49 protein-coding genes, 1 pseudogene and 1 other annotated feature (1 of these 51 running past the window's edge) are annotated in these 57,671 nt (G+C 43.9%); of the genes and pseudogenes, 20 read left to right on the top strand and 30 right to left on the bottom strand.

Annotation, left to right across the window (positions count from 1 at the left end; translation table 11 throughout):
- The 6 genes from CWO08_RS21280 to yjjX form a co-directional block, all read left to right on the top strand.
- Nucleotides 1–430: the 3' portion of an outer membrane protein assembly factor BamD gene (locus CWO08_RS21280; protein WP_102432231.1), read on the top strand. Its footprint begins 299 nt before the window's first position; only the last 430 of its 729 coding nucleotides appear in the window; the start codon falls outside the window, past its left edge; it ends in the stop codon at nt 428–430.
- Nucleotides 431–568: 138 nt separating this feature from the next.
- Nucleotides 569–1,993: a transporter substrate-binding domain-containing protein gene (locus CWO08_RS21275; protein ID WP_375071327.1), complete on the top strand. Its 1,425-nt coding sequence runs from the start codon at nt 569–571 to the stop codon at nt 1,991–1,993.
- Between the two features lie 427 nt (nt 1,994–2,420).
- Complete coding sequence (gene hpf, locus CWO08_RS21270; protein ID WP_004735034.1) at nt 2,421–2,756, top strand: ribosome hibernation-promoting factor, HPF/YfiA family; 336 nt, start codon at nt 2,421–2,423, stop codon at nt 2,754–2,756.
- A 110-nt stretch (nt 2,757–2,866) separates the two neighbouring features.
- Nucleotides 2,867–2,988: a sequence feature (Phe leader region), on the top strand.
- A 12-nt stretch (nt 2,989–3,000) separates the two neighbouring features.
- The gene (gene pheA / locus CWO08_RS21265; RefSeq protein ID WP_019820950.1) at nt 3,001–4,176 is read left to right on the top strand and encodes a prephenate dehydratase; all 1,176 of its coding nucleotides are present in this window, start codon (nt 3,001–3,003) and stop codon (nt 4,174–4,176) included.
- Nucleotides 4,177–4,509: 333 nt separating this feature from the next.
- The gene (locus CWO08_RS21260) at nt 4,510–6,888 is read left to right on the top strand and encodes a bifunctional diguanylate cyclase/phosphodiesterase (protein WP_108021042.1); all 2,379 of its coding nucleotides are present in this window, start codon (nt 4,510–4,512) and stop codon (nt 6,886–6,888) included.
- Nucleotides 6,851–7,372: an inosine/xanthosine triphosphatase gene (gene yjjX / locus CWO08_RS21255; RefSeq protein WP_108021041.1), complete on the top strand. Its 522-nt coding sequence runs from the start codon at nt 6,851–6,853 to the stop codon at nt 7,370–7,372. The genes CWO08_RS21260 and yjjX overlap by 38 nt, the downstream gene beginning before the upstream one ends.
- Before the next feature lie 105 nt (nt 7,373–7,477).
- Here yjjX and trpR read toward each other — a convergent pair whose 3' ends face one another.
- Together trpR and sltY are read right to left on the bottom strand one after the other, a co-directional pair.
- Nucleotides 7,478–7,771, bottom strand: coding sequence for a trp operon repressor (gene trpR, locus CWO08_RS21250; RefSeq protein WP_048658080.1), 294 nt, complete (start codon nt 7,769–7,771; stop codon nt 7,478–7,480).
- 172 nt (nt 7,772–7,943) lie between these two features.
- Nucleotides 7,944–9,893: a murein transglycosylase gene (gene sltY / locus CWO08_RS21245; protein ID WP_108021040.1), complete on the bottom strand. Its 1,950-nt coding sequence runs from the start codon at nt 9,891–9,893 to the stop codon at nt 7,944–7,946.
- Between the two features lie 263 nt (nt 9,894–10,156).
- Here sltY and ettA point away from each other — a divergent pair, with 263 nt between their 5' ends.
- From ettA to CWO08_RS21230, 3 genes are all read left to right on the top strand, one after another.
- Nucleotides 10,157–11,824, top strand: coding sequence for an energy-dependent translational throttle protein EttA (gene ettA / locus CWO08_RS21240; protein ID WP_108021039.1), 1,668 nt, complete (start codon nt 10,157–10,159; stop codon nt 11,822–11,824).
- 90 nt (nt 11,825–11,914) lie between these two features.
- Entirely contained in the window at nt 11,915–12,283 is a 369-nt protein-coding gene (locus CWO08_RS21235) for a PilZ domain-containing protein (protein WP_048658078.1), read from the top strand.
- A gap of 49 nt (nt 12,284–12,332) precedes the next feature.
- Nucleotides 12,333–13,343, top strand: coding sequence for a M23 family metallopeptidase (locus tag CWO08_RS21230; protein WP_102479053.1), 1,011 nt, complete (start codon nt 12,333–12,335; stop codon nt 13,341–13,343).
- A gap of 142 nt (nt 13,344–13,485) precedes the next feature.
- On the opposite strand, the gene tyrA is transcribed toward CWO08_RS21230, so the two are convergent.
- The 3 genes from tyrA to nagZ all read right to left on the bottom strand — a co-directional run bounded on the left by tyrA (nt 13,486) and on the right by nagZ (nt 17,024).
- Nucleotides 13,486–14,613 carry a bifunctional chorismate mutase/prephenate dehydrogenase gene (tyrA, locus tag CWO08_RS21225; protein WP_017071391.1) on the bottom strand — a complete coding sequence of 376 codons (1,128 nt, stop codon included), beginning with the start codon at nt 14,611–14,613 and terminating at the stop codon, nt 13,486–13,488.
- Nucleotides 14,614–14,714: 101 nt separating this feature from the next.
- Nucleotides 14,715–15,788, bottom strand: a complete 1,074-nt coding sequence (locus CWO08_RS21220; RefSeq protein WP_017629783.1) for a 3-deoxy-7-phosphoheptulonate synthase — start codon at nt 15,786–15,788, stop codon at nt 14,715–14,717.
- Between the two features lie 246 nt (nt 15,789–16,034).
- Nucleotides 16,035–17,024, bottom strand: coding sequence for a beta-N-acetylhexosaminidase (nagZ, locus tag CWO08_RS21215; protein WP_108021038.1), 990 nt, complete (start codon nt 17,022–17,024; stop codon nt 16,035–16,037).
- 121 nt (nt 17,025–17,145) lie between these two features.
- On the opposite strand from nagZ, the gene CWO08_RS21210 reads away from it, so the two are divergent.
- Both CWO08_RS21210 and murQ read left to right on the top strand, forming a co-directional pair.
- The gene (locus CWO08_RS21210; protein ID WP_108021037.1) at nt 17,146–18,261 is read left to right on the top strand and encodes an anhydro-N-acetylmuramic acid kinase; all 1,116 of its coding nucleotides are present in this window, start codon (nt 17,146–17,148) and stop codon (nt 18,259–18,261) included.
- Between the two features lie 45 nt (nt 18,262–18,306).
- A complete protein-coding gene (gene murQ, locus CWO08_RS21205; protein WP_108021036.1) occupies nt 18,307–19,227 on the top strand; it encodes an N-acetylmuramic acid 6-phosphate etherase in 921 nt (306 codons plus the stop codon).
- 91 nt (nt 19,228–19,318) lie between these two features.
- Here murQ and CWO08_RS21200 read toward each other — a convergent pair whose 3' ends face one another.
- A complete protein-coding gene (locus CWO08_RS21200; protein ID WP_108021035.1) occupies nt 19,319–19,669 on the bottom strand; it encodes a DUF2799 domain-containing protein in 351 nt (116 codons plus the stop codon).
- Nucleotides 19,670–20,001: 332 nt separating this feature from the next.
- Here CWO08_RS21200 and CWO08_RS21195 point away from each other — a divergent pair, with 332 nt between their 5' ends.
- From CWO08_RS21195 to btsR, 3 genes are all read left to right on the top strand, one after another.
- A complete protein-coding gene (locus tag CWO08_RS21195) occupies nt 20,002–21,492 on the top strand; it encodes a carbon starvation protein A (RefSeq protein WP_048669573.1) in 1,491 nt (496 codons plus the stop codon).
- A gap of 255 nt (nt 21,493–21,747) precedes the next feature.
- Nucleotides 21,748–23,418: a sensor histidine kinase gene (locus CWO08_RS21190; RefSeq protein WP_102432237.1), complete on the top strand. Its 1,671-nt coding sequence runs from the start codon at nt 21,748–21,750 to the stop codon at nt 23,416–23,418.
- Between the two features lie 103 nt (nt 23,419–23,521).
- Complete coding sequence (btsR, locus tag CWO08_RS21185; RefSeq protein ID WP_055319044.1) at nt 23,522–24,253, top strand: two-component system response regulator BtsR; 732 nt, start codon at nt 23,522–23,524, stop codon at nt 24,251–24,253.
- A gap of 132 nt (nt 24,254–24,385) precedes the next feature.
- Here the strand turns inward: btsR and ispH are convergent, their stop codons facing one another.
- From ispH to murJ, 6 genes are all read right to left on the bottom strand, one after another.
- Nucleotides 24,386–25,342 (bottom strand): 4-hydroxy-3-methylbut-2-enyl diphosphate reductase, encoded by a 957-nt coding sequence (gene ispH, locus CWO08_RS21180; RefSeq protein ID WP_102394042.1) that lies wholly within the window; start codon nt 25,340–25,342, stop codon nt 24,386–24,388.
- Nucleotides 25,343–25,478: 136 nt separating this feature from the next.
- Nucleotides 25,479–25,910, bottom strand: coding sequence for an FKBP-type peptidyl-prolyl cis-trans isomerase (fkpB, locus tag CWO08_RS21175; protein WP_017062866.1), 432 nt, complete (start codon nt 25,908–25,910; stop codon nt 25,479–25,481).
- 149 nt (nt 25,911–26,059) lie between these two features.
- A complete protein-coding gene (gene lspA, locus CWO08_RS21170) occupies nt 26,060–26,560 on the bottom strand; it encodes a signal peptidase II (protein ID WP_102394038.1) in 501 nt (166 codons plus the stop codon).
- A 157-nt stretch (nt 26,561–26,717) separates the two neighbouring features.
- Nucleotides 26,718–29,576 carry an isoleucine--tRNA ligase gene (gene ileS, locus CWO08_RS21165; protein WP_102394039.1) on the bottom strand — a complete coding sequence of 953 codons (2,859 nt, stop codon included), beginning with the start codon at nt 29,574–29,576 and terminating at the stop codon, nt 26,718–26,720.
- Nucleotides 29,577–29,639: 63 nt separating this feature from the next.
- Entirely contained in the window at nt 29,640–30,575 is a 936-nt protein-coding gene (gene ribF, locus CWO08_RS21160) for a bifunctional riboflavin kinase/FAD synthetase (protein WP_108021034.1), read from the bottom strand.
- 70 nt (nt 30,576–30,645) lie between these two features.
- Nucleotides 30,646–32,208, bottom strand: coding sequence for a murein biosynthesis integral membrane protein MurJ (murJ, locus tag CWO08_RS21155; RefSeq protein ID WP_032501129.1), 1,563 nt, complete (start codon nt 32,206–32,208; stop codon nt 30,646–30,648).
- A 251-nt stretch (nt 32,209–32,459) separates the two neighbouring features.
- On the opposite strand from murJ, the gene rpsT reads away from it, so the two are divergent.
- Nucleotides 32,460–32,720 carry a 30S ribosomal protein S20 gene (rpsT, locus tag CWO08_RS21150; RefSeq protein WP_012603273.1) on the top strand — a complete coding sequence of 87 codons (261 nt, stop codon included), beginning with the start codon at nt 32,460–32,462 and terminating at the stop codon, nt 32,718–32,720.
- Nucleotides 32,721–33,004: 284 nt separating this feature from the next.
- On the opposite strand, the gene CWO08_RS21145 is transcribed toward rpsT, so the two are convergent.
- Together CWO08_RS21145 and nhaR are read right to left on the bottom strand one after the other, a co-directional pair.
- Entirely contained in the window at nt 33,005–33,298 is a 294-nt protein-coding gene (locus CWO08_RS21145) for a metalloregulator ArsR/SmtB family transcription factor (protein WP_004735028.1), read from the bottom strand.
- A 100-nt stretch (nt 33,299–33,398) separates the two neighbouring features.
- Complete coding sequence (nhaR, locus tag CWO08_RS21140) at nt 33,399–34,289, bottom strand: transcriptional activator NhaR (RefSeq protein WP_048658065.1); 891 nt, start codon at nt 34,287–34,289, stop codon at nt 33,399–33,401.
- Nucleotides 34,290–34,679: 390 nt separating this feature from the next.
- On the opposite strand from nhaR, the gene CWO08_RS21135 reads away from it, so the two are divergent.
- On the top strand, nt 34,680–35,825 hold the full coding sequence (locus CWO08_RS21135; protein ID WP_004735026.1) for a Na/Pi symporter: 1,146 nt from the start codon (nt 34,680–34,682) through the stop codon (nt 35,823–35,825).
- Nucleotides 35,826–36,128: 303 nt separating this feature from the next.
- On the opposite strand, the gene CWO08_RS21130 is transcribed toward CWO08_RS21135, so the two are convergent.
- From CWO08_RS21130 to rppH, 7 genes are all read right to left on the bottom strand, one after another.
- Nucleotides 36,129–36,605 carry a hypothetical protein gene (locus CWO08_RS21130; protein ID WP_108021033.1) on the bottom strand — a complete coding sequence of 159 codons (477 nt, stop codon included), beginning with the start codon at nt 36,603–36,605 and terminating at the stop codon, nt 36,129–36,131.
- Nucleotides 36,606–36,822: 217 nt separating this feature from the next.
- Nucleotides 36,823–38,223 (bottom strand): winged helix-turn-helix domain-containing protein, encoded by a 1,401-nt coding sequence (locus CWO08_RS21125; RefSeq protein ID WP_108021032.1) that lies wholly within the window; start codon nt 38,221–38,223, stop codon nt 36,823–36,825.
- Nucleotides 38,224–38,379: 156 nt separating this feature from the next.
- Complete coding sequence (locus CWO08_RS21120; protein ID WP_009848438.1) at nt 38,380–39,231, bottom strand: thymidylate synthase; 852 nt, start codon at nt 39,229–39,231, stop codon at nt 38,380–38,382.
- A 9-nt stretch (nt 39,232–39,240) separates the two neighbouring features.
- Nucleotides 39,241–40,062, bottom strand: coding sequence for a prolipoprotein diacylglyceryl transferase (lgt, locus tag CWO08_RS21115; protein ID WP_004735021.1), 822 nt, complete (start codon nt 40,060–40,062; stop codon nt 39,241–39,243).
- Nucleotides 40,063–40,120: 58 nt separating this feature from the next.
- Nucleotides 40,121–40,912 (bottom strand): sulfite exporter TauE/SafE family protein, encoded by a 792-nt coding sequence (locus CWO08_RS21110; RefSeq protein WP_004735020.1) that lies wholly within the window; start codon nt 40,910–40,912, stop codon nt 40,121–40,123.
- Nucleotides 40,913–40,920: 8 nt separating this feature from the next.
- Nucleotides 40,921–43,170: a phosphoenolpyruvate--protein phosphotransferase gene (gene ptsP, locus CWO08_RS21105; protein WP_108021031.1), complete on the bottom strand. Its 2,250-nt coding sequence runs from the start codon at nt 43,168–43,170 to the stop codon at nt 40,921–40,923.
- Nucleotides 43,171–43,172: 2 nt separating this feature from the next.
- Nucleotides 43,173–43,691 carry an RNA pyrophosphohydrolase gene (gene rppH, locus CWO08_RS21100; RefSeq protein ID WP_004735018.1) on the bottom strand — a complete coding sequence of 173 codons (519 nt, stop codon included), beginning with the start codon at nt 43,689–43,691 and terminating at the stop codon, nt 43,173–43,175.
- A gap of 616 nt (nt 43,692–44,307) precedes the next feature.
- Between rppH and mutH the strand changes: the two genes are divergently transcribed.
- The gene (mutH, locus tag CWO08_RS21095) at nt 44,308–44,973 is read left to right on the top strand and encodes a DNA mismatch repair endonuclease MutH (RefSeq protein ID WP_108021043.1); all 666 of its coding nucleotides are present in this window, start codon (nt 44,308–44,310) and stop codon (nt 44,971–44,973) included.
- 89 nt (nt 44,974–45,062) lie between these two features.
- Here mutH and CWO08_RS21090 read toward each other — a convergent pair whose 3' ends face one another.
- The 8 genes from CWO08_RS21090 to xerD all read right to left on the bottom strand — a co-directional run bounded on the left by CWO08_RS21090 (nt 45,063) and on the right by xerD (nt 54,515).
- On the bottom strand, nt 45,063–45,374 hold the full coding sequence (locus CWO08_RS21090; RefSeq protein WP_004735016.1) for a DUF6482 family protein: 312 nt from the start codon (nt 45,372–45,374) through the stop codon (nt 45,063–45,065).
- 214 nt (nt 45,375–45,588) lie between these two features.
- Nucleotides 45,589–45,840: a hypothetical protein gene (locus CWO08_RS21085; RefSeq protein ID WP_004735015.1), complete on the bottom strand. Its 252-nt coding sequence runs from the start codon at nt 45,838–45,840 to the stop codon at nt 45,589–45,591.
- Between the two features lie 567 nt (nt 45,841–46,407).
- Nucleotides 46,408–47,742 carry a cyclic-di-GMP-binding transcriptional regulator VpsR gene (vpsR, locus tag CWO08_RS21075; protein WP_050053118.1) on the bottom strand — a complete coding sequence of 445 codons (1,335 nt, stop codon included), beginning with the start codon at nt 47,740–47,742 and terminating at the stop codon, nt 46,408–46,410.
- Nucleotides 47,743–48,013: 271 nt separating this feature from the next.
- Nucleotides 48,014–49,546: a lysine--tRNA ligase gene (lysS, locus tag CWO08_RS21070; RefSeq protein ID WP_017059330.1), complete on the bottom strand. Its 1,533-nt coding sequence runs from the start codon at nt 49,544–49,546 to the stop codon at nt 48,014–48,016.
- Between the two features lie 98 nt (nt 49,547–49,644).
- Nucleotides 49,645–50,743, bottom strand: a protein-coding gene (gene prfB / locus CWO08_RS21065; RefSeq protein ID WP_102300662.1) for a peptide chain release factor 2 whose coding sequence is annotated in 2 segments (ribosomal slippage) — nt 49,645–50,667 and nt 50,669–50,743 — 1,098 coding nt in all. Because the reading frame shifts where the segments join, the coding sequence is not laid out codon by codon here.
- Nucleotides 50,744–50,978: 235 nt separating this feature from the next.
- Complete coding sequence (gene recJ / locus CWO08_RS21060) at nt 50,979–52,715, bottom strand: single-stranded-DNA-specific exonuclease RecJ (RefSeq protein ID WP_108021030.1); 1,737 nt, start codon at nt 52,713–52,715, stop codon at nt 50,979–50,981.
- Nucleotides 52,716–52,794: 79 nt separating this feature from the next.
- Nucleotides 52,795–53,574 (bottom strand): thioredoxin fold domain-containing protein, encoded by a 780-nt coding sequence (locus tag CWO08_RS21055; protein WP_102432242.1) that lies wholly within the window; start codon nt 53,572–53,574, stop codon nt 52,795–52,797.
- A gap of 26 nt (nt 53,575–53,600) precedes the next feature.
- A complete protein-coding gene (gene xerD / locus CWO08_RS21050) occupies nt 53,601–54,515 on the bottom strand; it encodes a site-specific tyrosine recombinase XerD (protein ID WP_102432243.1) in 915 nt (304 codons plus the stop codon).
- Nucleotides 54,516–54,665: 150 nt separating this feature from the next.
- Between xerD and fldB the strand changes: the two genes are divergently transcribed.
- From fldB to CWO08_RS21035, 3 genes and pseudogenes are all read left to right on the top strand, one after another.
- Complete coding sequence (gene fldB, locus CWO08_RS21045; RefSeq protein WP_019820572.1) at nt 54,666–55,187, top strand: flavodoxin FldB; 522 nt, start codon at nt 54,666–54,668, stop codon at nt 55,185–55,187.
- Between the two features lie 140 nt (nt 55,188–55,327).
- Nucleotides 55,328–56,565, top strand: a protein-coding gene (locus tag CWO08_RS21040) for an IS3 family transposase (protein ID WP_108021029.1) whose coding sequence is annotated in 2 segments (ribosomal slippage) — nt 55,328–55,700 and nt 55,700–56,565 — 1,239 coding nt in all. Because the reading frame shifts where the segments join, the coding sequence is not laid out codon by codon here.
- Nucleotides 56,566–56,837: 272 nt separating this feature from the next.
- Nucleotides 56,838–57,152, top strand: a pseudogene (locus CWO08_RS21035) (ABC transporter substrate-binding protein); the annotation flags it as partial.
- 63 nt (nt 57,153–57,215) lie between these two features.
- Here CWO08_RS21035 and CWO08_RS21030 read toward each other — a convergent pair.
- The coding region (locus tag CWO08_RS21030) for an MATE family efflux transporter (protein ID WP_258185407.1) at nt 57,216–57,671 on the bottom strand (456 nt) is incomplete at its 5' end.

The raw sequence follows: 57,671 nt of genomic DNA, 5'->3' as shown, positions 1-57,671 counted from the left end.
TGAGAAACAAGACTGGGTTCTTTACATGCGCGGCTTAACGCACATGGCGCAAGACCGAAACTTCATGCACGATATTTTCAATATCGACCGTAGTGACCGAGACCCTGAGCCAGTGAAACTCGCTTTTGCAGATTTCAAGCGACTACTCGAACGTTTCCCTAGCAGCCCTTATGCTGAAGATGCACAAAAACGCATGTTCGCACTTAAGAACCGCCTAGCAGAATATGACTTAGCAACTGCGGACTTCTACCTACGTCGCGAAGCGTGGATTGCTGCTATTAACAGAACACAAGAGTTGCAAAAGACTTACCCAGATACCGTTGCTGCGCGTAAATCTTTAGAGATTCAGCTAGAAGCTTATAAACAACTAGGCCTAGATGATGCTGTGTTAAGAACTGAAAAGTTGATTGAGTTAAACCCACTACCTTAATCAACTTCTTACATCTCAACCCAAAAAGCGCGCTAGTTTACTAGCGCGTTTTTTTTGACCACATATCGCAAACTTGATGAATCGCATAATACACGGTATCTTCAAAAGATAACTTTTAACAAAACATCAACATGGAGTGTGGGTGTGAGTAGGTTGTTATTATTTATCTGGATATCGCTATTTAGCCAATTATCCTACGCATTAGAACTGTCCCCATTAAGCAATAAGCCTTACATGGGTGATTTGGATGTGCTCAAAACCAAAGGAACGGTTAGAGTGCTCGTATCTGCCGATCTTGGTTTCTATTACATCGAGGATGGTAAGCCAAAAGGCATCGTGGCAGAAATGCTCTACCACTTTGAAAAAAGTCTTCGTAAAAAACACCCCTACCTCAATGTTCAAATCATCCCCGTACAACGAGATGATCTACTTCCCTCTTTAGAATCTGGCTATGGTGATGTCGCTGTCGCGAACCTAACGATCACCGACAAACGATTACGAACCATCGATTTTTCAGATCCGATGATTAAAGATGGTAAAGAACTCATTATCACAGGGAAAAAGGCCGAACCTATCACCGAAATCAAGCAATTGAGCGGCAAAGAGGTGTGGATACGTGCAAGCTCGAGTTACTTCGAGAGTGTACAAAGAATCAATAAAGAGCTTAACAAATTAGGTTTACCACCACTGCATGTCCACTTCATTGAAGAATCACTGCAAGACTACGAGCTGATAGAGTTGGTTAACCAAGGTTATATTCAGGGCACAATTCTGGACAGCCACAAAGCAAAGCTCTGGATAGATGTAATGGAAAACATTCAAGTGCATCATGATTTGCCCTTACGTGAAAATGGCCAAATAGCATGGGCATTGAGAAAAAACAGCCCTCAGTTAAAGAAAGAGATAAACAAATACGTCAAGACTGCACGAACAGGTACCCTACTTGGAAATGTTATCTATCAGAAATACATCGACAACACTCGCTGGTTAGGTCGAGCACTCAACCCAAATAAAATAGACCGAGTGGCTAAGCTGTCAGATGTCTTTGAAAAGTATTCGAGTAAATACGAATTCGACCCTTTGATGATGTCTGCACAAGGTTTCCAAGAGTCTGGGTTGGATCAAAGCAGAGTTTCTCATCGTGGGGCTATTGGTGTGATGCAGGTATTACCAAGTACCGCCAAAGATAAAAACGTCAACATAAAGAACATCCATAAGGTGGATAACAATATCCATGCGGGTGTGAAATACATGCGTTTTATCAAAGACCGATATTTTGACGACCCGGCAATATCACCCGACAATCAAATCTACTTTACCTTGGCTTCTTACAACGCAGGTCCCGCTAAGATCAGAAAGATGAGGCGCCTTGCTAAGCAGAAAGGCTACAACCCAAACATCTGGTTTAAAAACGTAGAAATCATCACTCGCAAGTACGTGAGTAAAGAACCCGTAACCTATGTTGCCAACATCAATCGCTACTTCGTAATCTATAAACAATTACAAGCTATCAATGCCATCCGAGAAGACGGCACAGCGAGATTACTGAACACTAACGATTAGGATCGCCTCAATCAATCCCCAGCTGGAGAGCTAAAGGGGATTAGGTAAGTCTAAAAACACAAAAGCCGCATAAGAAGACTTATGCGGCTTTTGCTTATCTAATTCAGAAGAAGCTTGCGTAGCTATCTATGTCACGAGAGCTACATCACAAAATACTATTGAGCAAATTTCAATCAAGCACTTTCTATAAGCTGTAGGACGCCCCTAAAAACTGGTTTAATTTTTAGCGAAGCCTTGCCTCCAAGTTATCGTTTTCCATAAGGATAACAAGCATTTTCCGCCAAAAAGATACTAAGACTTGCGTGAGATCACATTTGATTTTAATGCTCACTCCATCCAACCAAAACAAGATCTATATCACATTCTTTATTCCTAAAAGTCGTAATCTGAAGTTAACCCATGAGGGATACAACAGAGGAAAACTTCTATGAAAATGAACATCACTGGTAAAAACATCGACATTACCTCTGCAATCCGTGATCACATAGAAAGCAAATTTAAAAAGCTGGATAAATGGCAAGTAGACATCATTGGCTGCCAAGCGAGCTTTAGCGAAGAACCAAACAAGAAGAAGAAGTTTGAAGCGGTACTAACCGTACCAAAAGGCCAACTTGTTGCTTCATCAATCCATGATGACCTCTACGTAGCTATCAACGAAGTAGAACAAAAACTAGAGCGTCAACTCAACAAGCTACGCCATAAACCAGAAGCGCGCCGCGCTGAAAAGCCTGAAATCGAAGAGCTAGAAGCTGAAGTAGAATAAGGAAAGAGAACAGATTAAAAAATAGCGCCTCAGGGCGCTATTTTTTTGCTTGACGCTCGTAGCTCGCTTGCTTATTGTGTTTAAACATTCATAAAACAATCACTTTTTATGCACACTCAATCTTTGTTTATTTTTGACTTCTTTTTTCTTCCGTAAATCGGAGGCTAAGTCGTTTTAGAAAAACAAGTCAAAAACGAACAAGAAGCCTCCCACACTAGGGAGGCTTTTTTATAAGGACACATTTATGACTGACAGCTCAATTTCACTGGATGATATCCGCCTTCGTCTTAATGATTTAGACGACGAACTCCTGAAGTTACTTTCGGAGCGTCGCAAGCTAAGTATCGAAGTTGCTAAAAGCAAGGTAGAGACATCAAAACCAGTTCGTGATGCAGTACGAGAGCAACAACTATTAGTTAAGCTGATCAACAATGGCAAAGATAAATACGAACTTGATGCGCAATACATTACCAAGCTGTTTCACACCATCATCGAAGACTCCGTTTTACTGCAGCAGTCATACTTACAAAATCTAGCGAACCCGCAAAGTCGTAAACCATTGGCTCGCGTTGCATTCTTGGGTTCTAAGGGATCGTACTCTCACCTTGCGAGTCGCGAATACTTCAGCCGTAAGAATATGGAGTTGATTGAGTTAAACTGTAATCACTTCAAAGAAGTAGCCTCTACGGTAGAATCTGGCCATGCCGACTACGGTGTACTACCTATTGAAAACACCAGTTCAGGTTCGATTAACGAAGTGTATGACCTACTTCAACACACAACGCTTTACATTGTTGGTGAGCTTTCTCAACCAATCGAACACTGCCTAGTGGCGAAAAGTGATATCCGTTTAGAAGACATCAAAACGCTTTACTCGCACCCACAACCACATCAGCAGTGCAGCGAGTTCTTGAGCCGTCTTAAAGATGTAACCCTTGAGTCTTGTGCCAGCACAGCTGACGCCATGAAGAAGGTGAAAGATCTGGACGGTGATGATGTTGCTGCAATTGGTAATGCGTCTAGCGGCAAGCTTTATGGACTTCAGCCAATTCAAGGCAACATTGCAAACCAAACAGAGAACCACACACGTTTCATCGTGGTAGCTCGTAAGCCTGTTGAAGTGTCAACTCAAATACCTGCAAAAACGACGCTCATCATGTCGACTTCTCAAGAAGCAGGTTCTTTGGTCGAGACACTACTGATTCTGCAACGCTTGGGTATCAACATGACCAAGCTAGAGTCTCGTCCTATTATGGGTAACCCTTGGGAAGAGATGTTCTATGTCGATTTAGAAGCACATCTGGATTCAGATAATATGCAGCAAGCAATCACTGAATTAACAGCCATAACTCGTCACCTGAAAGTGTTAGGTTGCTACCCAAGTGAGAATATCAAAGCGACTCAAGTTAAGTTGTCATAGCTGAGAGGGAGTATCAGCTTTTAGCTAACATAAGTATTTGGCCTACAGTAGGCCAAATACTTAAATCACCATTTAGTCGAATACTATTCGGTCTAAGAACACTTACCCTAGCATGCCTAAAACACAATTCACTTGTTTCGCACATTCGGCACGCTTCTCCCCTCCACTGCTTAAGTATTTCTAACAAAAAACCCATTAGTGGCTTTTTTATCAATAAAGACAAAACCTTACACCCTTCACAGGAAATCATCGAACTACGTGTAATTAATAGCGAGTAAGCATTAAGTAACATAAACTTACGCGCTTAAATTATAAATAGTGTTGTCATTAACTATGAAGCTAAGTACTAAAATCTTACTACTGATAACCCCTGTGATACTGATCAGTACCGCGGCTTCTAGCTATATTATTTATTCGACGCAAAAAAGCAGCTTCATCAAACGCGAAGACAACGCACTTCAGCTCAACATGGAAAAACTAGCGGGATACTTTCGTCAATCTCGTTCGTTTCTCAATAGCTACTCTTACACCTTGACCCAAAGCGATATGGTGAAAGGTTATTTTCTCACTGACCAAAATCTATCTCGCGATCTTGAACTGGTTAGTAACTTTCGAGAAGCTATAGATTTCCTGCAAGATGACGATGAGAGCTATACGGGTTTAGCACTTCTTAATGCTGACCGAAAACTGCGTTACTACGCAGATAATAGCAACGACTCACGCACTCAAATTGACAGTAAGATATTGGAGTATGTTGACCAGCACTATCAAGACACCCTAGCAACATCGAGTACCAACTATATTCAAAACTCCCAAGGCGAAGGGATGTTGGTTCACTATGAAAAGGTAGATAGAAAAGCGATTTTTCCAACCGAAAGTAATCAACCAAGCGATGTATTCTTTGTTGTTGTATCTGTTTCTCTCGACAAGTTTAATGCGCTTAGAAAACAGATAGAGTTCGACTACCAAACCAGCTTGTTTTTCACATCCATAGCGATTTCTTTGGAAAATGATGTCACCCATTCAGTCAAGCTGGCTCCAGAACTATACGCCACGGTCGATCCGGCGCAATTCCTGTTGGAAAACAAGCTCGATTCCATATGGAACAAGCTGAGTTTGTCGTTTGCACTGTCTGCGTTTGTGACTGTCGCTTTACTACTCATACTTCTGTCTCGCACTGTGATTACTCCGATAACACGGCTTGATCGACAACTACAGCAAGTAGAAAAAAAACAACGGAAGAACATTGAACGCTTAGGCACTCGAGATGAGCTTGGCCGACTATCACAGCGTTTTTATGACATGTACCAAGAGCTAGATAACACCTACCAACAAACCAAGCTCTTGGCCGAGAATGATCAGTTAACCCAAATCGCCAACAGGCATCAGTTTCAAACCTTCGTTCAGCAATCGTTGCCAAAACCGAGTTCAAATACCGAAACTTGGGTTCTCTACTTTGATTTGGATAACTTCAAGTTTGTGAACGATAAATATGGGCATCAAATCGGCGACTCGATTCTGGTCTCTTTTGCTCAGCGTATTTCAGATATTTGTCGCCACTATCAAACGGAGTTCGATGCTCATTGCATGCCAGCCCGACTTTCTGGTGACGAATTCGTTGTCTACATTAACGCTCCTAGTCACCGAGGAAATGTCGCGCATCGATTTTCGAGTGATTTACTGACTCCCTTACAAAAAGGGTTTATCACCGAATCAGGAAGCTTTCCGATCACGGTCAGTATTGGTATTGCGACCTACCCTAATGATGGCGATTCAATCGAGAAGCTACTGTCGAACGCGGATACCGCAATGTATCAAGCCAAGCGTGCAGGCAAAAACCAATTTGCTGACTATTCACGGGATTTAGACAAAGCGATTCAACGCCAAGCAAACATTGAACGTGCGCTTAGAGACAAGAATTTTGATGAAGAGTTTAGACTCGTTTATATGCCCTATATGGATTCAACCGGCGCGCATATTATTGGGGTTGAGGTACTATTACGCTGGGACTCGAAACTGTTGGGAGTAGTTCCGCCCGATGAATTCATTCCAATTGCCGAGCAAACTGGGTTATTCGAGCAAGTTGATCGTTGGGTAATTCAGAATGCGTTTGCTTCTTTTTACCGACTTCAGGCTCAATTTGACCACTCAATTCAGCTGTCGATTAACTTATCTTCTGCTGGGATTGAAACCACACACCTTGCCGATTTCATTAAAAAACACGCAAAAATCAATCATATTCCACCAAGTTTGATTGATTTTGAAATTACCGAGACCTTTTATTCGAATTCGGAAGGCTTTCCGTTGCTCAACGAATTGGCGGGGATGGGCTATCGATTAGCAATTGATGACTTTGGTTCCGGTTATACCTCTATCACTCAACTGGTGCAGTATCCAACTCAAAAAATTAAATTAGATAAAGCGTTTTTGGATACCTTGATTGAGACCGATAACCAGAACATCGTAAAACCTGTGATTGGACTATGTCATGCTCAGGGGAAAAAGGTCACCGCCGAAGGGATTGAAACTCAAGGCATGCACCAGTGGTTACAGGATGCGCAGTGCGATATGCTGCAAGGCTATTACTTTGGTAAACCTATGCCATTAGAAGAGTTGAGTGACTGGTACCAACAACATCAACTCAATCTACTCGACAACAAAAAGAATCCGACACATGAAATCTGTAATCATCGCATCGCTGAACCCAGCTAAAATTAACGCCGTTAAAAGTGCGTTCTTATCTGCTTTTCCTGATACTGAATTTGATTTCAAAGGCATCAGCGTCCCTAGTGGCGTTGCCGATCAACCGATGAGTAATGATGAAACCTATCAAGTGGCAGTGAACCGCGTGCACAACGCAACGCAAGCGCAGCCCTATGCTGACTTTTATGTTGGTCTAGAAGCAGGAATAGAAAAAAACGTCACCTTTGCTTGGATGGTTATCGAAGCGAATGGTCAACGTGGAGAGTCTCGTTCAGCGAGCCTTATGTTGCCACCAGCCGTGCTTGATAAGTTAGAGCATGCAAACGAGCTCGGAGATGTAATGGATGAAGTGTTTGGTACCGATAATATCAAACAGAAAGGTGGAGCAATTGGCCTACTGACACATAATCAACTGTCTCGCAGTTCAGTGTATCATCAGGCTTTAATTTTAGCGCTGATCCCATTTTTGAACCCTGAGCACTTTCCTGTTTAGTGCTTCGTTAAACTTAGAAAGGTTCTGAAAACAATCTTCAGAAACAAAAAACGCTAACAGTTAGTTAGCGTTTTTTATCGAACTCTTACTTTAACAACTTAGTGACTATTTGAGTAGTAGATCCGCAATCACGGCTTTCTCTTGTTCCGATTTTGCCTTTAGCTCATTCGAACCTCTGGTTATCGTCGCTACGCCTACTCCCAGCATTTGACTCACCTGTCGTTGAGACAGATCGCCTTTCATCAACTCACAGAAGATATTAATTCGAGCAACCAGAGCATCTCGCTCGTCTGGTGTCATCATCATGGTCAACAACAGTTCGTGCTGATCTTTTTCGACAGCCGTCTTTACCAAGTCCATCAGTTGTTGCCAATTATCATATTCAGGTTGTGATGCCATATCTCTACACTTACTTTTAAATTCTGACTTTAAAGAGTCGCTTAACAATTGAAAGCGTTTAACACTTTATACCGAAACACTTGATGCGATCCAATGTAAAAAGGCAGTAAGTGGAAATGGTTCGCACTCACTGCCTTTATTCTTACTCAGTTTCGGGCCAAATGCCGAAGCCTTAGTATTTCATTTTTGCTTCATGGGTAGCTAAAAATGTCCCTTTCTCACCCAAGATATCTCGATAGTAGGTCTCAAACATCAAGATATTCTGAACGTAGCCCCGAGTCTCTTTGAATGGGATCATTTCAATAAATGCAAAAGCATCGAGTTTTTCATCGCTGCGTGAACGCCATTGTTTAACACGGCTAGGACCTGCATTATAAGCGGCAAAAGCAAAGATACGGTTGTCATCATATTGAGCTAATAAGCCATCTAAGTAGTGGCTACCAATCTCAATGTTCTTGCCGACATCATAAAGATCATCGCTGCCCTGATACTTAATTTTATGTTTGTTAGCCGTGTATTGCGCCGTCTTCGGCATAATTTGCATGATTCCACGCGCGCCAACAGGGGAGCGAGCCTCTGAATCCATCGCACTCTCTTGTCTTGCTAAAGACATCAAGGTGATTGGGTCAATATCATGTTTTTCTGCATAGAAGTTAAACCACCACTTATGAGCAACAGGGAAACGTAATGCAATGTTGTCCCACATCTTCGCTGAGATACTCGCCGTCACGGTAAAGTGATTCCAACGTTGCGTCGCAGCATGAGCCGCAAGCATCGCTTTTGGGTCTTTGTCTACGTTGCTTAGTAACCAACTCCACTCACTCTTCGCTGCTGCAATTTTATCTCGGTCAATCAGCTCACCAATACGCACCAAAGAGGTGTCGAATGGCTTGACTGTTTCAGCATTGTATTTAAGTGTCGATGTTGGGTATTCGACAGACTTACCTAACTGCTTAGCCGCAGCTACACTGTAGAAATTACGCTGACCCAAGATATCTGACAATCGCTTATTTCCTTTGTCAGTATCGCCCGTCGCGATTTCAGCTCTGCCCTGCCAATATTGCCAACGAAGCGAAGCCTGATGCTTGTCATCCAAGCGCGCTATCCACTCTTTCAAACCCGTCCAATCGGCATGTTGAATCGCTAAGCGAGCACGTCGTTCGAGCAGAACTTGCTTTGATGAACTCGCGAGCATCTGGTCTCGCCACGCCATCAACTCTTCAGAATCGGTGTTAATCAAACGAAACGTTAGGTAATCAGCAAGCTCTTGAGACTTCTCTTTCGAGAACTTTTGAGCCTTGATGACGTCATCAAACACCTCTTGAGCGCTGCTTGATGACTTCCTTGCTAACTTCTCGAAAGCAAACTCGGTTTGCGCTTGGTAGAATTCATTTGCTGGGTGCTTGTTAGCAAATTCGAGCACGTTTTCAGGCTTGTTGTACAACGCCTTCATCTGCTTAGCTTGAGCAATTGAATCATCATGATCCAATTGCTTGATCAGGTAGCTCATCAGCTTGCCGTTACGGCCTTCAAACGCTAATAACATTCTATCTAGGATGAGTTCATCCGTTCTTAAACCGGCTTGATCCCAACTTTTAAATAAAGGGTCACAGGCATCATCAACACCACTGCCACTCAACCAAAGCTGTTTCGCCCCTTTAAAGGCGAGCTCTTTGTTACCTTGCTCGTAATGCGCTCGATAATAGATGCATTGATATTTTTCACCGACAGGCTCTTTAGTTTGAAATTCAAGGATGGTCTTCCACTGTTTTTGAGAAGCCAATGAATCCAGGTAAGGTGCGCGCATTCGATTAGAAAATGGCAGTGCCTTATTCTCTTCAATGAAAGCATCCACCTCAGCAGGTGTGCGTTCACCTAAGCCAATCAGAAAGGCTCGATAATCGGTGTAAGGTGTTAAAGGGTATGTTTGAATTTTGTTGCGCAGCGCGGAGTAAGCTTTTAGATCACGGTTGTCTAAAACCTCTTGCGCTCTATCATAAACATCACGCTGCATTTCAAGCTCAGAGGCGTTGCTAGCCATAGCCATCGGAGCCAGTGAAAATGAAGACAAAATTGCTGATGCAGCCACAGCAATTTTCGTATTACCAATGCGGAAAAACATTCGCTCTTTCCTTAGTGCGTGTATGAATACGTGAAGTCTATTTACGCCCGACATCACATCAAATGTAAAGGATTTGAGTGTAAATACTATTAATATTTAACACTTCGCCTCAGAAGCTTATTAAATATAGTTTTAATGACCAATGTGACAATAATAGGTAAGGATTAGTTCAAGAATGGCTTTTCTGACCTAGGAGTAACATCTTTAGGGATATTGGTATAAAATAGCAGACAATTTTGAACAATAATTAGGATCGATCGGCAATGGCTGAATACGTATATACCATGTCTCGGGTGAGCAAAACTGTTCCACCTAAGCGTCAAATTCTTAAAGACATTTCTCTTAGCTTTTTTCCTGGCGCTAAAATCGGTGTTTTGGGTCTAAATGGTTCAGGTAAATCTACCCTACTACGTATCATGGCTGGTATTGATACTGATATTGATGGTGAAGCTCGTGCACAGCAAGGCCTTAAAGTAGGTTACCTACCGCAAGAACCTGTACTAGACGAATCAAAAACCGTTCGTGAGATCGTAGAAGAAGCGGTTTCTGACGTTGCTGACGCACTTAAGCGTATCGATGCAGTCTACGCAGCTTACGCAGAACCGGATGCAGACTTCGATGCACTAGCAAAAGAGCAAGGCGAACTAGAAGCACTGATTCAAGCAAAAGACGGCCACAACCTAGAAACAGCTCTAGAGCGTGCTGCTGACGCACTTCGTCTTCCTGAGTGGGATGCGAAAATTGAATTCCTATCAGGTGGTGAGCGTCGTCGTGTTGCTATCTGTCGTCTACTTCTTGAAAAGCCAGACATGCTGCTTCTTGATGAACCAACCAACCACTTGGATGCCGAATCAGTAGCATGGCTTGAGCACTTCCTAGTCGATTACAGCGGTACTGTTGTGGCGATTACCCACGACCGTTACTTCCTAGACAACGCTGCAGGCTGGATTCTAGAACTTGACCGTGGTGAAGGTATCCCATGGGAAGGTAACTACACGTCTTGGCTAGAGCAAAAAGACGAGCGCCTTAAGCAAGAAAAAGCGGGCGAAAGCGCACGTCAAAAGACAATCGAGAAAGAACTTGAATGGGTTCGTCAAAACCCTAAAGGCCGTCAAGCTAAGTCTAAAGCTCGTATGGCTCGTTTTGAAGAACTGACTACTGGCCAATACCAGAAGCGTAACGAAACCAACGAACTGTTCATCCCGCCAGGTGAGCGTTTAGGTGACAAAGTTCTTGAAGTGAACAACCTGACTAAGTCGTTTGGTGACCGCGTTCTTATCGACGACCTATCGTTCAGCATGCCTAAGGGCGCTATCGTCGGTATCGTTGGTGCCAACGGTGCAGGTAAATCAACACTATTCAAGATGCTAAGCGGTGCAGAACAGCCAGATTCAGGTTCAGTTGTACTAGGTGAGACTGTAAAGCTTGCTTCTGTTGATCAGTTCCGTGACAGCATGGACGACACTAAGACAGTATTCCAAGAGATCTCTGAAGGAGCTGATATCATTAAGATCAACAACTTCGAAATCCCTGCGCGTGCTTACTGTTCTCGTTTCAACTTTAAAGGCAACGACCAACAGAAGATCATCGGTGAGCTTTCTGGTGGTGAACGTAACCGTGTTCACTTAGCTAAACTGCTAAAAGCGGGCGGTAACGTACTGTTACTCGATGAACCGACCAACGACCTTGACGTTGAAACGCTACGTGCTCTTGAAGAAGCACTGCTTGAATTCCCTGGCTGTGCAATGGTTATCTCGCATGACCGTTGGTTCCTTGACCGTATTGCGACCCATATCTTAGACTACCGTGATGAAGGTCAAGTTAACTTCTACGAAGGTAACTATACTGAGTACACTGAGTGGCTTAAGCTGACTCTGGGCGCTCAAGCGGCAGAACCGCACCGCATCAAGTACAAGCGTATCGCTAAGTAAATAAGCTTGTATTTTGAACAAAGGCCGCGATAATAGCGGCCTTTGATATATCTGGCTTACGTGTTATGCATCGATATAGAGAGATTACTTATGGTTGAAAGACGTCAATTTTCACGAGTTATTTATCAAGTCCCGACTGAGATCTCACAAGGGCAAGTAAATGTATCAGGCTCAGTGCAAGACTTATCACTCCATGGTTTACTCATTCAATGCAATGAATCAAAACAACTTAGCCATGATATCCCCGTTCAAGTGAGCTTTAAGCTCGAAAGCAGTGATATCAATATTCAGTTAGAAGCAACGATAGTCTCTACCATCAATACCTCAATGCGTTTACGCATAGAGCATTTAGATATTGATAGTATTAGCCACCTTAAGCGCCTTGTGGAGCTTAACGTTGGTGACGATGAACTGCTTTATAGAGAGATTGAACACCTTACCGATTTAGGTAGAGAGTGACATCTCCATTACCCTTTTTCTATTAGAAGCATTTAGTTAATACAGAACCATGTCTAAAAAACTATCCATTACTATTCCCTCTAGCCAGGGGGAACAGACGTTTTACTTCGGCCGTAAAGCCGTACTCATGTGCACTACTGCCATTTTTTCAGTACCGCTATTGATTGGCGGAGCGGCGTACATGCACTTCGAGAGTAAACAAGAACTCGCGATGCAAGCAGGTGACGCACAAGAGTTGATTGAAACTCTGATTGTTGAAAAAGAGCAAACTGAGTTTCTTTATGCTGAGCAAGTAGAAACCAACCATTCGCTATCGCAAACACTGACTGAGAAAGAAGGCACGATTCAACTGCTTGGTAAGCGTGTATTCGATGTGGAATCAGTACTTGGTCTTGCTGATGAAGAGCTGCTTACCGATGATGCATCTTTAGAAGATCGTATTGATGCGGCTGCAGTCGATTCAGCAGTAAGAGCCACGATGTTCCGTTTGATTCCAAACGACAGCCCGATGGCTTATCAACGTATCTCTTCTTCTTATGGTAGCCGCACTAACCCTATTTCAGGTAAACGCCACGTACATACTGGTATCGATCTAACGTGTAAGCGTGGTGAAGATATTGTGGCGCCCGCAGATGGAGTCATTGAAACAGTACGCCCAAGTAAAAAAGGCTTCGGCAACTTTATCACTATGCGTCACTCGTTTGGTTTCATGAGTTCTTATGCGCACCTACAGAAGTTCAAGGTACGTAGCGGTCAGTTTGTAAGTAAAGGCGATGTCATTGCGAGCTGTGGTAATTCAGGTAACTCAACCGGCCCACACTTGCATTATGAAGTACGCTTCCTTGGCCGTTCGTTGAACCCTCAATACTTGATGGATTGGACACCGGAAAACTTCAACTACGTATTCGAAAAAGAGAAAAAGGTTAAGTGGGGCCCACTGGTTCAGCTGATTGATAATGTGGTTCGTTTGCAGATCAACCTGACTAACGTGCCTTACATTAGCTCAACCATCGACACCGTATCGAGTGAAGATAGTAAGAAACCTATTACGACTAACTAGACACAGCTAACTAGAACCTGTTGATTTGGCCTATGATGATCTAATTGCATTTAGCCTACAGTAGGCCAAATGCTTTCATAGCGTTCAACACAAACAAAAAGAGCGACCATCAGGTCGCTCTTTTTTATGATTTCAAATCGTATTAACCACGATGAATCGAGTCATGTGCTTGTTTTAGAAGACTTTGGCTCTCTTGCAAAAATTGTTGTGAGTAGTCACCAAACCAATCACTCACTTGGTTGAAGCTCTCAACAAACTTGGCTTTATCTTTGCCATCTAGGATTTCTAACGCCTCTCCGAAACAGCTATGGAAGCGTCGAATCATTTCAATGTTCTCATCTGAAGAGAGAATGATGTCACCGTACAGGTTCGGGTCTTGAGCAAACAAACGACCAACCATCGCAATCTCAAGTCGGTAGATTGGCGAGCTTAGCTTCAGAAGTTGATCAATGTTCGGGTTCTCTTTACTCAGGTGCAAGCCGTAAGCAAAAGAGGTGAAGTGACGAAGTGCTTGAATCAAGGTCATACCGTGATCGTGTTCAGCTGCATCCATCTGACATAGGCTCGCACCCCAGATACCAAATTGATTCAGTAGCCATTGGTAGCTTTCAGAACCACGACCATCACTGTAGACAATCACCTGCTTAGCAAGGCTAGGAACATCAGGACCAAACATTGGGTGCAATCCAACCACTGGGCCTTGGTGCATGTCCATCATTGCTTGTAGCGGTTTTGACTTAATCGATGTTAAATCACAAAGAATACAATCGCTTGGTAGGTTACCTAGTTTTGCAATCACACCTTCCGTTAGGTGAATTGGAACCGTAACAACAACAAGGCCAGCATTATCTAAGATTTCGTCGGCCTTATCCCAATCTTGGCTGCCGAGGATTTTCACTTCGTAGCCAGACAGTTTGAACATACGACCAAACAAGCCACCAAGTTGACCATTACCACCAACGATAACCACTGAACGTAACTCTGGGTTTAGACACTTAAAACCAGAATCTTTCTCACTGGCATAAGACTCACGCATAGTACGACGCAAAATATCTTCGATTAGCTGTGGTGGAACCCCTATTTTCTCGGCTTCTTGACGACGAGATGCCAGCATTGCAGCCTCACGCTCTGGTACATAAATAGGTAAACCATGTTCACTTTTTACTTCACCGACTTTCTCTACTAGAGCCAATCGCTGAGCAAGTAAATCCAACATTTGTTTATCGACAGCATCGATTTGGTCGCGTAATTCGTTCAGTTCAACGGCCATTTTATTCCTTACTAATCTATAAGCCCCTACTAACGCTGAGTTCGCTAGTAACAGATCTTAAAATGCCCCATTAGATGAGGCACTTAAATTTAAAACTCTGACTAACCTTTCAAACGGTTCTCTAAGAACGGGACTAATTCCGTATGTGCATGCTTCAATAGTGCCTCAGTTGAATCCCAATTGATACACGCGTCGGTAATAGATACGCCGTATTTCATCTCATTGAGAGGTATATCCGAAGATTGGTTTCCTTCGTTAATATGGCTTTCAATCATAAGGCCGATAATCGACTTGTTGCCTTCACGAATTTGGTGAATCACATCTTCTGCAACTAGAGGTTGGCGGCGGAAATCTTTGCGAGAGTTCGCGTGGCTACAGTCAACCATCAGTGCCGCTTCTAAGCCTGATTTACCAAGCTCTTGTTCACATTCGTGTACCGATACTGAATCGTAGTTCGTCTGCTTACCGCCACGTAAAATAACGTGACCATTTGGGTTACCTTGAGTCGTAAGTAGTGCAACTTGACCTTCGCGGCTAATACCCATGAAGCGGTGGCTAGAAGAAGCAGCCTGCATCGCATTAATTGCTGTACCTAAGTTGCCATCGGTACCGTTTTTGAAGCCGATTGGCATTGAAAGACCACTTGCCATTTCACGGTGAGTTTGAGATTCAGTCGTACGTGCTCCAATCGCCGCCCAGCTGAAGGTATCTGCTAGGTATTGCGGGCTGATTGGATCTAATGCTTCAGTCGCCAATGGAATTTCCATCTCAGCGAGTTCAACAAGTAGCTCACGACCAACATGCAGACCATGCTCAATATCGAAAGTGCCATCTAGATGAGGGTCATTAATCAAACCTTTCCAGCCAACAGTAGTACGAGGCTTTTCAAAGTAAACACGCATTACAATATACAGTTGATCGCTCAGTTCTTCAGAAAGTGCTTTTAGGCGTTTCGCGTACTCTTTCGCAGCTTCAATGTCATGGATAGAACATGGACCACATACAACAAGCATACGATGATCTTTCTTATGAATGATGTTTGCGATAGTTTGACGAGACTCTTGAATGAAACGACGAGCATTATCACTCAAAGGCAGTTTTGCTTTTAACTCCTCAGGAGTAATCAGTACCTGTTCGTCGATGATATTGACATTGCTTAATTCACTTTTCTGCATAACTCAACCTGTATATTTATTTTTACACCCAACATTTTCATTTGGGCTAACAATCTTTAAAAACACAATAACAGCTACAAAAACGATTGCAAGTGTAAACAATGAAAAACATTTGATGTAAAATTAAATTTACACAACTACTTTAACTTATTCAAGCTATCAAATAGCTCTAAACCTCGCCCTACACATACAAAAAAGGCGATATTTATCATATCGCCCTATCTAAAATTATTATGTGTTTATTTATCACTCACTGCCTAGCATTCGCTTAATTTGCTCTGAAGCCTCTTTCCATCGGTTGTCTGAGTGAAGAGTCGGTAAATCAAAGCTGTGTTTTTTAAGCAATGAGTTGGCTAAAGGCACCTCTTGAATCGCTAAGTGATCAAGAGCTTCAATTTGTGCATCTCGTTTATTACACATCAACACCATGTCACACCCCGCACTCAAGGCCGCTTTCGCTCTGTCGGCTGGTCCGCCCATAATAGCAGCACCTTCCATGGTTAAGTCGTCCGAAAATATTAGGCCTTTAAAGCCAAGTTTTTGTCTCAATACTTTCTGTAGCCAATACTGAGAGCCACTTGCTGGTTGATCATCATAATGAGAGAACACCACATGTGCAGGCATCATCGCATCCAATATTCCGGCTTCAATTTGCGCCTTGAAGATTGCCATGTCGGTTTCAAAGATGTCGTCTCTAGGGTCATATGGCGTCTCTAAGTGTGAGTCAGCAATTACGCCACCGTGTCCAGGGAAGTGTTTTCCTGTTGTCGCCATGCCGACCGACTTCATGCCTTTGATGAACGCGCTGCTATGACGAACGATGGTATCAATATCTTCACCAAACGCTCGGCTACCAATCGCTTTACAGTCGTGGCCTTTATCCAATACTGGCGCAAAGCTCAGGTCGATATCATGGGCAATCAATTCCGCCGCCATCAGCCAACCCGCTTGTTCTGCTAACTGTTCGCCATTATTCTTAGTCGCGAATTCTTGAGCTGCTGGGATAATTGAAAAGCCATCACGGAAACGCTGTACTCGTCCGCCTTCTTGGTCAACGCCGATTAAAATAGGACGTTTTGCAACTTTGCGAATCTCTTTATTTAACGCCGATAACTGTTTGCTATCGTGGTAGTTTCGAGCAAATAAGATGAGACCACCAACAGTTGGGTGCTCCAAAATCTCTCTGTCTTCAGCTGTCAGCTCGTAGCCTGCAACATCAACCCACAACGGTCCCATATTTATCCCTTATTAAACCTAATTTCATAAACTTCACGAGATTATTCTCTTTAAATTTGCTTTACAATGTTTTTAAACCAATCTGTGGAAGAGTTTAGGAATGCAGTGCAAGAGCTTAGGAATGGATCATAAAGAACTGTATATCGGTGTGATGTCGGGGACGAGTATGGACGGCGTTGATACTGCTTTAGTTTCGATTGAAGATACGCATATCACATTACTCGCTCATGATGAGTTCCCAATGCCTGATGATCTCAAAGCGCGTCTGCTTGAGGTGTGTATTGGTCAGAAAACGGATTTGATTGCTATTGGCGAACTCGACCACCAGCTTGGCCATCTGTTTGCTGATGCGGTTCTGCAACTTCTCGACAAGTCAGGAACTCCAGCATCTTCTGTAACTGCGATTGGTAATCATGGCCAAACGGTGTTTCATCAGCCAACAGGCGAATCTCCATTTACCATGCAGCTGGGTGATGCCAACATCATTGCCGCTAAAACACAGATTCAAACCGTCGCTGATTTCAGACGTAAAGACATGGCATTAGGCGGACAAGGTGCACCGTTAGTCCCCGCCTTCCACCATACAATTTTCCACCCGCAAGACAGCTCGGTTGTGGTGTTGAATATTGGTGGTATCTCGAATATTTCAGTACTGCGCCCGAATCAGCCAACACTTGGTTATGATACAGGCCCAGGTAATATGTTGATGGACGCTTGGGTTGATAAACATACGGACGAAAAGTTTGACCGTGATGCGCAATTCGCACTTAAAGGTCAACTCAATCAAGCCTTGCTAGAACAGCTGTTGAATGAGTCTTATCTATCTCAAATGACACCGAAAAGTACTGGTAGAGAACTGTTCAACCTACCGTGGCTAGAACAACAGCTTACAGAATTTAAAGACCTTGCAGCAGAAGATGTGCAACGCACGCTTTGTGAATACACGGCATTGACGATAGCCAATGAAGTGGAAACTTATCGCTTGGGTAACCAACCTGCACTCTATGTGTGTGGTGGCGGTACGAGAAATCCATTGTTGATGAAAAGGTTGGCTGAATTGCTTCCGAGTTGGGAAGTGGAATCGACCACCAGTAAAGGCGTTGATGCCGATTATATGGAAGCTATGGCCTTTGCGTGGCTTGCCCAACGCCATGTTCATCAACTGCCAAGCAATTTACCAGAAGTGACTGGCGCAAGTAGAGCTGCCTCTCTAGGCGTTCTCTATCGTGCTGACTAAACCATTTTAGAACCATCATTTTAGAATCACCATTTAAGGATCATTATGAGTAACGACGCTCTCATATCAGCGCTCTCGCACCTCGTTTCGGAGGGGAGAAACCCTGATACTATGGATATTGATCTGCTCACCTCTCTCGAAGTGGTTGAAAAGATTAACCAACAAGACAAACAAGTCCCACTGGCGATTGAAGCGGAACTGCCGCAGATCGCGAAAGCGGTTGATAAAATTGCTCATGCCTTTCAAAACGGTGGTCGACTGATTTATATGGGCGCAGGCACCAGTGGTCGATTAGGTGTGTTGGACGCATCAGAATGCCCACCGACTTTCGGTGTTTCAGACAAAATGGTTATCGGCCTAATTGCAGGTGGACCAGAGGCGATTTTAAAAGCCAAAGAAGGAGCAGAAGACTCGCTGACTCTCGGTATTGAAGATCTGAAAGCGATTCAATTTTCAGAAAATGATGTCGTGGTGGGTATAGCTGCCAGTGGTCGCACACCTTACGTGATTGGTGCACTCAACTATGCCAATCAGCTTAGCGCGGTGACCGTTGCATTGTCTTGTAACCCTGATTCTCCAATTGCTGAAATCGCTCAAATCGCAATTAGCCCTGTGGTTGGCCCAGAAGCATTGACTGGTTCAACACGACTCAAATCAGGTACAGCACAAAAGCTGGTGCTTAATATGCTAACGACTGCCAGCATGATTCGTATCGGTAAGAGCTACCAAAATCTGATGGTCGACGTAAAAGCGACCAATGAAAAGTTGGTTGCCCGCGCTGCTCGTATCGTTATCCAAGCAACTGAATGCGACAAAGCGCTGGCAGTCTCGACACTTAAAACGACTGATTACGATGTGAAGTTGTCTATTTTGATGATTCTAACCGGGCTAGATTTAGAATTGGCCAAGGCTCAGCTTGATAAGCAAAATGGTTTCTTGAGAAAAGCAGTCGAGAATAATCAGTAATCTGCTTCTGTTACTCTCACTACAAACAAAAAGACCAGTACACATGCGGTACTGGTCTTTTTAGTTTTAATTTTTTATCGCTAGCTTGGGCTTAATAGTCGTTTGAGAACTCATCCCAGCCACGTCGCCATTCCATGCGGAAACGTTGAGCCTCTTCCGTACCAGAGCACACGCCTTCATACACCTGACCAGATAAACCAATCTGATAAGCATGGTTCGGATTACAATATTCAGTCACACCTAGATGGTAACCTTCTGTGTAACTCGCTTGATCGACTGCGCCAAGCTCAGTCATCTCTGAATACGAACGCTGAGTGTGACCTTTGATGCCATCACGATAGCCAATCTCTTGCCAATTGCCCTCAGCGGCTAAATCTTGAACATTGGCGCTGCATCCTGCAAGGCTAAATGCCACGGCGAATAGTGCGATTATTTTTTTCATTTCAGTCCTTTATATTTACCTAGCCACTTCCTGACGAAGCGTTACCTTTATGGTGATTCTCCGCTGAACACTGGCTGATGTCCACTTGTGTCTGTTATCTGCCACTGATATCTATTGGTTACCGCTTAAAGCTGATAAATCACCACTTGCCAGAAGCAAGAGCCTTCTCAACACGAATAACCAACCGCTCTACAAACGTAGCAAACCACTCAATCAGTTATAACACCACTTAATTGACTATTCGACCACTCACTCTCATAGCGGAAGTTTCTTTTCATACTCTTCTTTAATATACACCCTGACTTAATTAATACATTCAGGGATAACAAATTATGATGTGGTTTCTTACCTGTGTTGCAGCACTCATTGGTGGCTACTTTATTTACGGTGCCTTTATCGAGAAGATTTTCGGTATCAATGAAAAGCGTCAAACACCCGCTCACACTAAGCAAGATGGCGTGGACTACGTTCCAATGTCGACACCAAAGGTTTACCTAGTTCAACTGCTTAACATTGCAGGTGTAGGTCCAATCTTCGGACCTATCATGGGTGCCCTTTACGGCCCAGCAGCGATGCTTTGGATCGTGCTAGGTTGTATCTTCGCAGGTGCAGTACACGACTACTTCTCAGGTATGTTATCTATCCGTAATGGTGGTGCGTCGGTTCCAACCATCACTGGACGTTACCTAGGCAATGGCGCAAAACACTTTATGAACATCTTTGCCATTGTTCTACTGCTTCTTGTTGGTGTGGTATTTGTTTCTGCTCCTGCAGGCATGATCACTAACCTAGTGAACGACCAAACTGATTTCGCGATGTCTGCAACAACCATGGTTGTTATCATCTTTGCTTACTACATCATCGCAACGATTGTCCCTGTCGATAAAATCATTGGTCGTTTCTACCCATTGTTCGGTGCACTACTTATCTTCATGTCTGTTGGCCTAATCACTGCGATTGGTCTTTCTGACGAGCACCAAATCATGGGAGGCTTCGAGATGAAAGACATGTTCACCAACATGAACCCGAATGACCTACCACTTTGGCCTGCTCTATTCATCACTATCGCTTGTGGTGCAATCTCTGGCTTCCACGCAACTCAGTCACCACTGATGGCGCGTTGTATGGAAAACGAGAAGAACGGTCGCTTCGTATTCTATGGTGCAATGATTGGTGAAGGCATCATCGCTCTAATCTGGTGTGCACTTGCTCTTTCATTCTTCGGTTCAGTTGAGTCTCTATCAGACGCAATTGCAAACGGCGGCCCAGGTAACGTGGTATACAGCGCTTCATTTGGTCTACTGGGTGTATTCGGCGGTATCCTTGCTTTCCTTGGCGTGGTTATCCTACCAATCACTTCTGGTGACACAGCATTCCGTTCAAGCCGTCTTATCCTTGCTGAATACTTCAACATGGAACAGAAAACACTGCGTAACCGCCTACTGATGGCTCTGCCACTGTTCGTTATCGGTGGCATCTTGACTCAAGTTGATTTCGGTATCATCTGGCGCTACTTCGGTTTTGCTAACCAATCAACAGCTGTAATGATGTTATGGACAGCTTCGGCTTACCTACTTCGTCACAATAAACTGCACTGGGTAACCACGGTTCCAGCTGTGTTCATGACATCTGTATGTATCACATTCATCCTGAACAACAGCCAACTAGGCTTCGGTCTACCAATGCAAATCTCGACCATCATTGGTGTGGTGAGTGCACTTGGTATTGCGGCTTACGTTATCAAGATATCAAAAGGCAAAGGTGATATCGACCTTGCTGATGAAGAAGAGAAAGAAGCAAAAGGCGTAACCAAAACTGCCTAGTTCTTTCAGACTTTGAATAAAAGAGACACGTCTTCATTGAGAGACAAAACAACAGCCAAACACACTTCGCTTGCTCCCGTAATCACCCAGTGATTCGTGGAAATTAAGACTAAAGCCCGTCCTCTGTGATGGGCTTTACTGTATCTCAGCATTGAGAAGCAATCGTCACTCGATATAACCAACGAAAACACAAGCAAAGCTACCGTTACCACGCAATGAGCTTTACACTTAACAAGCGTCTCAATAGGTGAAAATATGGAACTCATTCTCTCTCTTCTGCAACAAACTTGTGTCTACTTAGTGATTGCTTACATGCTAAGTAAAACCCCGCTGATTCTCCCTCTGTTAAGCATCTCTTCACGCTTAAGTCATAAAGTCAGCTGTTATGTTCTGTTTTCCCTGTTCTGCATTATGGGCACCTATTTCGGACTGCAGATTAATGACGCGATAGCCAACACTCGTGCAATGGGGGCGGTAATGGGAGGCCTGTTTGGCGGCCCTGTCGTTGGCTTTGCCGTAGGCTTTACCGGCGGGATTCATCGCTACTCATTAGGTGGCTTTACTGACTTAGCTTGTGCGATTTCAACCACTGCAGAGGGCCTGATTGGTGGCTTGCTGCATGTATACTTAGTCCGAAAGAACAAAGCCAGCCAGTTGTTTAACCCGATGGTGGTGTTCTCTGTGACGCTATTTGCAGAGATCATTCAGATGTTGATTCTGCTCGCAGTCGCTAAACCGTTTGAGCAGTCCTACGCTCTAGTTTCTGATATTGCCGCGCCAATGATCATTGCTAACTCAGTGGGCGCTGCACTGTTCATGAGCATCATTCAAGATAGGAAAACTATCTTCGAGAAGTACTCAGCGACCTTCTCGCGCCGCGCACTCACCATCGCCGAGCGTTCGGTAGGTATTTTGCATGGCGGGTTTAATTCAGATAACGCGCAAAAAATCGTACGTATCGTTTACGAAGAGACCAATGTTGGGGCGGTAGCGATCACCGACCGAGAAAAAATCCTCGCGTTCGTTGGCATTGGCGATGAACACCATATTCCAAATACCCCTATTTCATCGCAAAGCACGCTCACTTCGATGGAACAGAACGACATCATCTACCTTGATGGCAAAGAGAACCCATACCAATGTTCTCTTTCGCAAGATTGTAAGTTAGGTTCTGCGCTTATTATCCCACTGCGTGCCGGTAACGAAGTCGTCGGTACCATCAAACTGTATGAGCCTAAGCTAAAGCTATTTTCAACCATCAACATGTCGATGGCTGAAGGTATTGCTCAACTATTGTCGAGTCAGATCCTGTTCAGCAACTATCAGCAACAACAGACGCTACTGACACAAGCGGAAATCAAACTACTGCACGCTCAAGTGAACCCGCACTTCTTGTTTAATGCGCTTAATACTATCAGTGCAGTAACACGTCGTGACCCTGATAAAGCGCGAGAGCTCATTCAGCACCTATCTCACTTCTTTAGAAGCAACCTTAAGCAGAACATCAACACTGTGAAACTTAAAGACGAGCTTGCACACGTCAATGCGTATCTCACCATTGAAAAGGCACGTTTTACCGACCGGTTAGAAGTGGAATGGGACATAGATCCACAGTTATACGAGTCACAACTACCAAGCTTTACCCTGCAACCATTGGTTGAAAACGCCATCAAGCATGGCATTTCGAACATGCTAGAAGGTGGCACAGTGAAGATCTATAGCGAGGCTTTCGAGAGTGGGTTCAAGTTAACCGTTGAAGACAACGCGGGTAATTATCAGAAGCCATCTCAAGATCATGTAGGATTAGGGATGGAGATTGTTGATAAACGACTCACTAATTTCTTTGGACAAGATTCAGCACTAAAAATAGAATCTCAACCACAGCAATTTACTCGAATGAGCTTTATCATACCTATACTAAAATAATGATGTTTTCATAGATGTTAGCTCCCCCAGTAGTAACATTTAGCAGACATTAAAAAGATAAGCGTGAATCAAGCAGGGATGGCACAAAAATGAAGATTGTAGGATGTTAAAAGCATTAGTTATCGATGATGAGCTTTTTGCTCGCGAAGAACTGATTGAACTTCTGACCGAAACCGGAGAAGTCGAAGTCATTGGTCAAGCGAGTAACGCAATTGAAGGACTTAAGCAGATCAACCTTCTCAAGCCTGATGTGGTGTATTTGGACATTCAAATGCCTCAGGTCACCGGTATTGAATTGTTGAGTATGCTTGACCCGGAAACCATGCCCTACGTGGTATTTGTCACCGCCTACGACCAATATGCTATTCAAGCCTTTGAAGATAATGCTTTTGATTACCTACTTAAGCCAGTCGAGCCTTGTCGATTAAACAAGAGCGTTTGTCGCCTGAATAAGGTCATCAAACAAAATCAGAAAGCGCCAGCACAAGACATCTCTGCGATTGCTCCCTGTCACTTAGAGCAGATTCCATGTATTGGTCATAACCGCATTGTGATCATGGCAAGCCAAACGGTCGAGTGCGCCTATTCCGATATCAGTGGGGTGCATGTACGTAGCTCATCGCAAACCGCGACTTCACAGTTAACGCTAAAGATCTTGGAAGAAAAAACCGATTTGATCCGCTGTCATCGCCAGTATTTGATCAACATAAAGTCGATCCAAGAGATCAAACTGTTAGAGAATGGATTAGCGGAGATCATTACCCTGACTGGCTTTGAAGTCCCTGTTAGCCGTCGTTACCTCAAGACTTTAAAAGAGCAGCTCGGTCTTCAGTAAACACATCTCGGACGGGACATAAAGCACGATCAAAAAAGCCAACGCATCAACGTTGGCTTCCTACTGTTTACAAATCGATAGTATTTGCGAATCAACTGTTTGCGAATCGCTAGTGTCTCGAATCAATAGAGATTAATCTACTTGCTTGATCTGCAGCTCTTTAGGTACTTCGAAGAACATGTTCTCTTCGCGACCTTGAATCTCTTCAACGCCAGTCGCACCTAGTTCGCGGATACGATCTAAGATTTGGTTAACTAACTCTTCAGGAGCAGAAGCACCAGCCGTTACGCCGATTTTCTTCTTGCCTTCAACCCATTCAGTCTGAATATCTTCTGGGCAATCCGTTAGGTAGCCTGGTGTGCCTAGCTTCTCAGCTAGCTCTTTTAGGCGTGTAGAGTTCGATGAGTTCTTAGAACCAACCACTATCACCACATCAACGTCATTCGCCATCTCACGCACCGCGTCTTGACGGTTTTGAGTCGCATAACAGATGTCGTCTTTACGAGGGCCTTGAATCTCAGGGAATACACGACGTAACTCTTCAATTACATCTGCCGTTTCATCAACAGACAGCGTAGTTTGGCTCACGTAGTGTAAGTTACTTGGATCATTAACCACTAGTTTTTGTACGTCTTCTGGTCTTTCAACCAAGTACATACCACCTGTTTGACTCGCGTACTGACCCATAGTGCCTTCAACTTCCGGGTGACCCGCGTGACCGATCAGTACTACTTCCATATGTTTACGGCTCGCACGAGCAACCTCCATATGAACTTTAGTCACCAAAGGACAGGTTGCATCGAATACCGTTAGCTCGCGCTCCTTCGCTTCTTTACGAACCGCTTGAGAAACACCGTGAGCAGAGAAAATCACGATATTGTCGTCAGGCACTTCACTCAGTTCTTCGACAAAAATAGCACCACGTTGCTTGAGCCCCTCAACAACAAAGCGGTTGTGTACCACTTCATGGCGAACATAGATCGGTGGCTGATACATTTCAAGTGCGCGCTCTACGATGCTGATCGCACGATCGACACCGGCACAAAAGCCACGAGGGTTAGCTAACATTATTTTCATTTCATTGCTCATCATTTACCGCGGTACTAAGGTTGTTTCTATAGAGTTCGCCGTCAGCGAGGTTCGCATTCTACAGTGAAGCGTCTAGACAGTGAAGCTCTAGGTGACATCACCGCAGTAAGGCTATCTTATTCTAACGTTAAGAGAGTTATTCTACCGTTAAGATATTGACGTCAAACGTAACGTCTTGACCTGCGAGTGGGTGATTAAAATCAACCGTCACTGAATCACCTGCGATCTCAGTAATAATACCTGGAATTTCCATCCCATCAGGACCAGAGAATGCCATGATAGTACCCACTTCAACTTCAGAATCACCAACAAACTTAGCACGATCCATATAATGAATATGATCAGGGTTTGGCATACCAAACGCATCTTCCGCTTTCAGTTCGATAGACTTTTCAGTTCCAGCTTCAAGTCCAAGTAAGCACGCTTCAAAGTTCTCACTTAGGCTGCCATCGCCCATGACGAACTTTGCAGGTTTGCCCATATTTTCGGTGCTATCGGCAACTGAACCATCCTTCATTTTAATCGTAAAATGTAGAGTTACTGCTGAATCATTTTTAATTGCTGCCACGTTACTTTCCTTAGATTTCTTTATTATTTGAGGATGCATTGTGCTTTGCTTCCTTGTTGACTGAAGCATAAAAAAAAGCGCCGTCGGAATCAACCGACAGCGCTTAGGGCTATTCTATTCTGTGAGTCATAGACTGACTTTGAGGCAAGCTATTTGCTTTCGTCTTTCTTACGGAAACCATCTAGGATGATCATCGCAGCACCGATACAGATTCCCATATCGGCTAAGTTAAATGCGGGCCAATGGTAAGTGCCCCAGTAGAAGTCTAAGTAATCGACAACAAAGCCATGTACGACTCGGTCAAACACATTTCCTACTGCGCCACCAATGATGATCGCATAAGCAATGTTATTCCACTTCTCTGCAGCTGGTAGTTTGCTCATCCAGTACGTCAGCATACCTGTTACCGCAAATGCGATACCGGTAAATAACCAACGCTGCCAACCACTTTGATCACTCAAGAAGCTAAACGCTGCACCATAGTTATGCACGTACAAAAAGTTAAAGAATGGCAGAACCTCAATACGGTTTGCCCAGCCATAACCCATGTTATCCATAACAAAGAGTTTAATGCCGATATCGGCAAGGAAGACCACTAGGGCCAACCATAGCCAACGCACACCAGATTGTTTTAACGAAACTTCACTCATTTCTATTCCTAGTATTTACGAAGTTGGTATTCACTGTTACTCAATTTAAGTGACCTGATTACCGTACTTGTATAAACACATTTCCTATAATTAAAAATAACCCCAGTTGATACTGGGGCTATGATTTTTACAAAAAGTTCAGTCTTTCTCTGAGCTGTTATGCGAACTTACGCACTTCGCCTTCACCGTCGATGTTCGACACACAACGACCACAAACTTTCTCATGACCTTCGATAGTGCCTACATCTGGAGTGTGGTGCCAGCAACGGTCACACTTCTCAGCTTCAGTAGCTGCAACTTCAACGAATAGACCAGCAACGTCTGTCTCTTGAGCTGCATCAGACTTCTCGCTTAATGGCTTAACAACAGCTGCAGAAGTGATAAGTACGAAACGTAGCTCATCTTCTAGCTTGTTGATTTTCGCCGCTAGTGCGTCGTCAGCGTATAGAATCACTTCAGCTTGCAGTGCACCACCGATCGTTTTCTCTTTACGAGCATCTTCAAGAAGCTTGTTCACAGCGCCACGAACCGTTTGGATTTCAGCCCAGAATTCGTTGCTTAGCTCTTCGCCTTCAGCTAGACCGAATAGGCCTTCGAACCATTCGCCAGTAAACACGAACTTGTCGCGCTCACCCGGCATCTCGTTCCAGATTTCATCTGCAGTGAACGACATGATAGGTGCCATCCAACGAACTAGAGCTTCTACGATGTAGTAAAGCGCAGTTTGACAGCTACGTTGAGCATGGCTGCCCTGCTTCGCTGTGTACTGACGGTCTTTAATTACGTCTAGGTAGAAAGAACCCATTTCGATAGAACAGAACTGCATTAGACGTTGAGTCACACCGTGAGTGTTGTACTCGCCGTATGCTTTAACAATCTCTTCTTGTGCAGCTTGAGCACGGCCAACAGCCCAGCGATCAAGTGCAACCATCTCTTCAGCAGGTACTAGGTCAGTTTCAGGGTTGAAACCATTCAAGTTCGCTAGGAAGAAACGCGCTGTGTTACGAATACGACGGTAAGCATCAGCTGAACGCTTCAGGATTTCATCAGAAACCGCAACTTCACCCGTGTAGTCTGTAGAAGCAACCCATAGACGCAGGATATCTGCACCTAGCTTGTTGGTTACATCTTTAGGTGCAACAACGTTACCGATAGATTTAGACATCTTACGGCCGTTACCGTCAACCACGAAACCGTGAGTTAGTACTTGCTTGTATGGTGCTTCGTCTTTCATCGCAATAGATGAAATTAAAGAAGACTGGAACCAGCCACGGTGTTGGTCTGAACCTTCAAGGTAAAGATCAGCACTGTGAGTACGCTCTTCGTTCGGGAAGTTGTACTCTTCACGAGAATCAACAACCGAGAAGTGCGTCACACCTGAGTCGAACCATACGTCTAGCGTATCCATTACTTTTTCGTACTTATCAGCGTCTTCTGCGCCCATAAGTTCAGCAGCGTCTACATCCCACCAAGCTTGAATACCTTTCTCTTCAACTAACTTCGCGACTTTTTCAATAAGCGCTGGGCTTTCTGGGTGAAGTTCTGCTGTTTCTTTATGAACGAACAGAGCAATTGGCACACCCCAAGTACGTTGACGAGAGATACACCACTCAGGGCGACCTTCAACCATACCTTCGATACGGCTTTGACCCCATTCAGGCAACCACTCAACACTCTTGATAGACTCTAGTGCTTTAGCACGTAGGCCAGCTTGATCCATAGAGATGAACCATTGTGGTGTTGCACGGAAGATGATTGGAGTTTTGTGTCTCCAACAGTGTGGGTAGCTGTGCTCGTAAGCGTGGTGATGCAGAAGTGCACCTTTATCTTTTAGAACTTCTAAAACAGAGTCGTTCGCTTTAAATACGTGCTGACCAGCAAATAGCTCAGTATCTGGCAGGTAAACGCCGTTTGAACCAACTGGGTTAGCGATTTCTAGGTTGTACTTCTTACCAACCACGAAATCCTCTTGACCGTGGCCAGGCGCAGTGTGAACCACACCAGTACCTGAATCCGTTGTTACGTGGTCGCCAAGAACAGCAGGAACAGTAAAATCGTAGAACGGGTGGTTGAACTGAGAAAGCTCAAGATCAGCACCTGTAGCAAAACCAAGGTTATGGAAATGCTCGATACCTGCACGGTCCATTACGTCTTTTGCTAGATCAGAAGCAACAACGATACGTTGAGCTGGTTGGTCGCCATTCGCTTCAACTTGGATAAGCACGTATTCAAGATCATCACGTAGACATACTGCGCGGTTCGCCGGCAGAGTCCATGGTGTTGTCGTCCAGATAACGATAGAAATTTCGCCTTGACCCGCATGACCTTCAGCTAGAGTAAATTTCTCTAGCAGCGCCGCTTCGTCAGCTGCTGTAAATTTCACATCGATAGATGGAGAAACTTTATCTTTATATTCAACTTCAGCTTCAGCCAGAGCAGAACCACAGTCAGTACACCAGTGAACTGGTTTGAAACCTTTAAGAAGGTGACCTTTGTCTGCGATTTTGCCTAGAGAACGAATGATGTTCGCTTCAGTGCCGAAATCCATAGTACGGTAAGGTTTGTCCCACTCGCCCATGATACCAAGACGTTTGAAGCTCTCTTTCTGACCTTCAACTTGGCCCGCAGCGTACTTACGACACTCTTCGCGGAATTCAGCAGCCGAAATCTTCTGACCAGGCTTACCTTTCTTCTTCTCAACCATTAGCTCGATTGGAAGACCGTGACAGTCCCAACCTGGGATGTACGGTGCATCAAAACCAGAAAGGGTCTTAGATTTGATAATAATGTCTTTAAGAATCTTATTCAGCGCGTGGCCAATGTGAATGTCGCCGTTCGCGTATGGAGGGCCATCATGCAGTACGAAAGATTTTTTACCTTTCTTTGCCTTACGGATTTCGCCGTAAAGATCTTCTTTGTACCAACGCTTCAGCATTTCTGGCTCACGATTTGCCAGATTACCGCGCATTGGGAACCCTGTTTCTGGTAAGTTCAGGGTATCTTTATAATCACTCATCGATTCTTAATTCCGTTATATTGGGCGAAGTTAGACATTATGTTAATCGGTGGAATCATCCGATTAATTCTTTAGCTGAAGCAGCCACACCCTTGCGGCTTCAGCATCCAATTCTATTTGATTCTTTAGTGCGTCGAACGATTCAAATTTTATCTCGTCGCGCAGTTTGTGCAAAAGTCGTACTTCTAACTGTTTACCATATAAATTGGCTTTAAAGTCAAAAAAGTGCACTTCTAATTGCTGCCTTACCCCATTAACTGTTGGTCGTTGTCCAATATTAGCAACGCCACCGACAGGAACACCGTCGATATCCAAAGCTTCAACAACATACACTCCCGATACAGGAGAAACACAACGCTTTAATGGAATATTAGCGGTAGGGAAACCGATAGTTCTCCCTAGTTTTCGACCATGAGAAACACGACCACTGATACTGTAGTCACGCCCTAGCATGGTAGCACTAGAAGCCAAGTCATTGGCCGCTAACGCATTTCGTATCTCAGTACTGCTTACTCGTAATTGGTTTAAGCAATAGCTCTGGGTGCTCACCACCTCAAAACCATACTTCTCGCCTGCCGCTTTGAGCATAGCGAAATTACCAGTACGACCCTTACCGAAGCAAAAATCGTCACCGACAACCAAGAATTTCACGCCAAGCTTATCAACCAAAAGGTCTTTAATGAACGCTTCAGCCGACAAGCTTGCAAAATACTGATTAAAATTCACACACAATAAACGACTGATATCTAGCTTATTCAGTTGCACGTATTTATCTCGTAAGCGAGTTAAACGTGCTGGTGCTTTACCTTTGGCAAACAACTCCATAGGTTGCGGCTCAAACGTCATGACAACAGAAGGGAGCCCTAATGCTGCAGCTTGTTTAGAAACCTGACTCAGAACCTCTTGATGCCCTAAATGAACACCATCGAAGTTACCTATGGTTAATACACAGCCATGATGCTGCGCTTTAATATTGTGTATACCTCGGATCAGTTCCATTGTGATCAGCTAAAACCTGTTATTAACATCATTTATTGTGTGAAACCGACGGATTATATACTAATCAGTATTAATCTGTCGCTGCTTTTAAATGTTTTACTCGGATACCTAAAACCAGTATCGACACAATATAAGCAAAGGCGCCAAGTGCGATCAACCCTGTTAGTGTCAACGCTCTTTGGTTAAAGCCCCAATCAAGCCACAATTGCATATTGTCTAGCTGCCATAAAATCACGCCAATCATTACCGTACCTGAGATCAATAATTTAAGGCTAAACAACAATGTAGTCTTGGTTAAACGATAAACACCCGCTAGATGCAAACCACGATAAAGCAGAGTCATGTTCACGAACGCAGACAACGCCGTTGCGATTGCCAAACCAACATAACCATAGAAATAAGCGAAGATTGCGTTGAACACCATGTTAGTCACCATCGCAATGATGCCGTACTTAACCGGTGTTTTGGTGTCTTGACGAGAGTAATAGCCGGGAGCCAATACTTTAATAAGCATGAAATTCAGCAAGCCTGAAGCGTACGCCACTAAAGACATTGAAGCCTGATTAACATCATGAGGAGAAAACTCACCACGCATAAACAGCACCATCAACATCGGTTTTGCTAACACAATAAGACCGAACATCGCAGGAATACCGAGCAGCAGTACCATGCGCACACCCCAATCCATGGTGTGAGCAAACCCTTCTCCTTCAGCATCAACGTGCTTACGAGATAAAGCAGGAAGAATAACCGTCGCAATGGCAATACCAAACAAACCGAGTGGAAATTCTAATAGTCGATCCGAGTAATACAGCCAACTGATCGAGCCCGTCGCTAGAAAACTGGCAATGAAAGTATCGAACAACAAGTTGATTTGACTTACTGACACACCAAACAAAGCAGGGATCATTAACGTGCGGATCTTAACCACGCCCGGATCTCTCCAACCCCACTTAGGCTTAACCAGTACTCCCGCTTTAATCAAGAAAGGCATTTGGAACAGGAATTGAACTAAGCCTCCAAGAAAAACGCCGATGGATAAACCAATTTCAGGTTGTTCTAAATTAGGAGCAAGAAACCAAGCACAAGCAATGATCATTACGTTCAAGAACACAGGCGTAAATGACGAAACCGCAAATTTGCCCATGGTATTAAGGATTGCACCTGATAAAGCGACAAACGTAATGAACCATAAATAAGGAAAAGTAATTTTCAGCATTAGGCTGGCGAGTTCAAACTTAGGCGCCGAGGGGCCGTCATTAAGCCAATCAATAAACCAACCCGCACCGAACATTGCGGTGATAACCCCAGAGCCTAATACCCCAAGCACCGTAACAATAGAAACCAACACCCCAAGAGTACCGGACACCTTTGCTATCAAGTCTCGAGTTTTATCTTTATCACCTGCGGCGTGATATTCCGTTAATACTGGTACAAAGGCTTGAGAAAAAGCACCTTCGGCAAACAGCCGACGTAAAAAATTAGGAATTTTATTGGCGAAGAAAAATACGTCTGCACTTGCTCCTGCCCCCATTAAGTTTGCTACTACGACATCACGTACTAGCCCCAAGACACGGGAAACAAAAGTCATTACACTGACAATCAGCCCTGACTTTAATAGTCGTTTACTCACAGAAACCTCTGACACTGGTTGATTACTTTCAAGCGAGGATAAATACTATCCTATCCTAAGAAGCATATTTATTAGCATTGGTCTAAAAATGCTGTTAGAATCCCCGCCATCTTAACCGCGATGACCTTTCCATACCAAAGTTTGTTTGGCTACGATTGGTTTTTGCACAAATCATTTGACAATTAAGCGCTAATGAGGGATAGTCCTCGCCCTTAAATTGTCACCGAACTAAGTTTTTGGGAGTTAGACCCTTGGCAAACAGTAAATCTGCTAAGAAGCGCGCTATCCAAGCTGAGAAACGTCGCCAGCACAATGCTAGCCGTCGTTCTATGATGCGCACTTACATGAAAAAAACTATTGCAGCTATTGAAGCTGGCAATAAAGAAGCTGCAACTGCTGCTCTTGTAGAAGTTACACCTCTTCTAGACCGTATGGCGACTAAAGGCCTTATTCATAAGAATAAAGCTGCACGTCATAAGTCTCGTTTCGCTGCTGCAATCAAAGCTCTTTAATAGAAATTTGATTACAACGCAAAACGAAAAAAACCGGCCTTGGCCGGTTTTTTTATATCTAAAATTTGAGAAATGCTATTATTTTCCGGTGATTATTTAACTGAAAAACCGCTAATTTGCTTACCGATAAATAGCTAAGCAGCTAAAAAACAACGAGAAAAAAACAGACAAGCAGATAGATAGGTCGGTAATATAGATAGGCACTCACGTTTGACGTGAAATACTGACACTTCCTTGTGTCGGTCTTATTCCTGATAAGAAATCCACCTCCCACCAGCAATAAGCTACTTGCAGTAAATACCATGCAGTAGGTTAATCATCGCTTTTACTTCTTCACTACTCAATGTGTAATACACAGTTTGAGCTTCTTTGCGAGTTTCGACCAAACCATCTCTTCTCAACCAAGCAAGATGTTGAGATAAAGCAGACTGACTCAGTTCCAACTTGCCACACAACTCCCCAACCGACAGCTCAGTACCATGTAATAGGCACAAGATCTGTAAGCGACGCTCGTTGGCCATGGCTTTGAGTAGAATCACAGCTTGTGCTGAGTTCTTCTCCATCTCTTTTAAGTTCATAGTTTGGCTCCCTACAACCTTTACGCCAACTACGGGCTATCAGTATTTCCGGCATATGGTGGAGTTATGATAATCGATATCAATTCATTAACAAACCGCCTCACTCGAACAATTTGCTAAAATCTGCGTCGCATACGTTTTTTACTGCTGGATGTTGGATCATCCTCTCAGCAAATATGACGTAGTACTCCTCTTTTAACTCTTCAATGCCACCTAATAATTGCAGTGATGTATCTTCCTCAACCTCAGACATATAAAGGGTTGGCGCTAAGAATATTGCGTCATCGTGGTAGCGAGCAAAAGCCTTCATCAATGCCGCATCATCAAACTCACCCAAAACATCAGGTTTAAGTCCTTGTCTATCAAACCACTGCAGCACTTTGCGCCCCATTGAGGTTCGACTACCAGGTATCAAAAGCTTTCTTTGTTCTAATACCGCGGGGAAGTTCACACCTTCAACCTTGCCGGAACTGAAAAAGCTCATTCCACTTTCGCCAAGCTTTTTACTAAACAGGCCAGGGCTTTGACTCGAATCCACCGGGCAATCAGACAAGATCATATCGAGCTTATGCTGAGAAAGTTGCTCAAGTAGCATTTCATGGGTCGATTCAAAGCAACGTAAATGAATGCTGTTATCTGGGGGAATCGTCGACATCAGTATCTTGCTTACGAGTCTTTTAGACAGTGCATCCGCAACACCAACATCAAACAGAATATTAGAGTGCTGGCTATAATTTACGATATCCAGCATCTCATAACTCAGGCCAAACATACGGTCAGCGTACTTAAAGACTAGCTGCCCAAGCTCTGTCGGCTCAACACTGCGACCATTACGCTTAGTTAACTTGCCATCCATACGCTCTTCTAACGCTTTTATCTGACCAGTTACTGTTTGTGGTGTTAGGAATAGAGCTTCTGCCGCTTTAGTAACAGAGCCTTGTTTGCAAACCATCCAAAAGTAATAAAGGTGGTTATAGTTGAGGTGCGACATAGATGTGCCGTAATAAAAGAGTAGATACCCTTTTATATCAAATATGACACTCCCACTCAACAAACTCGGAAAAACCAAACCTAACTAACCATTATCACCTATTTTTACGAAGTGTCTGATTTCATAATGTAATATTTCAGCGATTATTTTCAATTTTTCTCTAACTTTTAAGATCTATATCACCCAAGTTGAAAATCACAAAAACACCAATTAAAACAAAAGGTTAAATTAAAAACATTTACTGTCAAAATATTTAAACAGCAAATCATCACAAAAAAAACCAACCTAAACCAAAATGTAATATTACTGAAATATTTGTTCTCTAACATCACGCTCAGATTAAACAAACAGACCAAACACAGACTTAAACGGTCCAATGGAGAAAACATTATGAACCAAGCTACTACTGCAGCAGCGCCTATCTCGAGCACAACTCGTTGGCTACGCTGGGCTAACTTGGCATTCATGCTTTACCTACTATTACTTTCAGTTTCAATGGTTGGTACAGGCTTCAAATGGGCAACAGGCGAGCAAGCAAAAGTTCTTTTCGAATTTGCTTCACACCCAGTTGCAGGCTTAATGATTGGTTTAGTGGCAACAGCACTTATTCAATCATCAAGTACAGTTACTTCAATTATCGTTGGCCTTGTGGCAGGTGGTTTACCTGTTGAGCTAGCAATCCCTATGATAATGGGTGCGAACATTGGTACGACAGTAACCAATACGCTAGTTAGTCTTGGTCATGTTCGTTGTAAAGATGAGTTCAAACGTGCATTCGCAAGTGCGACGATTCACGACTTCTTTAACCTATTAGCCGTTGCTATTTTCCTACCACTAGAGATGGCGTTTGGTATTCTAGAGAAGATTTCTCACTGGTTAGTATCACCGATGCTAGCAACAGGTGATATGAGCATGGGTGGTCTTAACTTCATCAAGCCAATCACTAAACCAGTAGTCAGTGCGATTAAAGAGCCACTATCGACATTTGGCGACACTGTTGGCGGTATCATGCTTATCGTTCTAGGTATCGCGACTATCTTTGTAGCTATCACGGTAATGGGTAAGCTAATGAAGAGCCTGATGGTGGGTCGTGCTCGTGAAATTCTAAAGAATGCAATTGGTCGTGGTCCTATCCACGGTATCGCTTCTGGCTCTATCGTTACTATCCTTGTTCAGTCTTCTTCAACGACAACAAGCTTGATGGTTCCACTAGTAGGTTCAGGTGTTCTTAAAGTACGTGACGTTTACCCATTCACTCTGGGTGCAAACATCGGTACGTGTATTACCGCTCTATTAGCAGCGACAGCAGTATCTGGTGAGTTCGCAGTATTTGCACTGCAGATTGCTCTAGTACACTTGGTGTTCAACATCATGGCAACGGTATTCATCTTTGGTATTCCGTTCCTACGTGAACTACCAGTAAAAGCCGCTGATATTATTTCTGACATGGCTGTGAAGAACAAATCTGTAGTGGCTGGTTACCTTATTGCGGTATTCCTTGTACTGCCTGGTACCGTGTTAGCACTGACGGCTTAATCGCTAAATAATTAGATAGCTTAACCGATAACAAGACACATCGCTTATAACAAAGCCCGCAACCTCCTAGGTTGCGGGCTTTTCTTTTTAAGAGCAGATGAGGGAAGCAAAAATCAAATACGGGATGCGAGTGAACGAGTAACGAAGAGCTAAAAGAAGATACGAGATTCGGGTAGAGAGTGACGAAAAGCGACTTCCTCTCATTATCTGCGTTTGATATTTCGTATCTCACTGACTCAAATCTAAACACGCTCTTCGTATCTCGTATCTAGCTACCCTTCGCATCCCGTATCCAAAAAACGCTTACTTACCTTGCTCATTACGCAGATGCATAATGGCAACCATGCCAAAGCCGATAAGTTGCCATAGATACTGCCCGTCGCTTGCGCCAGTGATGGTTTGAGTGAAAGCCATACAAGCAGTCACAAATAAAGAAGTAAAGGCAGCATAGAGTAACCACGGACGCTCCTTGCCAGACATGAACTCACCTGCAAATACCGAACGAATAACCAGTAAAAACGGTACACATTGCAAAGCAATCAGAATAGGGAACATAAAATCGAATGTTGGACTCAGTAGAGCATGACCGATTTGGCTCTTATCCCAAGTTCCTACAATATAGCCTTTCCAGCCAGCCCAAGTGTCACCTGAATAAGCGGTATCTGGCGTAATAAAGCCAAGCACAACGCCCATCACTTTATCGACAAAGCCATTTTTGAACCAAAAGACGAATAAGAAGATCTGAATTGGAATGATCTGAAAAGCAAACTTCTTCAACATGTGTGTACCCCAAATAATTAATGATTTGGTTACCAGTATGTGGAAGTCGATGTTTTTACGCTTGATGCAAGGCAATCGAGCCTAAGTCCAAACAATAATCAAACATGTTGAGAAGCCTGTTGGCACAAGAAAACCTTGCGGAAGAGCCGTTACTATTAGCGGTAGCTCAACGTCTTCACTTCAAAGAGAATTATGTGGTTTAGGAAAGGTTTGTTTTTTATAAAGAGTCAATAAGATCAAACAGTTGGCCATTATACTCTTTTTTCACTTCGGTATAACGCTGATAGTTGTATTGCGAACCTTCAGGGTTATCCGACAGCTTGTCAGCCACACTAAGTAGATAAAAACTGATTGGGCTCGGTGTACTTTCAGCCGCGTAAAAAAGGTAAGGGAAAGCTTGATTGGCATGTTGGTTGATTAACAGTGCAAGACCCAAGGTAAGGTTGGCAATATCACAACGTGGGTTCATCTCGAAGGCTTGCTTTGCCAGTTGCAGTGCATGTTCGCGATCTTCTTGCTCATGACTTTGCAAATAAGCCAAAGATTCCGAATACGACAATAAGGCATTAACCAGATAATTGTCTCTTCCTTGCTGTTGAATCGTATCCAACTGAAGTGCGATATCTGCAAATGGCTGTCCACCTTTACCTTGGTAGAAAAGCGATATTCCCTCTGAAATAACCTTCCAATCATCGTAGTTATCAATAGAAGTCACACGATGACTGACGACACCGTATTCTGAACTCATTGGGGCAATAATGGCTTTAATCTCAAGAATCACATCCCCAATGGCATCAAAGAAGTTATCTTGGCTAAAGCTCTTTTCCACTTTCTGACTTTGATTGGGCTGGCGGTTGTTTTGTATCAACACGCTCAGTACATAATCATTGCCCTTTTGCTTGAGCCAACCTTTGAGTTCAACACCATTATTGGCAAGTGATTGCTTGCCCTGTTTCGATAGCTGAGAGAAGTGGTAACCCGATAAATTTCTTGCTGAGTTCAGCCCGTAGAATAGGTAGTTGTACACGCTTTCCGACATCTCATAATCGTCCGCAGAATCGAGTGTTATGTCATGGATATAAACGGGAATCACATCACTTTGAGGCACAGAAATAACAGCTGTGTCATTGGTTGAGACATCAATTTGCCACGCCCAAGTTGCTATTAAGCCAACAGAGAATACTGCGGTTGTAATCAGGGCGATGGTTTTCTTTTTCGAATTAGCAACAAAAGATTTAGGCTCAGACTCAGGTAGAGGGGCGTCATCAACGGAAGTTGGTTCAACACTCGGCTGAGTCACTTCAACATCGAACAGGTAACCTTGCTTAGGAATGGTCTGAATGATGCGATATGGGCGTGACTTATCCTGAAGCTGACTGCGCAGTAAGCTGATGACCTGTCTAACCAAGTTGTCAGACACTTGAGTTCGTTGCCAGACATCAGCAGCTATCTGCTGCGTACTAACCACTTGCCCGCGCTTGTCGATGAAATAGCTGAGCAGTCTTGCTTGTAGTGGCTCTAAATGAATCTCTTCACTATCAATCACCAACTGGTTTTTATCAGGGTAGAAAGAAATAGGAAAGTCGTGTTGCAATACAAAGCAATGCGAGCGAGTCATAGTAGTTCTGTGGTTAGAAAAGACCACTCAAGATTATTGGTTTTACGAATAGTAAGCAAGCCAAGCATCAGAAATAAAAAAGGCTGCGCAGAGGCAGCCTTTCGATCAACCTGTCAAACAGTCAAACAGTCAAACAGTCAATCAAAGCAGATTAGATTAAACCGAGAATGGGTACTTAATCGCTTCGTGGCATTCGTAGCCTTCAACCCAGAAGTCATCCATCGTCACCCACGTTTCCAAATCTTCTAGAGACTTAATCTCAGGATTGATGTGGAATGTTGGACCAGCTAAAGGCTCACGCTTCAACTGGATATCACGCATAGGTGCGAGTTGATCTTCGTAGATATGAGCATTAACCAGCTTGTGGTAAGCCACACCCGCTTTCTTACCAGTGATTTGCGCCATGATTGCTAGGAACACATACACTTGAACCATGTTGAAGTTCAGGCCTAAAGGAACATCACAAGAGCGCTGAGTACTGTTTAGGTACAAAGTGTCACCAAGTAGAGAGAAATGATGGCTGTACATACACGGACGCAAACAACCCATGTGGAACTCACCTGGGTTATAGAAGTTTAAGATCTCGCCGCGGTCATCAATGCCGTTTGTTAGATCATCAACAATCTTCTTCAGTTGGTCGATATGACCGCCGTCAGGTTTTGCCCATGCACGTCCTTGAACGCCATAAACACGGCCCATGTCATCTTCACCCTTGCGGTAAGGGTTATTTAGCCATGCTTCATTCAGGTTAGAATTCGCATCCCAAGTTTTAGTCCCTAGCTTACGAAAATCTTCCGCATTGTCGTAACCACGGATATAACCAAGCAGCTCAGCAACTGCGGCTTTCCAAAAACTTTTACGTGTTGTTACTAGTGGGAATTGGTTATTACCAACATCATATTCAAGGTCAGCATTGATTACGGTTAGGCAGCGCTTGCCTGTACGTTCATTTTCAATCCAAGTACCGTCATTAACGATACGCTGACAGAGATCTAAATACTGTTTCACACCAATTCCTTACTTCGTTTGTTGTGGTAATTCATCTTTGTAGTGACCACGCTTGTATGCCCAAACCATCATCAACACACCGATGATAACCATTGGCAGTGACAAAATTTGTCCCATAGAGATAAATCCACCGAACAAACCTAGCTGAGCATCAGGTTCACGTACGTATTCAACTAGGAAGCGGAATGTACCATATCCTGCTAGGAATAACCCTGATACAGAACCAAGAGGACGAGGCTTTTTGATGAACCAGTTCAAGATGAAGAACAGTACAATACCTTCAAGCGCCATTTCATAAAGCTGAGATGGGTGACGAGGGAGTGGACCACCGTTAGGGAATACAATCGCCCATGGCACATCAGTCACACGACCCCATAGTTCACTGTTCATGAAGTTGCCCATACGCCCCATACCTAAACCAAATGGAACCAATGGTGCAATCATGTCTGCGACACCAAAAAAGGTTCGACCGTTCTTTTTGGCATACCAAAGCATCGCGGTGATCACACCAAGCAAACCACCGTGGAAAGACATACCGCCAGTCCATACCTTAAATAGGTAGAGTGGATCATCAATGAAAAGGCCAAAGTTGTAGAAAAGTACGTAGCCAATACGACCACCAAGCACCACACCTAGAAAGCCAGCAAACAGTAGGTCTGATACTTGCTCTCGAGTCCAACCACTACCGGGTTGATCAGCTCGGCGATTTGCTAACCAAAGAGCAAACATAAAACCGACAAGGTACATTAGGCCGTACCAACGAACTGAGATTGGTCCTAGTTCAATAAGAACAGGATCGATATTTGGGAATTCGATAAAACCCTGAGACATACTTGGCTCTCTATCTAAAATTGAATAACGGTTAGCTCAACAGCTAACAGAAAAGACACTACAGCAGCATAGTGGCTGCTATAAACATTAAAAATACCGCAAAGAATTTCTTCAGCACGGGGGTTGGCAATTGAGTGGCCAGTTTAGCGCCAACTCGTGTGGTCAGTACTGAGGTACAAGATATCGCTATCAAAGCCGGTAGATAAACATAACCCAAGCTATACGCCGGAAGATCATCGACAGAAGAGCCATGCCAAATAAAGCCAAGCATTCCCGAAATCGCGATAACACAACCACATACAGAGGATGAGCCTACAGCTTTGCGCATTTCCACACCGTGATGGTTAAGGAAAGGCACCGATAAAGAACCACCACCAATACCAGCCAAGCTTGAAACCAAACCAATACCGCCACCACATAACATGGTCTTAGCTGAACCCGGCATCGACTTTTGACTCTTAGAGCGGATCGACAACAACATCTGCAACGCCAATACCAAGACAATCACACCAAAGACTTTTGGCAGATATTGAGCAGGAATAACGTCGGCGACAAAAGAACCTAGGAAACCACCAATCACCACACCAGGCATCAACCACTTAACGACAAAAAGTTCCACATTACCCAATTTTAAATGGTTAATTGCAGACGATCCCGAGGTAACAATAATGGTTGATAACGAGGTAGCCAATGCCATTTGCATCGCAAACTCTTGAGGAATACCCGCTTTAGGAAGCAAAAATAGCAAGGCAGGAACGACCAGCAAACCACCGCCAATGCCTAGCAAACCCGCTAAAACACCAACAATAGCACCAAGGCCTGCTAACAAGCCTATCAGTTCATATGACACGTTAAATCCTATTTTTTACCTGCTCGAATGAAGCCTGTAAATTCACGCTCTTCGAAATAGTTCAGCATCATACTATAGATGTCACTACCATATGGTTTTGAAAGCGCTCTATTTGCCAAATCCTGTAATTCACTCAAGTTAGATTGGCGAATCAAATATTTAGTCCTCGCGACATTCGAGGTATTCATACTTAACGTCTCATACCCCAACCCAATCAGTAACAACGCGCCCATAGGATCACCGGCTAGCTCGCCACAAATACACACAGGTAATTGATGTTGCTTACAAGTATCATGAATTTGTTTTAATGCCATGATCACCGCAGGGTGCATTGATTCATAGACATCGGATACTCGTGAATTGTTCCGATCAACCGCTAATAAATATTGAGTTAAGTCGTTGGTACCGACTGAAACAAAGTCGACCTTATCAGCAATCAGCGGCAGTATGTAAAGCATTGATGGCACTTCAATCATGATACCAACGCGAGGTATACGCACTCGGTTATCAAGCTCATGCACTTCGTCATACGCTTGTTCAATAAGTTGTAGCGCGTCATCCAGTTCCTGCGCACCAGAGATCATCGGCAGCAAAATACTCAAGTTATGGCTTTCACAGCTCGCACGTAGCATGGCACGTAACTGAATAATAAAGATGTCAGGATGATCGAGCGTAAAACGAATACCACGCCAGCCAAGGAATGGGTTGTCCTCTTCGATAGGGAAATAAGGTAAGGCCTTATCGCCACCGATATCGAGTGTACGCATCACCACTTGCTTCTCAGGGTAGCTCGCGAGTACAGAACGGTATTGCTTGAATTGTTCGTCCTCTGACGGGAACCTCTGCTGTAACAAGAAAGAAATTTCGGTTCGATACAGCCCCACCCCATCAACGCCTTGGTTGATAGCGATATTGGTGTCGGCACTCAAGCCCGCATTAAGCAGGATCTCGACTTGCTGGTTGTCTTGCGTTTTTGCCGGTAAGTATAGTTCTCGATTGACCATCGAAGAGAGCTCACTCTCTTCTAGAATCAGCCCTTGATATTCTTTGAGCAGGTTTTGAGTCGGCTCAATAAAGATCTCGCCACTATACCCGTCAACAATCGCTTGCTTACCATTAGCTTGAGCAAGATTTAGGTTAACCCCCATAACAGAAGGAATACCCAAAGCTCGAGATAAAATCGCGGCATGTGAATTCGCCGCCCCTTCCAAAGAAATAACCGCTAAAAGTTTTTCTTTGGGAATAGAGGCCAATACCGAAGCCGTTAGCTCTCGAACCACCAAAATAATTGGCTTATCTAGCGTGCGAAGTTCATGTTCAGAATTGTGAAGAAAATAGAGCAATCTTTGACCAAGCTCTCGAATGTCTTGTGCCCTCTCACGAAGGTACACGTCTGACATACGAGCAAAGCGATTCGAGTAGCTCTCAACAACCTGCCTTAATGCCCAATCGGCCTTATCGCCTTTCTGGATTTGGCTCTTAAGATCCTTACGCAACATGGGATCGTTGAGTAAGTGAGTAAACAGGTCAAAGATCGCCAACGCGTCTTTATTGATTTCACTGTCTAGGCGCTTTCGCATTCGCTTAAAGTCATTGAGAGCATTTTCGACGGCGACTGCCAGCATTTCATGCTCTCTTTCAACATTAAGCGTCGATGCTGGATAAACATCGGTAAGTTCAGGCTGAGTGTTGTCCCACCATAAATCGCCAATCGCAACGCCCGATGAAGCTGCAATACCTTTAATCTTAGGTAGCTTCTGTTGCTCTAAAAGCCAATGGCCTTGAGTTTGAGCGTGCGCCACAATGACCGCAAGTTGTGCTGAGAGAGTGACAAGGAAGGATTCTTCCATCTCACTGAATAAACGAGGAGACTTCTGTTGAATAACCAATACGCCAAGCACTTGCTTGCGATGGATAATCGGAGTGCCGAGAAAAGAGTGATAAACCTTTTCTCCAAGCTCTGGAAAAAACTTATAAGCAGGGTGAGCAGACGCTTGTGCAAGGTTGATAGGTTCAGCACTTCTTTTAACAAGGCCAACCAGACCTTCGTCAAAACCAATGTGAATGCTATTGCCTTTGAAGATCAGGCCTTGAGTTGCCATCAACTCAAGACGCTGCATATCATTATTTGCCAAATACACGGTGCAACATTCCGTCTGCATCGCACTGCATGTCTCTTTAACCAAAATATCAAGAGCCGTCGACACATCTTCAACTCTTGATACGTGTTCAACTATTTCCCTTAGTTGACTGAGCATGCTTAACCTCTACGCAATTTGCGTTTTCCTTTTGTTTTTCGCTCTTTAAACGGCATTGCTAAAGATGCGAATTCTTTCATCGCTCGACGGTAAACATCTCGCTTGAAAGAAACAACTTGTCGAACTGGGTACCAGTAACTCACCCAACGCCAACCATCAAACTCAGGTGTACTTCCACGCTGCATATTGATCTGCGATTCATCGCAATCTAAGCGTAAAAGGAACCACTTCTGTTTTTGTCCAATACAGACAGGTTTAGAATCCCACCGAACCAGTCGTTTGGGCAGCTTATAGCGTAACCAATGACGACTTGTCGCGACGATCTTTACATCCTTTTTAGTAAGGCCAACCTCTTCATACAACTCGCGGTACATTGCCTGTTCCGGAGTTTCACCTTCATCTATTCCCCCTTGAGGGAATTGCCATGAATGTTGCCCGTATCGTTTAGCCCAGAAGACCTGACCATGGTTGTTACAGATTACAATACCAACATTTAATCGGTAACCATCGCCATCTATCACTGGCCAACCTCTATCTAAATTTTTAATTACTCTGATTTTTCCACATATCCCCAATCGGAGCAAACTTAGTGACGTGATAAGCGCTATATTTATGAATAATAACTAAAGATATGGATAAGTTTTGCTCAAATTCTAGTTACCCACACAATAGTGAGACATAGACCACATTTATTCACCTTTTCTGTGAATAACTATGTGAAGAATTACCCGCAATCGTTTTTTTTAATCCATAGATTCATCAACACAAAAAACGACAAATCAATAAAACTTAATTTATATTCATACAAATCAACCAATTAAAATAATATCTTAGTTTTAAAAAACATTGGAAATGTAAAAGATCTTTCAGAAATTCGACATGGTTAAAGATCAATCACTCCGATGTTTATCCACACTACCAAGTGAAAGATTCATTTTGAACCCCATTTGGCAAGCATTTTATCCACCATAAACCCCTGTTTATTTATCCACTAAATTAATATTTCAATTAATTACCTTTATGTCCTGTGGATAACCCTGAGTTTGATCCCTTTTCTCGCAAGGAGATCATTTCTTAACCAGTCGTCATTTGGTGATAACTTCTGATAAAATCGTTTTTTTGATCATACCTTTTATTATGAAACCAGAACCACAAACACAACAAGAGCTGTTAGAGCGCGCGTATGCCATCGCCGGAATGACCTTTAAAGAACTCGCCGACGAAGCCGAGATGCGGATGCCAAACGACCTTAAGCGTGATAAAGGCTGGGTTGGGCAGTTATTGGAATGGCACTTGGGTGCACCTGCAGGCAGCAAGCCAGAACAAGATTTTGCCAAGCTAGGGATCGAGCTAAAAAGTATTCCGATTGGCTATTCTGGCAAGCCACTCGAAACCACCTTTGTGTGTGTCGCGCCTTTGATGGGTGTGCAAGGCATAACTTGGGAAACCAGCCACGTTCGAAACAAGCTGTCTAAGGTGTTGTGGATCCCTGTCGAGGGAGAAAGAGAGATCCCGTTAGCAAAGAGGCATGTAGGATCCCCTTTATTATGGACACCTAGCCAAGCTGAAGACGAACTCTTGAAAAGAGATTGGGAAGAACTAATGGAATTGATCGTGTTAGGCAATGTGGAGCAAATAACTGCAAGACACGGTGAAGCACTGCATTTACGTCCAAAAGCTGCCAACAGTCGAGTGTTAACCGAAGCTTACGGTGCAAGTGGAAAACCTATCAAAACTAAACCACGTGGTTTCTATCTACGAACTCAATTCACCCACAAATTGCTGACAACACATTACGCATAGATCGTTTAATCGAGCCTCGGTAGCGAAAACTCTCAATGCGTTACAAAAGAGCCTGCAATTAGAATCAATCTCTAGCAACAAACGCTCTCTTAATGAGGTTTAAGCGCCAGTTCAATGTCACAGTAGCTTTGGCTTGGCTCATTACCAAACTCATCATACGCGTTATGTAGGCGAAGATACGCCTTTTCAAAGCCGAGCCGGAGTAACTCCTCTTTCACTTGATCCAAGGATCCAAAGTGAAGCGGCTCGCCGTCTTGCTTTACCGGTTCTAGCTTGTGTTTGTACTCCACCGCCAGTAGATATTCTGAGATATCAGAACAGCCTATAACGTACACTTTTGGAGTTTGATAAGAGTCTTTATGCTCTCCATGTAACCACATGTCTAATTGATGCTTCTGCATAGCCAGCCTCCCTTGCTCTATAAAGCTTAGTAGAACTCTTTTCCTTTACTAGATAACAACTTAAAAAAGCATAGATAACGGCTTAAAAAAGCAAAAAAGAGAAGCAAGAGCTTCTCTTATTTGACCAGTTCTAGTTCAAAAGTTTGCACTTTCGACGCCATAACTATCACTGTGACTTATCTTAGGGGTTGAACGGTGCTATCAACCCCGCAGATTACGTCGGTATTCGCGCACTTAGGACACGACGAAGGTGACGTACTCGACGTTCAATAGTGACAACTTCTGGTTCAGAAAAACCAATAGGTCGACCGTCAGCCTCAAGACCAATATCTCTTAATAAGTGAGTATTGTTCCATGGTAGATCATATGAACTACGACGAACTTTTCGTTGCCATTCACGCTCTTCACGACGAAGATCGGCACGGATAAGGACTGTTGCTAATTTTAAATATACTGAGTGACGCATAATAACTCTCCAGTTGTTGAATAAACTGAGGAAAAATAGCGTGTTAGATAGTGTGAGGGCTTCTCATTTAGCTGCTATTTTTCCGCAGCCAAATAAGGATACGGATCTATTAGTTAGGTTTATCTTGGGTGTTTCGATCGGCCATGGCTGATGTTTGTGACATATCAGTCACCATGTCAGTACACGGATCAAACGACGCGCAAATATGCTGTATAAAATCGAAATGTTTCATTTGCGCCTCCAAGCTAACTAAAAAATCCAAAAAGAAATGAGGTAGTAAAAGCAGACAAGTATTTGTTAAATCTCTGCTTTCACGGGTAAAGTCTAACCAAGTGAGTATATTATTCAACCGATAATTGGTTAACATTTTCAAAACAATGCATTTACCCAAAATATCAGTTGCATATTCATTTAAATATAACATATTCACTATGATTATATAAAATCACAGCATATCTATCTTCGGCTGAGCTAGAAAAGAACTGGCTATCCTTCAGAAACAAAAAAGCCACGTAGATACGTGGCCTTTCATTTACAGTGACTGAATAAAGTCATGTAGAAAAGAGTCTAAACAACCCCTTCAGAGATTAGGCTGTGTTTATTGAGCAATCGGTACATAGTTGCTCGTGATACGCCAAGTTCTTTAGCTGCCAACGAAACCTGACCGCCGTAAGACTCCAACACAATCAGCAGTGCATCGCGCTCTGAACGCTCACGAATACTCTTCAAACTTCGGCGTTCATCATTCTGTTTTGGTAAATCGAGTTGGTGATCCTCAATGATCACCGCATCAGACATCAACACAACACGCTTAATCTGATTCATCAGCTCACGCACATTTCCAGGCCAATGGTAGCGATTCATCGAACGGATAGCATCGTCTGAAAAGCTCTTCGCTTGAGCATTAAACTCTTTCGAGTACTCACGCAGAAAGTGATTAGCCAGTACTGAAATATCACTCACACGTTCTTTTAAGCTCGGAACATGAATACGCAGAACATTAATGTAGTGATAGAGCTCTTCATTAAAATCGCCCTCAATCAACGCCTTCTCGATATCAGAGGAGTTCGCGGCCAGAATACGCACATCAACGGATTTAGGTCCATTAGCGGTTTCAATCTTACCCTCTTGTAAAAAGCGCAACAGATTCAGTTGTTGATTGCGTGGCATCGCTAAAACATCATTAAGCAAGATGGTTCCGCCATCGGCTTCTTCCAACATACAAGGCGCTGTCGCTGGCTGTGCTGAAATACCAAAGACCTCGGCCTCTATTCTCATTTCAGACAAGGCACGACAGTTAACCGTTAAAAATGGCTTCTGTGCTCGCGACGAGTTTTGGTGAATCGAGCGTGCAATCGTCTCTTTACCAGCTCCGCTCTCGCCATAAATCAAGATACTGACATCAGTCGGCCCAATACGCTTCACTTGGTCTCTCAAGCGCTTCACAGCCACAGAGTCGCCCAGCAGGCCCATATTGTTGTTAATGCCGTAGTTTGGCCATACTTTCTGCTCAAGCTTCAGCATACCCAGTTGGTGACCAATGGTACTCAGCAACTGAGCATCTGGGATTGGCGCCGTGAAAAAGTCGATACAGAAGTTAACGATAAACTGGCAGATAGTATCAGAGCTTAATTGCGATTCACGGATAAAGGCGAGCCATCTCACCTGCTTGTTATTGCTCACAAGGTTAGCAATACCGTTGAGACTGAACTCATCATGACTAAGATCGACAATACCAATACATGGGCCAATATCAGCAATCAAGGCATCGGCTTTTCGTAAATCTGCACACTGGGTACACTGCCAACCCACTTGTTCTAACACTGATAACCAGGGTTCGTACGCACCACCAACGACGATAAGAGAACCTGGTAAGGAATCCATCTTAAATTGAGTTCCCATCCTTCTTCCTTATTCTATTTTTATTTAAATCAGGCTAATACGAGTCACTGCTTCATCGTTCGACAAAATGCCGCGAGATCGTATTCAGCGCAGAGGCGTATAGTAGTGAGACTATCTTAGATTTTATGTCTCAATAGTAAGACTATGTCAGAAATAACGATTTTTCGAATCAAGAGTGCGGTACAGACTAGGTTTTGAAGCCCAAAAACAGAAAAAGCCACCCGAAGGTGGCTTTTTAATTACATAGGCTGTTACGCCCTATAAGCGAGAATTACGCTTGTGGACGCATTGCCGGGAACAAGATCACGTCACGGATTGTGTGCGTGTTTGTAAATAGCATTGCTAGACGGTCGATACCGATACCTTGACCTGCTGTTGGCGGTAGGCCGTGCTCTAGTGCAGTAATGTAGTCTGCATCGTAGTACATTGCTTCGTCGTCACCCGCGTCTTTCGCGTTAACTTGCGCTTTGAAACGCTCGTCTTGGTCTTGTGCATCGTTAAGCTCAGAGAAACCATTCGCAACTTCACGGCCACCGATGAAGAACTCAAAACGGTCTGTGAAGAATGGGTTGTCATCGCTACGACGTGCTAGAGGAGAGATGTCCGCTGGGTAGCCAGTGATGAACGTTGGTTGAATTAGCTGAGGCTCAGCCGTTTCACCAAAGATCTCTTCTAGAAGCTGACCACATGTCCAGAACGTTTCTACGTCTACGTGTACAGATTTTGCGATAGCAACCATCTTCTCACGGTCTTGTAGGTCTGCTTCTGTTAGCGCTTGAATCTCAGCGTGCTCAGGGTTGTAGTGCTTGATTGCATCGAACATGCTCATTCGAGCGTAAGTGCCACCGAACTCAACCGTTTCGTCACCGTAAGGCATAGAAGTAGAACCAAGAACGTCCATTGCTGCCGTGCTTAGCATCTCTTCTGTCAGATCCATAAGGTCTTTGTAGTCAGAGTACGCTTGGTAGAATTCCATCATTGTGAATTCTGGGTTGTGACGTGGAGATAGACCTTCGTTACGGAAGTTACGGTTGATCTCGAATACACGATCAAAACCACCAACCACTAGACGCTTAAGGTAAAGCTCTGGTGCAACACGTAGATACATGTCGATGTCTAGTGCATTGTGATGAGTGATGAATGGACGTGCAGTTGCGCCACCCGGGATCACGTGCATCATTGGCGTTTCAACTTCTAGGTAGCCTTTCGCGCTCATGAAGTTACGGATTGAAGATACAAGCTTAGAACGCACGATAAATGCATTGCGAGAATCTTCGTTCACGATTAGGTCAACGTAACGCTGACGGTAACGCATCTCTTGGTCAGTTAGACCGTGGAACTTCTCTGGTAGAGGACGAAGTGCTTTAGTCAGCAATTCAAACTCTTCCATGTTCACGTAAAGGTCGCCTTTACCTGATTTGTGAAGCGCACCTTTAACACCGATGATGTCACCGATATCTAGGCCTTGGTACTTCTCTTTCAGTACTTTTTGTACGTCTTTCGCTGCGTATGCTTGGATACGACCAGAAGTTTCTTGAATCGCAAGGAATGGACCACGCTTCGCCATAACACGACCAGCGATCGCAACGATGTGGTTAAGCTCTTCTAGCTCTTCCTTAGTCTTCTCACCGAATTCCGCTTGAAGATCGCCAGCTAGGTGCTCACGACGGAAGTCATTTGGGTGACCGTTAGCTTTGCAGTTTTGGCGGATGTGATCCAGCTTGCTGCGGCGCTCAGCGATTAGTTTGTTCTCTTCAGGTGAAGAAGCTTCTTGTGCGTTTTCGTTTTGAACAGCATCAGTCATTAGAGATGTACCCTGCTTTTAAAATTTGGACCGCTATATTTTTGCAAATATAGGCATTTTTACCAATATTATTGGTAAAGCTTAATAGTTGATAAAGCTTACAGACCTGATTTCAGGCTAGCTTCAATAAACTTGTCTAAGTCACCGTCAAGAACCGCTTGAGTATTACGGTTTTCGATGCCGGTGCGTAAATCTTTGATACGAGAATCATCCAGTACGTAAGAGCGGATCTGACTGCCCCAACCGATGTCTGATTTCGTTTCTTCGCTCGCTTGTTTTTCAGCATTTTGTTTTTGAATCTCAAGTTCAAAAAGCTTAGCACGTAGCTGCTTCATCGCTTGATCTTTGTTCTTATGCTGCGAACGGTCATTCTGACACTGAACCACGGTGTTGGTCGGAACGTGAGTAATACGTACCGCCGATTCCGTGGTGTTTACGTGCTGACCACCAGCGCCAGAGGCACGGTATACGTCAATACGTAGGTCAGAAGGATTAATGTCGATCGTAATGTTGTCATCAATCTCAGGATAGATAAACGCAGATGCAAATGAAGTATGACGACGACCACTTGAATCAAATGGTGATTTACGAACTAGACGGTGAACACCAGTCTCTGTACGTAACCAGCCGTAAGCATACTCACCAGAGATACGTACCGTTGCGCCTTTAAGGCCAGCAACATCGCCATCAGACACTTCGATAACTTCAGTCTTGAAGCCTTTCGAATCTGCCCAACGTAAGTACATGCGCAACATCATTGAAGTCCAGTCTTGAGCTTCTGTACCGCCCGAACCTGACTGTAAATCGATGTAGCAATCTGATGCATCGTGATCACCAGAGAACATACGACGGAATTCCAGCTTCTCTAGCTTAGCTTCAAGCTCGGCTAGTTCTGGTTCAATTTCATCGAACGTTTCTTGATCTTCTTCTTCAACCGCAAGCTCTAGCAGGCCATCAACATCCTCAACACCTTGGTCAAGTTGGTCGATCGTTTCTACTACCGCTTCCAATGCAGAACGTTCTTTACCTAGCGCTTGTGCACGCTCAGGTTCGTTCCATACATCCGGTTGTTCTAATTCTGCGTTTACTTCTTCTAGACGCTCTTGCTTAGCGTCATAGTCAAAGATACCCCCTCAGGATATTTGTGCGCTCAGACACATCCTGCAGACGGTTTTTTATAGGATTGATTTCAAACATTTTAGCTCATCATTTATGAGTAGAATTTAACCGAAGAATTGTACTCAAAAGTGTGACGGAGATACAGAATTTTTTAGAGTGGTGAACCAAGATTCAACAACTTAATGGGATATAAAATTGACAGGCAGAAAAAACACGTAGAATTTGTAAGGGCAGGAAGGAAAACAAGCCCTGTTTTTGAACAGAGCTTGTTGAATTTAGCGCTAGATGATGAGCATTATTGAGCCCAAAATAACTATTTGGCTTCGATATGATCGATCATCAGCTGCAACGATTGGTTACCACGAAATTCGTTGATATCGAGCTTAAATGCAAGATGAACGGTTTTTACTGATGCATCAGGCCAGCGACGTAGGTCGACGTTAAAGGCAATACCATCAATCATCACATTGGTAGGGTGGCCTTTGTAGAGCGGCTCGAGCATCAGCTTAAGGTGTTTTTCACCCACCAGCTTTTGGTGCAGCACTTTAAACTCACCATCGAAAATTGGCTCAGGGAAAGCTTGTCCCCACGGGCCACCTGAACGCAGCGTTTCAGCGGTGTGCATAGAGAACTCTTCTGGTAACAGCTCACCATCAGACAAAATAATGCCCTTCAGTGCTGTTTCTCCAAGTTCATTCTTCACAACATCATTGAACAACTTGCTGAAGCGTTCAAAGTCCTTTTCCATGATGGTTAAGCCAGCCGCCATTGCGTGGCCACCAAACTTAAGAATCAAGCCTGGGTTTTGAGTGTCGATTCGGTCCAAAGCATCACGCATGTGCAAACCTGGAATTGAGCGACATGAACCTTTGATACTGCCTTCGCCGCCATCTGCAAACGCAATCACTGGGCGGTGGTATTTGTCTTTGATACGCGAAGCCAAGATACCAATCACACCTTGATGCCAATCACGTTGGAACAAGGCTAAACCAGAAGGCAGGTCGTCTTTACCAAACTCAAGGCGCTCACAAAAAGCCATCGCTTCTTGCTTCATGCCCTCTTCGATCTCTTTACGTGTTTGGTTCAAACCATCCAGTTCACTTGCCATTCGACGCGCCGCATAGATGTTGTTACTCATTAGTAGCTCAACACCAAAAGACATGTCATCCAATCGACCAGCTGCATTGATACGAGGACCAAGAGCAAAGCCAAAATCAGACGCCACCAAACGCTTAGCGTCTCGCTTAGCGATTTCGATCAAGGCTTGAATACCCGGACGAGCTTTACCCGCACGAATACGTTGCAAACCTTGATGCACTAAAATTCGGTTGTTTTCGTCGAGTGGGACCACGTCGGCAACCGTACCCAGCGCCACAAGGTCAATCAATTCCATCAACTTAGGTTCTGTCATGCCGCGCTCTGCAAACCAACCCAACTTACGCATGTGAACACACAATGCCATCATCAGATAAAAAGCGACACCAACACCCGCTAGGGCTTTCGAAGGAAAAGCACAGCTCTCAAGGTTTGGGTTAACCATCGCATCGACCATTGGCAGTTCATTGCCCGGCAAGTGATGGTCGGTAACCAGAACCTCTAGTCCTTTCTCTTTAGCGAAGCGAACACCTTCAATAGAAGAGACACCGTTATCAACCGTCATGATCACTTCGGCGCCAAGCTCGATTGCCTGTTCGACAACCTCAGGGCTCAAGCCATAACCATCTTCAAAACGGTTTGGTACCAGATAATCGACGTTAGAACTGCCCAACATACGTAGAGCAAGTACGGACAACGCTGAACTGGTTGCGCCATCGGCATCAAAGTCACCAACAATGATGATGCGTTTTTGCTGCTGAATGGCCTTGAACAACAGTTCAACCGCAGCATCAATGCCACCCAGTTTTTGATAAGAGTGCAAGCCTTTCGCTGCTGTCTCTAGTTGGTCAGCACTGTCGATTCCACGACTCACATAAATACGCTTTAATAAGTCAGGTAAGTGAGCAGGTAAGACTGAAATGTCGACCTCTGGACGGCGTTGGATCTCTATCATATAAAAATGGGCCCGATATCAATCAGGCCTCTCCTTAAATCAAAAACATGGGGGATAAATGGCAATACAGAAAACGAGATTATTGCTCTAAACGTTGAAGAAGTTGTGCTGGCGGCAAGTAACCACTCACCAACTCACCACTTGCTAGTACGATAGCCGGTGTACCATTGATGCCAAGCTCACGACCCAATTGGTATTGTTTAGCAATGATCTGCTTCTGCTCTGCTAGGTCTTTACCAGACGCTGGCATTTGACGATTTACTTTAGCGTCATGCATAGCTGTTTTTGGATCATCTGACGCCCAGATTGCCGCCATTTGATCAGCAACTTGTCCTGTCGCGCCTTGACGCGGGTAAGCCATGTAGCGAACGGTAATACCCAGATCGTTGTAGCCCTGCATTTGGCTGTGCAGACGAACACAGTAGCCACAGGTAATATCCGTAAATACCGTCACAACGTACTTTTCGTTATCAGCTTTATATTCGATAACCGTATCCGACATTGCTGCTACTTTTTCAGCATTCAACGGAGCTTGACGCTCAGCCAAAACATCACTGAACTTGCCGTTGTCATCCAAAGAGTAAAGTGTACCGGCTAGAAAATGGTCGCCCTTAGGAGAAGAAAAGATAATGCCGCTGTTGGTTTGAACTTCTAAAAGACCATCGATATCCGAAGGAACAATCTTATCGACCTTAATGCCGATCTTTTCAAAACGCTTAGTTAACGCTGCAGTATCAATAGCTTGAGCAGGAGCAGCTTCTACGGCTGTTGACGTTGTTTCTACTTTCGCTTCTGATGCATTACATGCAGTAATCATAAGAGGAATCGCTAGTAGAGGAAGACGGCGTAATACGCTCATTAAGTTCACCTTAAAAATAAATGGATTTAAGCACGTGGGTGATGCTGCGCGTGAATTTGCTTCAGCCTTTCAGTCGCCACGTGAGTATAAATTTGGGTTGTCGATAAGTCACTATGCCCAAGTAACATCTGTACGACCCTGAGATCTGCGCCATAGTTCAGTAAATGCGTCGCAAAAGCGTGTCTCAATACGTGGGGTGACAACAATTCTGTGTCGATACCGGCGACGACCGAGTAGTACTTGATACGATACCAGAACGTCTGACGGGTCATTTGCTTGGCGCGTTTACTCGGAAAAACCACATCAGAACTGTTTTCGCCAAGTAGATGTGGACGACCTTGCTCAATAAAAGTCTCTATCCAATCGACCGCATTTTCGCCCATGGGTACTAAGCGCTCTTTACCACCCTTACCAATAACACGCACCACGCCCTGTCTTAGGCTGATGTTTTCCATCGTCAAGCTAACCAGTTCTGTCACACGCAAACCGGTTGCATAGAGTAACTCAAGCATCGCCTTATCGCGAAGCTCAATCGGATCGTTCGGATCTGGCGCATCAAGCAAAGCATCAACCTGCTCTTCGCTCAAATCTTTCGGCAAGCGTTGCGGCAACTTCGGGCTGATCAACAAAGCACTTGGATCATCACCTCTGATTTTCTCGCGGTGTAAGTATTGGAACAAGCGACGAATCGCCGACAACATACGGGCACGAGAAGTCTGCTTAAAATCAGCGTCGGCTAACCAGCCTTGATAATCCTGTAAACCTGAAAGGCTAATGAAGTCGAGGCGGTAATTGTTCTTTTCCATCCACGCTAATAACTTGGACAAATCGGTACGGTACGAGACAAGCGTATTCTCCGATAATCCTCGCTCCATCCACATAGCATCTAAAAACTGCTCAACGAGACCGTGGTCTTCGCTCTGCCCTTGAGGCGACTGCATAGTGTTACTCACAATATTGGAAACTGTTTTGAGAGTATGCCAGAGCAAATATGAATGCCATAAAAATTACGACTTGAGCGGATAATCGCTGCAATCGAAGTCGATTTATGGTTAGAATTCGCCATCTGAAATTAAAATCGAACGTTTGCTATGAAAATTGGATTATTTTACGGCTCAACCACCTGCTACACAGAAATGGCAGCAGAGAAAATTCGCGGCATTATTGGTGAAGACCTAGTTGATATCCATAACGTGAAAGAAACCCCTCTTTCATTGATGGCGGACTACGACCTTTTATTGCTGGGCATCTCGACTTGGGACTTCGGTGAAATCCAAGAAGATTGGAATGAACTGTGGGAAGACATCGCAACCACGCCAATGAAAGGCAAGGTTGTGGCTCTGTTTGGTTTAGGTGACCAAGAAGGCTACGGCGAATGGTTCCTTGATGCGATGGGTCTGTTGCATGATGAACTGAAAACCGCTGGAGCAGAGTTTGTTGGCTTCTGGCCAAACGACGACAGCTACGAGTTCGAAGCGTCTAAAGCGTTAACGGAAGACCAATCTCAATTCGTTGGTTTGGCGCTTGATGAAGATTCACAATACGAGCTTAGCGATGACCGTATCGCAAGCTGGGTTGAGCAAGTACTGGTTGAGTACAGCGAAAAGCTATAACCAAACAGAAGTACACCTAACTAAGTAGCTGAATATAAAAAGACCACAGAATACAAAAAGGCCTCATTACTGCGAAGTAATGAGGCCTTTTCTATTTCATTGTCTCGTCCTGAAATGTGTTTACACATTGAGGACGAATTATGACTACTTCAAATAATACCTACGTTAAGCGCACTCAGCGTGATTACACACTAGGCTTTAAATTACAGGTCGTCGCCGCTGTAGAAAGAGGCGATATGACATATAAACAAGCCCAAACCATTTATGGTATTCAAGGCCGTTCAACCGTTTTAACCTGGCTTCGAAAGCACGGTAAGATGAATTGGGCGCAAAATCCAAGGATGAATGTCATGAGCCAATCACCTAAGCCTAAAGAGTCGCCTGCACAGAAAATAAAACGTCTTGAAAAGGAGTTGGAAGACGAAAAAATCAAGAACCTCTTCTTAAATAGAGTGGTTGATATCCTTGATGCTGAGCACGGAACCAGTCTCAGAAAAAAGTATCTCGCCAAGGAGCAAGAAGCCTTCAAAAACAGGAAGGAATAAGTTTAGTTCGAGTATGTAGGCTTTGCGGCATAACAAGGCAGAGTGTTTATCAACGGGAAAAGCGAGCTCATCATCGTCGGTTAGAGCTTAAACCGATTAAAAAAATGGTGTTGGATATTAGGCGTTATATGCCTCGGGTTGGTACGAGGAAGCTCTATTTTTTAATTAAACCCAGACTACAAGAACAAGGTATCAAGTTAGGCCGAGATGCGCTTTTCAACTACTTACGCGCTGAGCGATTGTTGGTAAGACCTAAGCGTAGTTTTACAAAAACGACCAATAGTCGGCATTGGATGAAGAAACACCCGAACTTATTAAAGGACTACAAGCCATGTAGTCCAGAGAGTGTGTTGGTGAGCGACATAACCTATGTTCAATCTGATGAAGGAGTTCACTACCTATCATTGGTTACGGATGCGTTTAGCCGAAAAATAATGGGCTATGAGCTGAGTAATGAAATGAAAGCGACGGATGTCGTGAAAGCGCTAGATATGGCTATCAAAGGGCGTCGATATCATCGTTCTTGTATTCATCATTCAGATCGTGGTCTGCAGTATTGCTCAGGTGTATATCAAGATAAATTGAAAACTAGCGGCATAATGCCTTCGATGACAGATGGTTATGACTGCTACCAAAATGCCTTAGCAGAAAGAATAAATGGGATCCTGAAACAAGAGTTCTTACTTGATAGGTGTAAGAATCTTGAGGAGCTTAAACGACTAGTAAAAGAGTCTATCAATATCTATAACAATATGAGGCCCCATCTCAGTCTCATGATGAAAACTCCAAATGAGGTGCATGAAAAAAGCCAACAGCTGGCGCTGTTGGCTTAGTAAAAAACTGTCAACGTATTTTAGGACGAGACAACAAATATTGAGCGAGCATTGAACAACAAACCTCTTAAAAACCGCACACAGTAAATATCAAAACTATCAATAACTTTTCTCTTAAATGAAATCGAAATGAATCTTTCATATCAGTGAAACGGTTTAGCCACGTAAGTGAAATACGTCCTGTTCAAGATAGCTTCAAACGACACCCCTACTGTCTCGTTAAAACTCTAATCCAATACCTCGATATCGATTTCATCCAAAAGGAAACGAAGATGAATAAGCTAATTTTGGCAGGCGTTCTTTCCGCGACAACGGCAATGCCAGCGTTCGCAACGACTCAAGTCACTTGGTGGCACGCAATGGGCGGCCAGCTTGGAGAAACAGTAAACAAAATTGCGACCGACTTTAATGCGTCTCAAGATGATTACGAAATCACGCCAATCTACAAGGGCTCATACACAGAGACCTTAACCGCGGGTATCGCGGCATACCGAGCAGGTGAAGCACCCAATATTCTACAAGTCCTCGATGCAGGCGCAGCAACCATGAAAACTCCAAATGAGGTGCATGAAAAAAGCCAACAGCTGGCGCTGTTGGCTTAGTAAAAAACTGTCAACGTATTTTAGGACGAGACAGATTATTGGTCTATCTTAGCTTGCTATTGAAACATCTGCTGGTGGCAAGTCACGCTGCTTAATCACGTATCGCAAGCGAATTAACATCAGCGTCGCTGAAACGCTCAAGCCCGTTAGAATACCTATCCAAAAGCCTTCTTCACCCATTGCAGGAACAATGTGGTCTGTTAAGCCCAACACCATACCCAGTGGTAATGCTAAGCCCCAGTATGAAGCGATGGCTAAGATCATTGGGATCTTGGTATCTTTATAACCACGTAATGCACCGTTAGCAGACGTTTGTAATGCATCGCTGAACTGGTACATCGCAGTAAAGGTCAACAATACTGCTGCTGTCGCGCTTATTGCAGGGTCGGTGGTGTAAAGTCTAATGATCCACTCTGGGAACAGCAGGAACATCGCAACTGAAAGTAATGAAATCAACGCGGCAACCAAAATACCGACTTTGCTGCGTTCAATTGCGCCTAGTTC

The organism is Vibrio sp. 10N.286.48.B8, from assembly GCF_003050085.1.
In the GTDB taxonomy this organism is placed as follows: Bacteria; Pseudomonadota; Gammaproteobacteria; order Enterobacterales; family Vibrionaceae; genus Vibrio; species Vibrio crassostreae.
The sequence above is the reverse complement of the archived record's forward strand: the minus strand, read 5'-3'. Positions and strand labels throughout refer to the sequence as shown.

Excerpts from the sequence above, each read along its gene's own strand:
- ispH (WP_102394042.1), bottom strand. The coding sequence starts at position 25,342 with ATGAGCAATGAAATGAAAATAATGTTAGCTAACCCTCGTGGCTTTTGT.
- CWO08_RS21230 (WP_102479053.1), top strand. The coding sequence starts at position 12,333 with ATGTCTAAAAAACTATCCATTACTATTCCCTCTAGCCAGGGGGAACAG.
- recJ (WP_108021030.1), bottom strand. The coding sequence starts at position 52,715 with ATGATAGAGATCCAACGCCGTCCAGAGGTCGACATTTCAGTCTTACCT.
- ettA (WP_108021039.1), top strand. The coding sequence starts at position 10,157 with ATGGCTGAATACGTATATACCATGTCTCGGGTGAGCAAAACTGTTCCA.
- mutH (WP_108021043.1), top strand. The coding sequence starts at position 44,308 with ATGAAACCAGAACCACAAACACAACAAGAGCTGTTAGAGCGCGCGTAT.
- CWO08_RS21200 (WP_108021035.1), bottom strand. The coding sequence starts at position 19,669 with ATGAAAAAAATAATCGCACTATTCGCCGTGGCATTTAGCCTTGCAGGA.
- ptsP (WP_108021031.1), bottom strand. The coding sequence starts at position 43,170 with ATGCTCAGTCAACTAAGGGAAATAGTTGAACACGTATCAAGAGTTGAA.
- lspA (WP_102394038.1), bottom strand. The coding sequence starts at position 26,560 with ATGAGTGAAGTTTCGTTAAAACAATCTGGTGTGCGTTGGCTATGGTTG.
- trpR (WP_048658080.1), bottom strand. The coding sequence starts at position 7,771 with ATGGCATCACAACCTGAATATGATAATTGGCAACAACTGATGGACTTG.
- ribF (WP_108021034.1), bottom strand. The coding sequence starts at position 30,575 with ATGGAACTGATCCGAGGTATACACAATATTAAAGCGCAGCATCATGGC.
- fldB (WP_019820572.1), top strand. The coding sequence starts at position 54,666 with ATGAAAATTGGATTATTTTACGGCTCAACCACCTGCTACACAGAAATG.
- CWO08_RS21090 (WP_004735016.1), bottom strand. The coding sequence starts at position 45,374 with ATGCAGAAGCATCAATTAGACATGTGGTTACATGGAGAGCATAAAGAC.
- CWO08_RS21145 (WP_004735028.1), bottom strand. The coding sequence starts at position 33,298 with ATGAACTTAAAAGAGATGGAGAAGAACTCAGCACAAGCTGTGATTCTA.
- ileS (WP_102394039.1), bottom strand. The coding sequence starts at position 29,576 with ATGAGTGATTATAAAGATACCCTGAACTTACCAGAAACAGGGTTCCCA.
- CWO08_RS21210 (WP_108021037.1), top strand. The coding sequence starts at position 17,146 with ATGGATCATAAAGAACTGTATATCGGTGTGATGTCGGGGACGAGTATG.
- CWO08_RS21130 (WP_108021033.1), bottom strand. The coding sequence starts at position 36,605 with ATGTTGAAGAAGTTTGCTTTTCAGATCATTCCAATTCAGATCTTCTTA.
- vpsR (WP_050053118.1), bottom strand. The coding sequence starts at position 47,742 with ATGGGAACTCAATTTAAGATGGATTCCTTACCAGGTTCTCTTATCGTC.
- yjjX (WP_108021041.1), top strand. The coding sequence starts at position 6,851 with ATGAAATCTGTAATCATCGCATCGCTGAACCCAGCTAAAATTAACGCC.
- CWO08_RS21220 (WP_017629783.1), bottom strand. The coding sequence starts at position 15,788 with ATGCAGAAAAGTGAATTAAGCAATGTCAATATCATCGACGAACAGGTA.
- CWO08_RS21125 (WP_108021032.1), bottom strand. The coding sequence starts at position 38,223 with ATGACTCGCTCGCATTGCTTTGTATTGCAACACGACTTTCCTATTTCT.
- tyrA (WP_017071391.1), bottom strand. The coding sequence starts at position 14,613 with ATGGCCGTTGAACTGAACGAATTACGCGACCAAATCGATGCTGTCGAT.
- CWO08_RS21195 (WP_048669573.1), top strand. The coding sequence starts at position 20,002 with ATGATGTGGTTTCTTACCTGTGTTGCAGCACTCATTGGTGGCTACTTT.
- sltY (WP_108021040.1), bottom strand. The coding sequence starts at position 9,893 with ATGTTTTTCCGCATTGGTAATACGAAAATTGCTGTGGCTGCATCAGCA.
- nhaR (WP_048658065.1), bottom strand. The coding sequence starts at position 34,289 with ATGTCGCACCTCAACTATAACCACCTTTATTACTTTTGGATGGTTTGC.
- CWO08_RS21190 (WP_102432237.1), top strand. The coding sequence starts at position 21,748 with ATGGAACTCATTCTCTCTCTTCTGCAACAAACTTGTGTCTACTTAGTG.
- murQ (WP_108021036.1), top strand. The coding sequence starts at position 18,307 with ATGAGTAACGACGCTCTCATATCAGCGCTCTCGCACCTCGTTTCGGAG.
- CWO08_RS21135 (WP_004735026.1), top strand. The coding sequence starts at position 34,680 with ATGAACCAAGCTACTACTGCAGCAGCGCCTATCTCGAGCACAACTCGT.
- nagZ (WP_108021038.1), bottom strand. The coding sequence starts at position 17,024 with ATGGGACCGTTGTGGGTTGATGTTGCAGGCTACGAGCTGACAGCTGAA.
- lgt (WP_004735021.1), bottom strand. The coding sequence starts at position 40,062 with ATGTCTCAGGGTTTTATCGAATTCCCAAATATCGATCCTGTTCTTATT.
- CWO08_RS21235 (WP_048658078.1), top strand. The coding sequence starts at position 11,915 with ATGGTTGAAAGACGTCAATTTTCACGAGTTATTTATCAAGTCCCGACT.
- CWO08_RS21055 (WP_102432242.1), bottom strand. The coding sequence starts at position 53,574 with ATGAGCGTATTACGCCGTCTTCCTCTACTAGCGATTCCTCTTATGATT.
- hpf (WP_004735034.1), top strand. The coding sequence starts at position 2,421 with ATGAAAATGAACATCACTGGTAAAAACATCGACATTACCTCTGCAATC.
- btsR (WP_055319044.1), top strand. The coding sequence starts at position 23,522 with ATGTTAAAAGCATTAGTTATCGATGATGAGCTTTTTGCTCGCGAAGAA.
- lysS (WP_017059330.1), bottom strand. The coding sequence starts at position 49,546 with ATGACTGATGCTGTTCAAAACGAAAACGCACAAGAAGCTTCTTCACCT.
- xerD (WP_102432243.1), bottom strand. The coding sequence starts at position 54,515 with ATGCAGTCGCCTCAAGGGCAGAGCGAAGACCACGGTCTCGTTGAGCAG.
- CWO08_RS21085 (WP_004735015.1), bottom strand. The coding sequence starts at position 45,840 with ATGCGTCACTCAGTATATTTAAAATTAGCAACAGTCCTTATCCGTGCC.
- pheA (WP_019820950.1), top strand. The coding sequence starts at position 3,001 with ATGACTGACAGCTCAATTTCACTGGATGATATCCGCCTTCGTCTTAAT.
- CWO08_RS21260 (WP_108021042.1), top strand. The coding sequence starts at position 4,510 with ATGAAGCTAAGTACTAAAATCTTACTACTGATAACCCCTGTGATACTG.